General features: G+C 62.7%; 52 protein-coding genes and 4 pseudogenes (1 of these 56 running past the window's edge). 33 read left to right on the top strand and 23 right to left on the bottom strand.

Going from position 1 to position 56,063, the window contains the following annotated elements; genetic code table 11:
• The 7 genes and pseudogenes from ET21_RS0122695 to ET21_RS0122665 form a co-directional block, all read left to right on the top strand.
• Positions 1-58, top strand: the final stretch of a protein-coding gene (locus ET21_RS0122695) for an NAD(P)H-quinone oxidoreductase (protein ID WP_030541493.1). 950 nt of this gene lie to the left of the window's left edge; 58 of the gene's 1,008 nt are visible here — the last part of the coding sequence; its start codon lies off the left edge, out of view; its stop codon occupies positions 56-58.
• A 95-nt stretch (positions 59-153) separates the two neighbouring features.
• Positions 154-1,014 (top strand): UDP-2,3-diacylglucosamine diphosphatase, encoded by an 861-nt coding sequence (locus ET21_RS0122690; protein WP_030541492.1) that lies wholly within the window; start codon positions 154-156, stop codon positions 1,012-1,014.
• 11 nt (positions 1,015-1,025) lie between these two features.
• Positions 1,026-2,054 carry a glycosyltransferase family 1 protein gene (locus tag ET21_RS0122685; protein ID WP_030541491.1) on the top strand — a complete coding sequence of 343 codons (1,029 nt, stop codon included), beginning with the start codon at positions 1,026-1,028 and terminating at the stop codon, positions 2,052-2,054.
• 115 nt (positions 2,055-2,169) lie between these two features.
• Positions 2,170-2,832: pseudogene (locus ET21_RS0122680) on the top strand (DUF1013 domain-containing protein); the annotation flags it as partial.
• A 53-nt stretch (positions 2,833-2,885) separates the two neighbouring features.
• The gene (locus tag ET21_RS0122675; RefSeq protein WP_030541489.1) at positions 2,886-4,595 is read left to right on the top strand and encodes a long-chain fatty acid--CoA ligase; all 1,710 of its coding nucleotides are present in this window, start codon (positions 2,886-2,888) and stop codon (positions 4,593-4,595) included.
• Between the two features lie 40 nt (positions 4,596-4,635).
• A complete protein-coding gene (msrA, locus tag ET21_RS0122670) occupies positions 4,636-5,169 on the top strand; it encodes a peptide-methionine (S)-S-oxide reductase MsrA (RefSeq protein ID WP_030541488.1) in 534 nt (177 codons plus the stop codon).
• Between the two features lie 85 nt (positions 5,170-5,254).
• Entirely contained in the window at positions 5,255-5,518 is a 264-nt protein-coding gene (locus tag ET21_RS0122665) for a hypothetical protein (protein ID WP_021238200.1), read from the top strand.
• Between the two features lie 189 nt (positions 5,519-5,707).
• Here ET21_RS0122665 and ET21_RS0122660 read toward each other — a convergent pair whose 3' ends face one another.
• Positions 5,708-6,661, bottom strand: a complete 954-nt coding sequence (locus ET21_RS0122660) for an L-threonylcarbamoyladenylate synthase (RefSeq protein WP_030541487.1) — start codon at positions 6,659-6,661, stop codon at positions 5,708-5,710.
• A gap of 109 nt (positions 6,662-6,770) precedes the next feature.
• On the opposite strand from ET21_RS0122660, the gene ET21_RS0122655 reads away from it, so the two are divergent.
• Complete coding sequence (locus tag ET21_RS0122655) at positions 6,771-7,589, top strand: ATP-binding protein (protein ID WP_030541486.1); 819 nt, start codon at positions 6,771-6,773, stop codon at positions 7,587-7,589.
• A gap of 36 nt (positions 7,590-7,625) precedes the next feature.
• Here ET21_RS0122655 and ET21_RS0122650 read toward each other — a convergent pair whose 3' ends face one another.
• Together ET21_RS0122650 and ET21_RS28240 are read right to left on the bottom strand one after the other, a co-directional pair.
• The gene (locus ET21_RS0122650; RefSeq protein WP_030541485.1) at positions 7,626-8,954 is read right to left on the bottom strand and encodes a sorbosone dehydrogenase family protein; all 1,329 of its coding nucleotides are present in this window, start codon (positions 8,952-8,954) and stop codon (positions 7,626-7,628) included.
• 58 nt (positions 8,955-9,012) lie between these two features.
• Positions 9,013-9,186: a hypothetical protein gene (locus tag ET21_RS28240; protein ID WP_021238204.1), complete on the bottom strand. Its 174-nt coding sequence runs from the start codon at positions 9,184-9,186 to the stop codon at positions 9,013-9,015.
• A 217-nt stretch (positions 9,187-9,403) separates the two neighbouring features.
• Here ET21_RS28240 and ET21_RS0122640 point away from each other — a divergent pair, with 217 nt between their 5' ends.
• Positions 9,404-9,613 carry a hypothetical protein gene (locus ET21_RS0122640; RefSeq protein WP_021238205.1) on the top strand — a complete coding sequence of 70 codons (210 nt, stop codon included), beginning with the start codon at positions 9,404-9,406 and terminating at the stop codon, positions 9,611-9,613.
• Positions 9,614-9,625: 12 nt separating this feature from the next.
• Here the strand turns inward: ET21_RS0122640 and argC are convergent, their stop codons facing one another.
• From argC to ET21_RS0122620, 4 genes are read right to left on the bottom strand one after another with little or no spacing between them, the layout of a single operon-like run.
• A complete protein-coding gene (gene argC / locus ET21_RS0122635) occupies positions 9,626-10,570 on the bottom strand; it encodes an N-acetyl-gamma-glutamyl-phosphate reductase (protein WP_030541484.1) in 945 nt (314 codons plus the stop codon).
• Positions 10,567-11,475, bottom strand: coding sequence for a C40 family peptidase (locus ET21_RS0122630; protein WP_030541483.1), 909 nt, complete (start codon positions 11,473-11,475; stop codon positions 10,567-10,569). The genes argC and ET21_RS0122630 overlap by 4 nt, the downstream gene beginning before the upstream one ends.
• Positions 11,447-11,842, bottom strand: a complete 396-nt coding sequence (locus ET21_RS0122625) for a MarR family winged helix-turn-helix transcriptional regulator (RefSeq protein ID WP_030541482.1) — start codon at positions 11,840-11,842, stop codon at positions 11,447-11,449. Before ET21_RS0122625 ends, ET21_RS0122630 begins: the two co-directional genes overlap by 29 nt.
• A gap of 56 nt (positions 11,843-11,898) precedes the next feature.
• A complete protein-coding gene (locus tag ET21_RS0122620; protein ID WP_021238209.1) occupies positions 11,899-13,302 on the bottom strand; it encodes a M17 family metallopeptidase in 1,404 nt (467 codons plus the stop codon).
• Positions 13,303-13,441: 139 nt separating this feature from the next.
• Here ET21_RS0122620 and ET21_RS0122615 point away from each other — a divergent pair, with 139 nt between their 5' ends.
• Both ET21_RS0122615 and ET21_RS0122610 read left to right on the top strand, forming a co-directional pair.
• Positions 13,442-13,645, top strand: coding sequence for a hypothetical protein (locus tag ET21_RS0122615; protein ID WP_021238210.1), 204 nt, complete (start codon positions 13,442-13,444; stop codon positions 13,643-13,645).
• 11 nt (positions 13,646-13,656) lie between these two features.
• The gene (locus ET21_RS0122610; protein ID WP_030541481.1) at positions 13,657-14,490 is read left to right on the top strand and encodes a DUF4163 domain-containing protein; all 834 of its coding nucleotides are present in this window, start codon (positions 13,657-13,659) and stop codon (positions 14,488-14,490) included.
• A gap of 6 nt (positions 14,491-14,496) precedes the next feature.
• On the opposite strand, the gene rimO is transcribed toward ET21_RS0122610, so the two are convergent.
• From rimO to serS, 4 genes are all read right to left on the bottom strand, one after another.
• Positions 14,497-15,882 (bottom strand): 30S ribosomal protein S12 methylthiotransferase RimO, encoded by a 1,386-nt coding sequence (gene rimO, locus ET21_RS0122605; RefSeq protein WP_021238212.1) that lies wholly within the window; start codon positions 15,880-15,882, stop codon positions 14,497-14,499.
• A gap of 47 nt (positions 15,883-15,929) precedes the next feature.
• Positions 15,930-16,988 carry a TrkA family potassium uptake protein gene (locus ET21_RS0122600; protein WP_030541480.1) on the bottom strand — a complete coding sequence of 353 codons (1,059 nt, stop codon included), beginning with the start codon at positions 16,986-16,988 and terminating at the stop codon, positions 15,930-15,932.
• Positions 16,989-17,097: 109 nt separating this feature from the next.
• Positions 17,098-17,862 carry a 5'/3'-nucleotidase SurE gene (gene surE, locus ET21_RS0122595; protein WP_030541479.1) on the bottom strand — a complete coding sequence of 255 codons (765 nt, stop codon included), beginning with the start codon at positions 17,860-17,862 and terminating at the stop codon, positions 17,098-17,100.
• A gap of 7 nt (positions 17,863-17,869) precedes the next feature.
• Entirely contained in the window at positions 17,870-19,153 is a 1,284-nt protein-coding gene (gene serS, locus ET21_RS0122590) for a serine--tRNA ligase (RefSeq protein ID WP_030541478.1), read from the bottom strand.
• A 90-nt stretch (positions 19,154-19,243) separates the two neighbouring features.
• Here serS and ET21_RS0122585 point away from each other — a divergent pair, with 90 nt between their 5' ends.
• The 4 genes from ET21_RS0122585 (at position 19,244) to ET21_RS0122565 (ending at position 21,914) form a co-directional block, all read left to right on the top strand.
• Positions 19,244-19,681, top strand: a complete 438-nt coding sequence (locus ET21_RS0122585) for a host attachment protein (RefSeq protein WP_021238216.1) — start codon at positions 19,244-19,246, stop codon at positions 19,679-19,681.
• Between the two features lie 183 nt (positions 19,682-19,864).
• Positions 19,865-20,536: a hypothetical protein gene (locus tag ET21_RS0122575; protein ID WP_237751653.1), complete on the top strand. Its 672-nt coding sequence runs from the start codon at positions 19,865-19,867 to the stop codon at positions 20,534-20,536.
• A 489-nt stretch (positions 20,537-21,025) separates the two neighbouring features.
• Positions 21,026-21,490: an RNA polymerase-binding protein DksA gene (gene dksA, locus ET21_RS0122570; protein ID WP_021238217.1), complete on the top strand. Its 465-nt coding sequence runs from the start codon at positions 21,026-21,028 to the stop codon at positions 21,488-21,490.
• 61 nt (positions 21,491-21,551) lie between these two features.
• A complete protein-coding gene (locus ET21_RS0122565; protein WP_030541476.1) occupies positions 21,552-21,914 on the top strand; it encodes a PilZ domain-containing protein in 363 nt (120 codons plus the stop codon).
• Between the two features lie 125 nt (positions 21,915-22,039).
• Here the strand turns inward: ET21_RS0122565 and ET21_RS27370 are convergent, their stop codons facing one another.
• Positions 22,040-22,198: a YdcH family protein gene (locus ET21_RS27370; RefSeq protein WP_021238219.1), complete on the bottom strand. Its 159-nt coding sequence runs from the start codon at positions 22,196-22,198 to the stop codon at positions 22,040-22,042.
• 187 nt (positions 22,199-22,385) lie between these two features.
• On the opposite strand from ET21_RS27370, the gene ET21_RS0122555 reads away from it, so the two are divergent.
• The 4 genes from ET21_RS0122555 (at position 22,386) to ET21_RS0122540 (ending at position 29,455) form a co-directional block, all read left to right on the top strand.
• Positions 22,386-22,565, top strand: coding sequence for a YdcH family protein (locus ET21_RS0122555; protein WP_030541475.1), 180 nt, complete (start codon positions 22,386-22,388; stop codon positions 22,563-22,565).
• A gap of 120 nt (positions 22,566-22,685) precedes the next feature.
• Positions 22,686-23,165, top strand: coding sequence for a DUF1465 family protein (locus ET21_RS0122550; RefSeq protein WP_021238221.1), 480 nt, complete (start codon positions 22,686-22,688; stop codon positions 23,163-23,165).
• A gap of 72 nt (positions 23,166-23,237) precedes the next feature.
• Entirely contained in the window at positions 23,238-25,286 is a 2,049-nt protein-coding gene (locus tag ET21_RS0122545; protein ID WP_030541474.1) for an autotransporter assembly complex family protein, read from the top strand.
• The gene (locus ET21_RS0122540) at positions 25,286-29,455 is read left to right on the top strand and encodes a translocation/assembly module TamB domain-containing protein (protein WP_030541473.1); all 4,170 of its coding nucleotides are present in this window, start codon (positions 25,286-25,288) and stop codon (positions 29,453-29,455) included. The genes ET21_RS0122545 and ET21_RS0122540 overlap by 1 nt, the downstream gene beginning before the upstream one ends.
• Positions 29,456-29,563: 108 nt before the next feature.
• Here ET21_RS0122540 and pyrF read toward each other — a convergent pair whose 3' ends face one another.
• Positions 29,564-30,238: an orotidine-5'-phosphate decarboxylase gene (gene pyrF, locus ET21_RS0122535; protein WP_021238224.1), complete on the bottom strand. Its 675-nt coding sequence runs from the start codon at positions 30,236-30,238 to the stop codon at positions 29,564-29,566.
• Positions 30,235-30,564, bottom strand: coding sequence for a lipopolysaccharide assembly protein LapA domain-containing protein (locus ET21_RS0122530; RefSeq protein ID WP_030541472.1), 330 nt, complete (start codon positions 30,562-30,564; stop codon positions 30,235-30,237). The genes pyrF and ET21_RS0122530 overlap by 4 nt, the downstream gene beginning before the upstream one ends.
• A gap of 191 nt (positions 30,565-30,755) precedes the next feature.
• Here ET21_RS0122530 and ET21_RS0122525 point away from each other — a divergent pair, with 191 nt between their 5' ends.
• From ET21_RS0122525 to ET21_RS0122515, 3 genes are read left to right on the top strand one after another with little or no spacing between them, the layout of a single operon-like run.
• Positions 30,756-31,649 (top strand): Ku protein, encoded by an 894-nt coding sequence (locus ET21_RS0122525; RefSeq protein ID WP_021238226.1) that lies wholly within the window; start codon positions 30,756-30,758, stop codon positions 31,647-31,649.
• A 3-nt stretch (positions 31,650-31,652) separates the two neighbouring features.
• Positions 31,653-34,145 carry a DNA ligase D gene (gene ligD, locus ET21_RS0122520; RefSeq protein ID WP_030541471.1) on the top strand — a complete coding sequence of 831 codons (2,493 nt, stop codon included), beginning with the start codon at positions 31,653-31,655 and terminating at the stop codon, positions 34,143-34,145.
• 45 nt (positions 34,146-34,190) lie between these two features.
• The gene (locus ET21_RS0122515; RefSeq protein ID WP_021238228.1) at positions 34,191-34,379 is read left to right on the top strand and encodes a hypothetical protein; all 189 of its coding nucleotides are present in this window, start codon (positions 34,191-34,193) and stop codon (positions 34,377-34,379) included.
• A gap of 105 nt (positions 34,380-34,484) precedes the next feature.
• Here the strand turns inward: ET21_RS0122515 and ET21_RS0122510 are convergent, their stop codons facing one another.
• Positions 34,485-34,865 (bottom strand): EF-hand domain-containing protein, encoded by a 381-nt coding sequence (locus tag ET21_RS0122510; RefSeq protein WP_030541470.1) that lies wholly within the window; start codon positions 34,863-34,865, stop codon positions 34,485-34,487.
• Between the two features lie 276 nt (positions 34,866-35,141).
• Between ET21_RS0122510 and purB the strand changes: the two genes are divergently transcribed.
• From purB to ET21_RS0122475, 7 genes are all read left to right on the top strand, one after another.
• On the top strand, positions 35,142-36,458 hold the full coding sequence (purB, locus tag ET21_RS0122505; protein ID WP_021238230.1) for an adenylosuccinate lyase: 1,317 nt from the start codon (positions 35,142-35,144) through the stop codon (positions 36,456-36,458).
• Positions 36,459-37,113: 655 nt separating this feature from the next.
• Complete coding sequence (locus tag ET21_RS0122500; protein WP_030541469.1) at positions 37,114-37,419, top strand: helix-turn-helix domain-containing protein; 306 nt, start codon at positions 37,114-37,116, stop codon at positions 37,417-37,419.
• A 358-nt stretch (positions 37,420-37,777) separates the two neighbouring features.
• A complete protein-coding gene (locus ET21_RS27365) occupies positions 37,778-38,956 on the top strand; it encodes a TolC family protein (protein WP_162180726.1) in 1,179 nt (392 codons plus the stop codon).
• Between the two features lies 1 nt (position 38,957).
• Entirely contained in the window at positions 38,958-41,063 is a 2,106-nt protein-coding gene (locus tag ET21_RS0122490; protein ID WP_162180725.1) for an ATP-binding cassette domain-containing protein, read from the top strand.
• Positions 41,060-42,232: an HlyD family efflux transporter periplasmic adaptor subunit gene (locus ET21_RS0122485; protein ID WP_030541466.1), complete on the top strand. Its 1,173-nt coding sequence runs from the start codon at positions 41,060-41,062 to the stop codon at positions 42,230-42,232. The genes ET21_RS0122490 and ET21_RS0122485 overlap by 4 nt, the downstream gene beginning before the upstream one ends.
• Before the next feature lie 217 nt (positions 42,233-42,449).
• A complete protein-coding gene (locus ET21_RS0122480; protein ID WP_081856842.1) occupies positions 42,450-43,793 on the top strand; it encodes a cadherin-like domain-containing protein in 1,344 nt (447 codons plus the stop codon).
• A 96-nt stretch (positions 43,794-43,889) separates the two neighbouring features.
• Positions 43,890-46,385, top strand: coding sequence for a hypothetical protein (locus tag ET21_RS0122475; protein WP_030541464.1), 2,496 nt, complete (start codon positions 43,890-43,892; stop codon positions 46,383-46,385).
• Positions 46,386-46,584: 199 nt separating this feature from the next.
• Here ET21_RS0122475 and ET21_RS0122470 read toward each other — a convergent pair whose 3' ends face one another.
• The 3 genes from ET21_RS0122470 to ET21_RS0122460 are packed head-to-tail and all read right to left on the bottom strand — an operon-like array spanning position 46,585 to position 48,935.
• Entirely contained in the window at positions 46,585-48,201 is a 1,617-nt protein-coding gene (locus ET21_RS0122470) for an IS66 family transposase (RefSeq protein WP_030541463.1), read from the bottom strand.
• Between the two features lie 60 nt (positions 48,202-48,261).
• Positions 48,262-48,609, bottom strand: coding sequence for an IS66 family insertion sequence element accessory protein TnpB (gene tnpB / locus ET21_RS0122465; RefSeq protein WP_030541462.1), 348 nt, complete (start codon positions 48,607-48,609; stop codon positions 48,262-48,264).
• A complete protein-coding gene (locus ET21_RS0122460) occupies positions 48,606-48,935 on the bottom strand; it encodes a transposase (RefSeq protein WP_030541461.1) in 330 nt (109 codons plus the stop codon). The genes tnpB and ET21_RS0122460 overlap by 4 nt, the downstream gene beginning before the upstream one ends.
• 134 nt (positions 48,936-49,069) lie before the next feature.
• On the opposite strand from ET21_RS0122460, the gene ET21_RS27360 reads away from it, so the two are divergent.
• The 3 genes from ET21_RS27360 to ET21_RS0122450 all read left to right on the top strand — a co-directional run bounded on the left by ET21_RS27360 (position 49,070) and on the right by ET21_RS0122450 (position 51,384).
• Positions 49,070-49,834 (top strand): M23 family metallopeptidase, encoded by a 765-nt coding sequence (locus ET21_RS27360; RefSeq protein WP_237751652.1) that lies wholly within the window; start codon positions 49,070-49,072, stop codon positions 49,832-49,834.
• A 135-nt stretch (positions 49,835-49,969) separates the two neighbouring features.
• Positions 49,970-50,896 (top strand): response regulator, encoded by a 927-nt coding sequence (locus ET21_RS0122455; RefSeq protein ID WP_156029334.1) that lies wholly within the window; start codon positions 49,970-49,972, stop codon positions 50,894-50,896.
• 146 nt (positions 50,897-51,042) lie between these two features.
• Positions 51,043-51,384 carry a hypothetical protein gene (locus ET21_RS0122450; protein WP_030541459.1) on the top strand — a complete coding sequence of 114 codons (342 nt, stop codon included), beginning with the start codon at positions 51,043-51,045 and terminating at the stop codon, positions 51,382-51,384.
• A 116-nt stretch (positions 51,385-51,500) separates the two neighbouring features.
• Here ET21_RS0122450 and ET21_RS0122445 read toward each other — a convergent pair.
• From ET21_RS0122445 to ET21_RS28660, 3 genes and pseudogenes are all read right to left on the bottom strand, one after another.
• Positions 51,501-51,719 (bottom strand): annotated as a pseudogene (locus ET21_RS0122445) (hypothetical protein); the annotation flags it as partial.
• Positions 51,720-51,727: 8 nt separating this feature from the next.
• A protein-coding gene (locus ET21_RS27355) for an IS630 family transposase (RefSeq protein ID WP_237751651.1) occupies positions 51,728-52,668 on the bottom strand; the annotation gives its coding sequence in 2 pieces (ribosomal slippage) (positions 51,728-52,323 and positions 52,323-52,668; 942 coding nt in all).
• A gap of 153 nt (positions 52,669-52,821) precedes the next feature.
• Positions 52,822-53,149: pseudogene (locus ET21_RS28660) on the bottom strand (IS5/IS1182 family transposase); the annotation flags it as partial.
• 94 nt (positions 53,150-53,243) lie between these two features.
• On the opposite strand from ET21_RS28660, the gene ET21_RS27350 reads away from it, so the two are divergent.
• A protein-coding gene (locus ET21_RS27350) for an IS630 family transposase (RefSeq protein WP_237751650.1) occupies positions 53,244-54,190 on the top strand; the annotation gives its coding sequence in 2 pieces (ribosomal slippage) (positions 53,244-53,583 and positions 53,583-54,190; 948 coding nt in all).
• 201 nt (positions 54,191-54,391) lie between these two features.
• Here the strand turns inward: ET21_RS27350 and istB are convergent.
• On the bottom strand, positions 54,392-55,132 hold the full coding sequence (istB, locus tag ET21_RS0122415) for an IS21-like element helper ATPase IstB (protein WP_030541453.1): 741 nt from the start codon (positions 55,130-55,132) through the stop codon (positions 54,392-54,394).
• A gap of 11 nt (positions 55,133-55,143) precedes the next feature.
• Positions 55,144-56,063, bottom strand: a pseudogene (locus ET21_RS26215) (IS21 family transposase); the annotation flags it as partial.

The following is a 56,063-nucleotide window of genomic DNA, read 5'->3' as shown; positions in this document are numbered from 1 at the left end:
GCATGCGCGCATGGATGCGGGCGAGCATTTCGGCAAGATCGTGCTGACGGTCTCCTGATCCGGACTGTAGTCATAGCGTCATAATCAGTGCGAGATTGTAACATTGGCTAGCTAGAAATCCGTCCTGAGGACAACAGCTCCGAAGGCCGCATCATGAATGCCATCACGCGCTTGCCCTTCCTGGCCGATCTGGAGGACGGGGATGGCCGTCCGGTCATCCCTGAGCGGGAGGGGCAGCGGCGGCGCTACCGCACCATCTGGATTTCCGACATCCATCTTGGCACCCGCGGGTGCAATGCGAAGATGCTGATCGACTTCCTCGACAGCGTGGATAGCGATATCATGTATCTGGTCGGCGACATCATAGATGGCTGGCGGCTGAAGCGGCGCTTCTACTGGCCTGCCGCCCATAATGATGTCGTCTGGCGCGTGATGAAGCGCGCCAAGCGGGGCACGCGGGTCGTCTATATCCCCGGCAATCATGACGAGATGTTCCGGCAGTTCACCGGCCTCAGCTTCGGCGGGGTGGAAATCCGGCGCAAGGCGATCCATGAGACCGCTGACGGCCGCAAGCTGCTGGTGCTGCATGGCGACGAGTTCGACACGATCATGCTCGCCCATCGCTGGCTCGCCTTTGTGGGGGACGCCGCCTATTCGATGCTGATGCGTCTCAATGTGGTGGTCAATGCCGTGCGCCAGTGCATGGGGCTGCCCTATTGGTCGCTGTCCAAGATCGCCAAGCACAAGGTCAAGAATGCGGTCGAGTTCATCTCCCGCTTCGAGGAAGTGGTGGCGCATGAGGCCGGAACGCGCGGGGTCGATGGGGTCGTGTGCGGGCATATCCACAATGCCGAGATGCGCGAGATTGCCGGCGTCCAATATTATAATGACGGTGATTGGGTGGAAGGATGCACCGCGCTGGTAGAGCATTTCGACGGGCGGATGGAGATATTGCACTGGGCCGATGAAATAGCTGCGCGCGACACGGGCCAGCCCGCCCGCATCGCCGCGTGACGGACCGGCCGATGCGCATTGTCATCGTGACCGACGCATGGTCCCCGCAGGTCAATGGCGTCGTGCGAACCTTGTTGACGATCAGGGGCGTGCTGGAAAGCATGGGGCATGTTGTCGAGGTGGTCTCACCCGACCTCTATGCCTCCTTTCCCTGTCCCACATACCCGGAAATCCGGCTGGCGTTCGTCCGCTCAAGCGTGATCGGCAAGGCGATAGCGCAGTTCCGGCCCGACGCGGTGCATCTGGCGACGGAAGGGCCGTTATGCCTTGCCGCGCGGCGCTGGTGCCTGCGGTCGGGCGTGCCGTTCACCACGGCCTATCACACGCATTTTCCCGACTATGTGTCGCGCCGCACCGGCCTGCCTGCCGCATGGTTCTGGCGCTATATCCGATGGTTCCACGGGCCCGCGCGCGCGGTGCTCGTATCCACCCGGTCGGTGCGGCAGCAGTTGCGGGCGCACGGCATTGCCCAGGTCCGCAGATGGGGGCGGGGCGTGGACCTGAACGCCTTTTCGCCCGATGCCGCGCCGCCGCCTTTGTTCGCCGATCTGCCCCGGCCGATCATGCTGTCCGTCGGCCGCGTCGCGATCGAGAAGAATCTGGAAGCCTTCCTTGCCTGCGATCATCCGGGCAGCAAGGTCGTGGTGGGCGACGGCCCCGCGCGCGCGGCGCTGGAGCGGGCCTATCCCGATGCGCATTTCCTTGGTCCCCTGTTCGGCGCTGAACTGGCGGGGGCCTATGCGGGCGCGGACCTGTTCGTCTTTCCCAGCCGGACCGACACGTTCGGGCTGGTGATGATCGAGGCGCTGGCCTGCGGCACTCCGGTGGCCGCCTACCCAGTGCCGGGCCCTCTGGACATAGTGACCCCTGAAAGCGGCGCCCTGTCCAAAACGCTGGAACAGGCGATCGCGGCCGCCTTGCAGTGCGACAGGGACGCCTGCGCCGCCTATGGGCAAAGTTTCAGTTGGGAGCGCAGCGCGCGGGAGTTTCTGACCGGCCTTCATTGCATCAGCTCCACCATGGCGGGGAAGGCGGCCTGACGCTTTTCCTTGCCCGCCGCCGCGTCATGCATTATCTCTGCACGGGCGTGGCCGCCCTGCTTGGGCGGCCCTTGTCATTTTTAGTGCCGGAGAAGTCCCCGTGTCCCAGCCTCTCATGCCCCATGCGACAGCCAGCTGGCTGGTCGACAACACCGCGCTGAGCTTCGATCAGATCGCGGAATTTTGCGGGCTTCACATCCTGGAAGTGCAGGCGATCGCCGACGATACCGCCGGTACGAAATATACCGGCCGCGATCCGGTGCGCGCCCATGAAATCACCATGGAGGAAATCCACAAGGGCGAAGCGAACCCGGACTACCGGCTCAAGATGCTGAAAGGCCCGGAACCCGCTCGCCGTACCAAGGGGCCGCGCTACACGCCGGTGTCGAAGCGGCAGGACAAGCCCGATGGCATCGCCTGGATCCTGCGCAACCACCCGGAGATTTCGGACGGCGCGATCGGCAAGCTGATCGGCACCACCCGCACGACGATCGCGGCGATCCGCGACCGGACGCACTGGAACATCGCCAACATCGTGCCGAAGGACCCTGTGACGCTGGGCCTCTGTTCGCAGCGTGAGCTTGACGCCCTGGTGTCGAAGGCGGCGAAGAAGGCGGGCATCGAAGCACCGGCGGACTCCCGTCTGGACGGCGATCGCGAGGCGCTGATCGCCGAATTGCGCCGCGAGCGTGAAGATGCCGCCCAGCGCGCCGAAGAGGCGTTGAAAAGCGAGTCCGAACTGATTTCCGGCGCCGCCAAGATCCTGGACCCGTTCAGCGACACCCTGCTTTACGCTTGCGTAAAGCAGGGAGGTGACTTACTCCTGTTTTCATGGAGAGCAGCGAAGAGGTCTGGCGAGACCATTATAATCATCCTGCGCCGTGGGATCAGTCGTTTCCGCCGATGTCGATGGTGGACATGGTCGTCAACAGCGCCGCGGCCAACCCCGATGGGGTGATGATCGATTTCCTGGGCCGCAGGACAAGCTATGGCGAAATGCTGGACGTCATCCGGCGCGTGGCCAAGGGCTTGCAGCATCTGGGCGTGGGGAAGGGCGATCGCGTAGGCCTGTTCCTGCCCAACGTCCCGCATTATGTCGCTGCCTATTACGGCGCGATGATGGCCGGTGCCACGGTCGTCAATTTCTCCCCACTCTATACCGCTGCCGAGCTTGAGCATCAGGTCGAGGATAGCGGCACCAAAATACTCTTCACCCTGTCGGCCAAGGCGCTGCTGCCCACCGCGCAGGAGGTGCTGGACAATAGCAGCCTTGAACGCCTGGTCGTCGGCTGCGTGGCGGAAGCGCTGCCGCCTGCCAAGTCGGTGCTGTTCCGCATCTTCAAGCGGTCCGAGACGGCGGCGGTCCCTCATGATCCGCGCATCACCAGCTATGCGAACCTGCTGCGTCATGGCGATGATCCAGCGGCGGTGACGATCGATCCGATGGAGGATGTCGCCCTTCTCCAATATACCGGCGGCACCACCGGGCGGCCCAAGGGGGCGATGCTGACCCATCAGAATCTGACCGCCAACGCGCGGCAGGTCCGGCTGATCGATCCGCACCCGGAAGCGCCCGACCGGATATTGGCCGTGCTGCCCTTCTTCCATGTCTTCGCCAACACATGCGTGCTTAACCGCACGGTGCTGAATGGCGGCGAGATGGTGATGCTGCCCCGGTTCGAGGCGGTGCAGGTGCTGGCGGCGCTGCAACGGACGAAGGCGGCATCGCTGCCCGGCGTGCCTACCATGTATCAGGCGCTGCTCGACCATCCCGCCACGCCGAACATAGACTTTTCCTCGCTCCGCCTGTGCATCTCCGGTGGCGCGCCCCTGCCGTTGGAACTGAAGCAGCGGTTCGAGGCCGTGACTGGCGCGAAGCTGTGCGAAGGCTATGGCCTGACGGAAAGCAGCCCGGTGGTCTGCTCCAATCCCTATGAAGGGTTGAACAAGCCGGGCACCGTTGGCCAGCCCGTTCCGGGCACGCGCGTGAAGCTGGTGGATCGGGAAGACCCCGCCAAGCCGCCGCCGCCGGGCGAGCCGGGGGAACTGGTCTTTGCCGGACCGCAGATCATGAAGGGCTATTGGCGGCGGCCCGATGCCGACAAGGAAGTGTTTCTGGACGGCGGCTGGCTGCGCACGGGCGACGTCGGGATCATCGATGACGAAGGCTATGTGAAGATCGTCGATCGCCTAAAGGACATGATCTCCGTCGGCGGGTTCAAGGTGTTTCCGAGCGAGGTCGAAGCGATCCTCTATCATCACCCCGCCGTGAAGGAGGCGCTGGTGATCGGCATTCCCGATGCCTATCGCGGCGAATGTCCCAAGGCTTTCGTCACCTTGCAGGACGGCGCGCAGATCGACGGCGAAGCGCTCAAGCAATGGCTTAACCCGCAGCTTGGCAAGCATGAAAAGGTGAGCGAGGTCGAAGTGCGGCTGACCCTGCCGAAGACGCTTGTCGGCAAATTGTCGCGCAAGGAACTCGTCGCGGAGGAACGGGCCAAGGCAGACGCGCTGCTCAGCCGGTCTGGAAGCGTGGCCTGACCCTTCCTATCTTGGCTGCCGATCAGGAAAAGGAATGGTGATGGCGACGGAAATCGCGACCCTGGCGGGCGGCTGCTTCTGGTGCACGGAAGCCGTGTATCAGAACCTCAAGGGCGTTCAGTCGGTCGAAAGCGGCTATATCGGCGGGGCGAAGCCCAATCCGACCTATGAACAGGTCTGTTCAGGCACGACCGGCCATGCCGAAGCGATCCGCATAACCTATGATCCTGCGGTTATAAGCTATGCCGATCTGCTCGACATCTTCTTCGCCACGCATGATCCGACGACGTTGAACCGGCAAGGGAATGATGTGGGAACGCAATATCGATCCGCCATCTTCCCGCATTCCGCCGCGCAGGAGGCTGAGGCACGGGCGGCGATCGGCCGGGCGCAGGCCGGTCATGCCCAGCCCATCGTCACGGCCATAGAGCCGGACGCGCCCTGGTATCCGGCCGAAGATTATCATCAGAAATATTGGGAGCGGGTGGGCGACCGCAATCCCTATTGCGTGGCCACCATTCCCCCCAAGCTCGCCAAATTGCGCAAGGGATTTGCCGATCGGGTGGAAAGCTGATCATGTGCCGATCGGCGCCAGCGGCTTAGGCTGCGGTTCATCTCGCCCATGCTATGGGCCGGTGCCTGAAACGGGGGAATGAGCGATGCGGAACATCTGCCTTATAAGCGCGCCGGTGGCGATGCTGCTGTTGCCGGGATGCATCGCCAAGACTGCTCTGGATGTCGCCACCCTGCCGGTCCGGGCTGGCGCGCAGGCGGCGGACTGGGCGACCACCAGCCAGGAAGAGTCGGACCGCAACTATGGCCGCCGCATGCGCAAGCAGGAAGCGCAGGAAGCGCGCGAACGCAAGAAGGCGGAAGAACAACGCCGCCGCGAATGCCGCCGCGCTGGTTATGACAATTGCTGAATGGATCGAGAGTGATGGCGAGCCTTGGTTCAATCGCCTGCCACAGGCTCAATCGTGGTCCCGTGCAGGAACGCCTTGCCGCTTTCACGTTAATCAGAGCTGGTTTCCAGCTCGCATCTTCTTACATCGAAACTCCCGCCGTTCGGGCTCAGGATGAGCGTATATCTCAGCCACCGCCCAAAAAAAACGTCAGGCAGCCGCCCTGCGCAGCCTGTCATTGATCGCCGCCCCAATGCCTTCATCAGGAATAGGCGCAACCGCGATCCTCTTCGCCGCGCTTGCATCGGCCAGATGCAGCATCGCGAAAAGGTTCGCCGCCGCTTCCTGAATGTCCGCGTCCACGCTGAGGTTCATGTGGCAGGGCATCAGGCCGAAGCCGATCAGATATTCGTCCTTTTCGGCATTCAAGGCGTTGAGCCGTACCGGCTTGGACGGCGCATAATGGCTTTCCAGCTGGCCCGGCGCTTCGATCTTCGCGCCGGTCCCGATGATCACCGGCAGTCCCGCTGCCTCCTCCAGCATGGCGGCGGTGACCGGACCGGGACGCAGGAGGCGGACGCAGTCCTGTTCGGGCGCGGCGATGGTCGATTCCAGTCCCTCGCTCGTCGGGCCTTCATCCAGGATCAGGCGGATCTTGCCATTCAGGCTGGCGAGCACATGCTCGGCGCGCGTGGGACTGATCGACCCGCTGCGATTGGCTGACGGCGCGGCCAGCGGACGCCCGCTCTCCCGGATCAGCGCCCGCATCGCGGGGTGGGCAGGCAAGCGCAGCGCCACAGTCGGAAGTCCGGCCATGACCAGAGGGGACAGCCTGCTATCTTCACGAACTGGCAGGACCAGAGTGAGCGCTCCGGGCCAGAAGCGGCTGGCGAGTTTTTCAGCCGCCGGGGAAAATATGGCCAGGCTTTGCGCCATGTCCTTGTCAGCGACATGGACGATCAGCGGGTTGAAGCTGGGCCGTCCCTTGGCCCCATAAATGGCGGCGACAGCATTGGAGTCCGTCGCATCGGCCGCCAGTCCGTAAACCGTTTCCGTGGGGACCGCGACGGGCTCACCGGCACGGATCAGTAATGCCGCCTCGCGCAGCGCTTCCGCGCCATAGCGGCAGATCCTGGTGGAAAAGACTGGATTTGGGATGGTCACGACCCCCGCGATATAAGCCCCCCTTTCATCGAGTAAAAGTCCATTACTACAGAAGAATGACAGCGCGGCCGCGCTTGCCCGGTCCTTGCGCCGCCGCTAAGCCGACGCCATGAATGACGCCCTTCTGACCCGCATTGCCGAGGCGCTGGAGCGGATCGCTCCGCCGCCATCGTCCAGCGCCGATCTCGCCGCAGCCCCCGCCTATGTCTGGAACGGCGCAGTGATCAGCGCCGTGGAAGGGTTCAGTCCGGTCGATTACGCGCTGCTGACCGGCATCGACGCGCAAAAGCAGACGCTGCTGGAAAATACGCGCCGTCATGCCGCTGGCCATGCCGCGCATGACGTGCTGCTGTGGGGGGCGAGGGGGACCGGCAAGTCGGCCGTGGTCGCGGCGGTGATCCGCAAGCTCCAGCAGGAAGGGCAGGATATCGCGCTGCTGCAATGCGCGATTGACGAGCTGGCGAGCCTGCCGCGCCTCTTTTCCATCCTCAGGGATACGGCGAGGCCCTTCATCCTCTTCCTTGACGATCTGGGCTTTGATGAAAATGGCGTGGGCGACGCGCGATCCCTGCGATCGCTGCTACAGGGCGGCACGGCGGCGCGGCCCGCCAATGTGCGGCTCTACGTGACGTCGAACCGCCGCCATATCGTGCCCCGGCATCTTTCGGAGCAGGACGATCCCGTCAATCCGCGCGACGTTGTGGATGACAAGATGGCGCTTTCGGACCGCTTCGGCCTCAGCCTTGGCTTTCATGCGATCGATCAGCAGGCTTATGTCGATATCGTTTCCGGCTATGCCCAAAGCCTTGGCTTGAGCTTCGATCCGCTGGAAGCGATCCAGTGGGCGACGCAGCGGGGCAGCCGGTCCGGGCGCGTCGCCTGGCAATATGTGGTCGAACTGGCTGGCCGGAGCGGCGTGGCCATCTGACGGGCATTCTCCGGCAAACGGGAAGGCGGGCGCGCCTTATCTGGCGCTCGCCACCCGCCACACGATTCCCCCCACGTCATCGGTCACCAGCAGCGCGCCCTTGGCGTCGGCCGTGACGTCCACGGGGCGTCCGCGCGCATTTCCGTCCGCATCAAGGAAGCCGGTCAGCACATCGACCGGCTTGGCGCGACTGGCCTCGCCATTGCTGGCGAAGGGGACGAAGACGACCTTGTACCCGGCGGCGGGCTTGCGGTTCCAGCTGCCGTGCAGGCCCACGAACGCGCCATTCTGGAAGGGCGCGCCCAGCTTCACCTTGGCGGCGAATGTGAGGCCCAGGGGCGCGACATGGTTGCCCAGCGCATAATCCGGGCGCTTGGTATATTCGCGCACTTCCGGCCGCTGCGGCTGCACCCGGCGATCCTCATAGCCGCCCCAATAATTCCACGGCCAGCCATAGAAGCCGCCAAATTCGATGCGGGTGAGATAATCCGGCACCAAGTCGCTGCCCAGCATGTCGCGCTCATTCACCACGCCCCAGAGCGCGCCGCTATTGGGCTCGAACGCCAATCCGACCGGATTGCGCAGGCCCGACGCGAAGATGCGATAGTCGCCGGTCTTCGGATTGACCTCCAGCACTGCGGCGCGGTTCGCTTCCTTATCCATCCCGTTTTCGGCGATATTGCTGTTGGATCCCACGCCGACATAGAGAAGGCCGGACGGCCCGGCGGCCAGGCTCTTGGTCCAATGCTGATTGGGCGCCTGCGCGGGCAGGTTCAATATCTTGCGCCCCTTCGCGGTGATGCGCGTCTCTCCCGCCTTGTAAGGGAAAGCCAGCAGGGCATCGGTATTGGCGACATACAGAGTCTCGCCCACCAGCGCCATGCCATAGGGGGAATTCAGGCCCGTCAGAAAGGCCGTCCTCATTTCCGCCCGCCCGTCACCATCAGCATCCCGCAGCAGCGTAATGCGGTTGGCCGACGGGACGCCAGCGCCCGCCTTGTCCATCAGGTAGGTCATGATGCGATCGACAATGCCCTCGGCCGGGCGGGGCGGGCTGTTCGTCTCGGCCACCAATATGTCGCCATTGGGAAGCGCCAGCATCGATCGCGGATGCGCCAGCCCCTCGGCAAAGCGGGCCACCGTCAGGCCCTTGGCGGGGACTGGCTTTTCATTGGCCTGCCAGCGAACGACCTTCGCCACGTTGATCGTCGGGAAGATCTCGCTGCGGGGCGAAGTGAAGACCGGCTCCCGCCCCGTGTCCGCTCCCGCCGCCAGCTTCGCCGTGTCTCCTCGTGCGAAGTAGAAGATGGCGCCCGCGATGATGAGCAGCACGATCAGGGTGATGGCGATCAGATGTTTTTTCATGCCATCCTGTTTAGGATGCGATCCATCGGCCCGCAAGGATCGGAGCGGCGCCCCTAAGCTATTGGCGGCGCTCCCGCAGCCACAGCAGCAATGCGATCAGGGCGCCAAGCGCTGCCCCGGCAAGCAGCCCGGCGCTCGGCTGTCCCATCAGGCCGCCCGCGATCGTGCCGCCCAGGATCAGGAACGCGATGATCGCGCCCGCGCCGGTGGGATTCTTCCTGTCTTTCCTCATCGTGCGCCTGCATTGCCATGGGGAGGGCGCGTGCGCCAGCGGCTTTCTTGCGCGTCATTTCGAAACAGGCGGCCGTCCCTCTGCGGGATGGATGTGCCAGAGAGGGACGGGGATAACGGCGCGTTCACCCTTCAATCCCGCAGCGAACGGGCGTGGCGGCGAAATGGCACGCCGATTGAATGGCTTATGCGGCAAGCGGGACGGAATGCGGGGTCACATGCAACTGCCATATCTTTCGGATCGAAAGAGCTTTGAGGATGCGGCGGAACTCATCGCGGCCTTTGGCGACAATGCCGGCTATGAGGCGTCGGCGCGTGCGGACAAAAGCCGCGACCTTGGCAACCACATTCATTTCTGCCGCTGGCGTCAGATCGAACGTCTGATCGTGCTGTTGAGGCAGGCCAAGCCGGTCGGCACGGTCCACTGACGGGCCGCGGCGTTAGAGCCGCAGGCCCGCAGTTTCCGGCAGCCCAGCCAGGATGTTGAGATTCTGGACAGCCGCGCCAGCCGCGCCCTTGCCCAGATTGTCCAGCGCCGCGACCAGCCGGGCCTGCCCTGCTCCCTCATTGCCGAAGACGAACAGCGCCAGCCTGTCGGTCGCGCCGACATGCTCCAGCCGCAACTGGGTCATCGCGTCGCTTTCCTCCAGCGGAGCGACCTGAACGATCGCCGACCCCGCATAGGCATCGGCGAGCGCCGCATGAATATCCGCGATCCTGGGCGCGCCCGGCATCGCGCAAAGTTGCAGCGGCACTTCCACGATCATCCCGCGATAGGCGTTCGCCACCGCGGGCGCGAACAGGGGCGGGTGCTGGAGGCCCGAATAGCGCAGCATTTCCGGGCCATGCTTGTGCGACAGGCCAAGGCCATAGGGACGAAAGGCGCTGGGCGCGCCGTCCGGTCCTTCGAACTCCGCGATCATCGACTTGCCGCCGCCTGAGTAGCCGGACGCGCCCGAAACCGTGACGGGCCAGTCCACAGGCAGCAGCCCCGCCAGCACCAGCGGCCGCACCAGCGCCAGAAAGCCGGTCGGCCAGCAGCCGGGATTGGCGACGAACCGCGCCTGCGCCAGCTTCTGGCGATGGCCCGGCTCCAGTTCGGGAAAGCCATAGGTCCAGCCGTCCGCGACACGATGGGCGGTCGACGCATCGATGACCCGCGTGCTCTCGTTCCCGATCAGCGCGACAGCTTCCCGCGCCGCATCGTCCGGCAGGCAGAGGATCACGATGTCGGCGGCGTTCAGCGCATCCCTGCGCGCATCCGCATCCTTGCGCCGGTCCTTGTCAAGCGTGACGACGGACAGTTCGGGGCGGCCCGCCAGCCGCTCCACGATTTCCAGCCCCGTGGTGCCGACGCCGCCGTCGATGAATATCTTGTGAGTCATGCGCTGATCCTCCGCCGCGCGATGATGGGGTGCGCATGGTCGTCCGCCAGCCGCGCCACCACATCGGCCAGCGGCTCGATCACCACCGCCATCCAATATGCGTTGGCATGCAACAGATTTTGCTCATCGGCCATGATGCCGACATGGCCTGGGAAGAAGACCAGGTCGCCGCGCTGCGACGGAGCATCTTCGGGGAGGGGCGAACCGATCCCTTCCCGCTGCAAATCCGTATCGCGCGGTGCGTTGACGCCGCATTGTCCCAGCGCGACCTGCACCAGTCCCGAACAGTCCACGCCGCGATGGCCGCGCCCGCCCCAGACATAGGGCTGGCCCAGATAGCGCGTCGCCACCGCAACCCAGTCGCTTTCCAGCGCATCGGAGGCGACGGCGTGCCTGCGGTGGATATAGCCGTCGCTGCACATCAGGAAATCGCCCTGCGCCTCTCCCTTGAACAATGCGCCGCCGGGCCAATAGTCGGCAATCGGCGCCTTTATGTCGGGCGCGCTGAACAGCGGTGCGGTGCCAGCGAAGATGCGGTGGTTCGTTTCCTCGTGCGTGTCCAGGGCCTCGCGGCGGACATAGCCGACATAGCCATCATGGCCGCAAAAGCCCCATGTCCAATCGGTCGTCACGTCCAGCGCATGGAAGCTTTCGCCCCGCAGAAGTTCGCTGACCGCCGTTGCCGTCGCCGAAGGGGCCGACAGGATCGCTGCGCCCGCCGCGACGCAGGTCAGCTCGACCGCGCGCGCATAATGGGCGGAAAACAGCACCCCCGCCAGCGACACATCGGCAAGGTCCCCGCGCGCGGCATGGATGCGGCTGTCCAGGGTGACGGAGCGGCCATCCAGTTTGAAACGGGTACGTTCAGGCGGTGTCTTACGCTGAGGAGAAATCGTGGCTTTCATCGCGGCCGGTTCCTGCGATGAAATGGTGAAAGGCGTCAAGAAATTCCGCCCCCTTCGGGGTGCGGGTGATGAAAATATTGCGCCGGTCCGCCGCATCGCGCTCGCGGCGAAGGTAACCCAGCGCCGACAGCTTGTTGAGCGCGCGGGTGATCACCGGCTTGGAAACGTTCAGCGCCTCGGCCAAACCGCGCACGGTGTGCGGGCCGGCACTGATATAAACCGTCATCATCAGCGCCATCTGACGGTTGGTCAGGTCGGGCTTGCCCGATCGGACATAATCGACCAGCGTTCGCATCCATTGCCCAAGCTGTTTCAGGCCGGGGCGGTTCAGCTCAGTGGCCATGTCTGGGGAAGATGCGGCGTCCATGCCCCCCCTAACGCACAATGTCTAATGCGGTTGCGTAACGGCATTGTGGCAAATGATCATTTCTGCGCAGCTCCGCCGTAGCGTCTTTGCAGCAGGTGGAAGACGGAACGCAGGCCCAGCGCTTCGCCGCCCTTGGGCCGTCCCGGACGCGGCGAGGGACGCCATGCGAACGTGTCCAGATGCATCCATTTCGCGTTCTCCGGCACGAAACGCTTGAGGAACAGCGCGGCGGTGATCGCGCCTGCGAATCCGCCTTCACCGGCATTGTTGATGTCGGCAATGTCCGATTTCAGCATTTCGGCATAGCCGTCCCACAGCGGCAAGCGCCAGCAGGGGTCATCGGCCGCCTTGCCCGCTTCCTCCATCTCCGCCGCCAGCGCATCGTCGTTGGTGAAGAGGGCGGGCAGATCCGGCCCGACCGCGACCCGCGCCGCGCCGGTCAAGGTCGCATAGTCGATGATCAACTCCGGCTCGTCCTCTCCCGCCAGCGCCAGCGCGTCGCCCAGCACCAGGCGGCCTTCCGCGTCGGTATTGCCGATCTCCACAGTCAGCCCCTTGCGGCTGCGCAATATGTCGCCGGGGCGGAAGGCGCTGCCCCCCACGGCATTTTCAGCGGCGGGGATCAGCATGTGCAGCCGGACGGCCAGGCCTGAACCCATGATCAGGCGCGCCAGGGCCAGCGCGTGGGCAGCGCCCCCCATGTCCTTCTTCATCAGGCGCATCGCCGAAGACGGCTTGATGTCCAGCCCGCCGCTGTCGAAGCATATGCCCTTGCCAACGATCGCAAGGCGCGGGTGCGACGGATCGCCCCAGCGAAGCTCGATCAGGCGCGGCGCGAAGGCTTTGTCCGCAGCGCGGCCGACCGCGTGGATCATGGGGAAGCCCTGTTCCAGCGCATCGCCTTTTGTCACGGTCAGGGTAGCGCCGAACTCGTCCGCGACCTTGCGGGCGGCCTCTTCAAGCTGGGGAGGGCCCATGTCGGCGGCAGGTGTGTTCACCAGATCGCGGACAAGCGCAACGGCTTGCGCAAGCCTTACGGCGGCGTCGATCTTCGCCACTTCCCCCGTCAGCAATATGCGCGGGCCGGATGCGGCGTCATCCTTGCGGTAGCGGTCGAAGCGATATTGGGCGGTCAGCCAGCCAAGCATCGCCGGGCCTGCCTGCGCATCCGCAAGGCGATAGTGCCCCTCAGGCAGCACCTCCGCCAGCTTGGCCAGGCACCATGCGCCCAGTTCCGCATGATTGGCCACGCCCGCGACGACCGACCAGTCTCCGGCGCTTTCGCCCGGTACGATCGCATGTTCATAGCCTTTTCCGCTGAACTTCTGCGCCGCGATGACGGCCCAGACGCGATCGGGCTGCGCCGCCAGCCATGTTTCGAAGCTTCCAGCATCCACAATCTGGATCATATGGGCTGGCTGGTTGTTATCGGCTTTGATCAGGTCGGAAAACTGCGTCATGCCATGAACTCTGAACAATGGCGGCAAGGTTGGGAAGCGGAATTTTCGTCGCTGGGAAGGCTCATCATGACGGCTGGGCCTTTGCCAACTGCGCTCGCCGGGTCTAAATTGGAACCACGGGTAAAAAAGGAGAAAAGCGATGATGCATAGCGAAGACAGCCGTTTACAGGCGCTGCGCGCCCGCGCTTACGCCTTGGCCGAAAGCGGGCGCTTCGATGGCGCCCATGCCGTGGAGCAGGCGCTGGTGGCGGAAGGCTGGCCCAACGCCGCCGCCGCGCTGCAAAGCAGCTATACGCGCAAGGCGATCAGCGAGCGCTGTCTGGCGGCGGCCAAAGCGCATTGAGCACCGCATCGATGTTGCTGACGGGGCCGCTCGCTGGAGCGGCCCTGCTGCTGTGCGCCTGTTCTCCCTCCAGCCAGAATGAAGCCAAGGGTCAGGATGGTGCCGCGGATGTCGCCACCACCAATTTCCTCAACCGCATGGCGGGAGCGGAAGCGCCGCGCCCTGCACCGGCCAAGCCGTTCGAGCAGTCGGAAAAGACCGAATTGCTGGAATTCCTCTATGCCTGGCCCGCTCAGGTGTCTGCCGTGCCTGACCTTGCGGCCAAGCTGCGCAAGGACATGACGGAGGGGAAGGCCGACGCATTGAAGATGGCGGAGCAGGACCGGAAGGGGGCGCGTCAGTCGGGCTTTCCTTTTCACGCGCATAGCCTGGAAACCCGCTGGACGGTGACGGCGGACACGCCGCGCTTTCTGGCGCTGCAATCGACCAACTATAGCTATACGGGCGGCGCACATGGGATGACGGCTTACAAGGCCCTGTTGTGGGACAAGGCGCGCCGCCGGGAAACCAGCTTTCCGGCGCTGATGACATCAGAGGCCGCATTCGCCGCTGCGATTCGCGACCGCTTTTGCGACGAACTGGACAAGGCGCGGGCGGAGAAGCGTGGCGAACCTGTCACGCGAGGCGGGGACGATCCCTTCTCCGACTGCATCGATCCGATGAAGGAAGTGCTGACGCCCGTGTCGAAGGGCGGCAAGCTGATCGAAGGCGTCACCGTGATGATCAGTCCTTACAGCGCCGGTCCTTATGCGGAAGGAAGCTATGAAGTGTTCCTGCCGGTGGACGCCGCGATGCGCAAGGCGATCAAGACGGAATATCAGGACGCTTTCGCCGCGCCGGGGTAAGCTGCCTCAACGGGTGGCGGGCACGCCGTAAAGGTCGTGCTCGTCGGCATCTTCGATCAGGACGTCGAAAATATCCCCGGCCTTTCGCCCTTCCCCGGCATCGCGCAGGAAGACGTTGCCGTCGATCTCCGGCGCATCCGCCTGGCTGCGGCCCGTCGCGCCGATCGCGCCATCCTCGTCCGCTTCCCCGACCTCATCCAGGATGACGGGGATCACGCAGCCAACCTTTGCGCTGAGCTTCGCGGCGCTGATCGCGGCGGTCCGTTCCATGATCCGCTGGTAGCGTTCCTCCTTCACCTCTTCGGGCACCGCGCCGGGCAGGCCGTTCGCGGCCGCGCCTTCGACCGGCTCGAACCGGAAAGCGCCGACCCGGTCAAGCTGCGCTTCGTCCAGCCATTCGAGCAGATATTGGAAATCCTGCTCCGTCTCGCCGGGGAAGCCGACGACGAAGGACGACCGGATGGCGATATCCGGGCAGATCGACCGCCAGTTGCGGATGCGGTCCAGCACCTTGGCTTCATTGGCGGGACGCTTCATCGCCTTGAGCACATTGGGCGAGGCGTGCTGGAACGGTATGTCCAGATAGGGCGTCAGCAGCCCCTCCGCCATCAGCGGGATGACCTGATCCACATGCGGATAGGGATAGACATAATGCAGCCGCACCCATGGCGGCGTGCCATCGGCGGTGCGCAGCTGGCCAAGCTCCCGCGCCAGATCGGTCATGTGGGCGCGGACATCACGCCCCTTCCACGACCGGCTCTCATGCCGGGTGTCGACGCCATAGGCCGAGGTGTCCTGGCTGATGACCAGTAGTTCCTTCGTCCCCGCCTGCACCAGCTTTTCCGCCTCGCGCAGCACCGCGTCCACGCGCCGCGACACGAGGTCGCCCCGGATCGACGGGATGATGCAGAAGGAGCAGCGATGGTTGCAGCCCTCGGAAATCTTGAGATAGCTGTAATGGCGCGGCGTCAGTTTCAGCCCGCCTTCGGGCACCAGGTCGACAAAGGCGTTGGGCACCGGCGGCGATGCTTCATGCACCGCATTCACCACCGCCTCATATTGATGCGCGCCGGTTACGGCCAGCACCTGCGGGAATTTCTGGCGGATCAGTTCCGCCTCATTGCCCATGCAGCCCGTGACGATCACGCGGCCATTTTCGGCGATGGCTTCCCCGATCGCCTCCAGCGATTCTTCCTTGGCCGAATCAAGGAAGCCGCAGGTGTTCACGAGCACGACGTCCGCGCCCGCATAGTCGGCCGACATCTGATAGCCGTCGGACCGCAGCTTGGTCAGGATGCGCTCGCTGTCGACCAGTGCCTTGGGACAGCCCAGCGACACCATGCCGACCTTCGGCGCTTCGGGAATTTTGGTTGCCATGATCGGCGCGCACATAGTGATTTTCGGGGGCCATGTCACCAATAGCCTTTGTTGCGGCGGAGTCAGGCGGGATTGTGCGGTCCGTCATGCTCCACGCCCGCCACGATCTCGATGATCATGTCGCCGCTCTGCAACTGCGCGGCACCGGGTTCCCAAAAGCCGATGACCTGCGTTCCGCGATAGATGCGCACGCCCAGCCCCGTTCGTATCGCCGACAGCGGCCCGCCGACCTCTTCGGGCATGACGCATCGCTCGTGCAGACGCACCTGTCCTCCCGTAGCGGCAAGGTCGGCCATATAGTCGGCGATGTGCGGCCCGCTGGTGCTGCCCGCCAGCAGCAGCCCGGCAAAGCTGACCGGATTGATCACGGTCGTCGCCCCCGCCTGGCGCGCGGGCAGTTCATTATCCTCGTTGCGCACCACGATGCTGATCGGCAGGCGCGGCGCGAGATGGCGGGCGGTCAGCGTGATCAGGATCGACGTGTCGTCCCGTCCCGCCGAAACGATCAGCGTCCGCGCGCGATGGACCGCCACGTCCTTCAACGTCCGGTCGCGCGTGGAATCGCCGCACATGACGTTACAGCCCAGATCTTCCGCCTGGATCAGGGCCTTTTCATCCGGGTCCACGACGACGATCTCGCGCGGATCGACGCCCCGCGCCAGCAGCTCATGCACCGCTTCGCTGCCGCTGGTGCCAAAGCCGGTCACGATGATGTGATTGTGCAGATCGGCCTGAATGCGAGCCATGCGCCACCTGTAGAGGATGTTGCGGAAAAACAGATTATAGGCCGTGCCAAGGAATATCAGCCATACGAACAGCCGGATCGGCGTGACCAGCAATGCTTCGAACAGCCGGGCTTCGGGGCTGACCGGCACGATGTCGCCATAGCCCACGGTCGTCACCGTCACGGTGGTGAAGTAGAGCACGTCGATGAAGCTGATCCGGCCGTCCAGATTGTCCTTGAGCCCGTCGCGACCCACCCAGTGGATCGCAAGCACCACCGCCACCAGGCCGAACACCAGCGCCACGCGCCAGGCAAGGTCCGCCCAGACCGGCATGGATGACCTGCGCCTGAGGAAGCCGGTCATGGCCAGCGGCGGGCGCATCGGCGTGATCCTCATGGGCGGCAACGCGCCGATGCCGCGTCCATGTGCAGGCCGGAAAGGAAAGGGCGGGGCATTCGCGCCACCCTAATGCAGCACGGCCACGCTTTCCATCCCCGCCAGCGGGTCAGAGGCCGAAGGCCTGCGCCGTCGCGGCCAGCGCGCTGTCCTGCGTCAGGTCGTAATGCAGCGGGGTCACCGTCACATATCCATCGGCGATGGCGGCAAGGTCGCTGCCTTCGGGCACGGCGGCGCTGCTGCCAAGGCCGAACCAGTAATAGCGGTAGCCGCGCGGGTCCGTTCCTTCCACAATGTGCGTGCGGCCCACATCATGGAAGCCCTGCCGGGCGACGCGGATGCCCTTGACCTCATCCGGGTCGATCGCGGGGAAGTTGACGTTGAACAGCATGCGCGGGCTGGCGGGCATCGCGATCAGCGGGCGCAGCACCTTTTCGCCCCAGGCGCTGGCGGCGGCGAAAGGCACGCTGTCCGCCATGCCTTCCCGCGCATAAACCTGGCTGAGCGCGATGGACTTTATGCCGGAGATCGCGCCTTCCATCGCAGCCGACACGGTGCCCGAATAGGTCACGTCCTCCGCCAGGTTCGCGCCCCGGTTGACGCCGGACAGGATCAGGTCGGGGCGGCAATCCTTCATCAGGTGACCGACCGCCATCATCACCGCGTCGGTCGGCGTGCCGGTGACGCTGTAATGCTTGTCGCCATGCTTGCGAATGCGCAGGGGGCGGGTCAGCGTCAGGCTGTGCCCGGCGCCCGATTGCTCCTCGCTCGGCGCGACGATCCAGATGTCGTCCGACAGGGTGCGCGCAATATCCTCCAGCACCTTGAGGCCAGGCGCATACACGCCATCATCATTGGTGAGCAGGATGCGCATGGATAACCTAACCTCCGTTGGGGCTGAGCTTCGTGATCCCGCCCATATACGGCGCCAGCACGGCGGGTACGATGACGCTGCCATCCTCCTGCTGGTAATTTTCCAGCACCGCGACCAGCGTCCGCCCGACCGCCAGTCCCGATCCGTTCAGCGTGTGCAGGAAACGCGTCTGCTTCTCACCCTCCGGCCGGTAGCGCGCATTCATGCGCCGGGCCTGGAAATCGCCGCAGTTCGAGACGGAGCTGATTTCGCGGTAGGTCTGCTGGCTCGGCAGCCAGACCTCCAGATCATAGGTTTTGGCCGCGGAAAAGCCCATGTCGCCGGCGCACAGCAGCATCTTGCGATAGGGCAGTTCCAGCGCCTGCAATATGCCTTCGGCCGCCGCGCACATCCGCTCATGCTCCGCCGCCGATTCATCGGGCGCGCAGATGGCGACCAGTTCCACCTTCTCGAACTGATGCTGGCGGATGAAGCCGCGCGTGTCGCGCCCCGCCGAGCCCGCTTCGGACCGGAAACAGGGGGTCAGCGCCGTCAGCCGCAGCGGCAGATGGTCCACGGGGACGATCTGCTCGCGGACAAGGTTGGTCAGGCTGACCTCCGCCGTCGGGATCAGCCAGCGGTCATCGGTCGTGCGGAAAAGATCCTCGGCGAATTTCGGCAACTGCCCGGTGCCGAACAGTGCTTCGTCGCGCACCAGCAAGGGCGGATTGACTTCCTCATAGCCATTTTCGCCCGTTTGCCTGTCCAGCATATATTGGGCGAGCGCGCGATGCAGCCGCGCCATTGGTCCGCGCAATGCGGCGAAACGCGCACCCGACAAAGCGGCCGCGCCTTCAAAGTCCAATCCTAACGCCGGGCCGAAATCCGCATGGTCCTGCGGCGCGAAACCGAAATCGCGTGGCGTGCCCCAGCGGGCGATCTCGACATTATCCGCCTCGTCCTGGCCGTCGGGCACATCGGCGGCCGGGATGTTGGGCAGGGCGGCCAGAAGCGCCTGCAACTGATCGTCCAGCGCGCGGTCTTCATTTTCCAGCGCGGGCATGCGCTCCTTGAGCGACGCGACTTCCGCCTTCAGCGCCTCTGCCTTGGCAACATCCTTGGCCGCCATCGCCTGACCGATCGCCTTGCTCAATTCGTTGCGGCGCGCCTGGCCCTGCTGCAACTCCGTCTTGATTGCGCGGCTGCGTTCGTCGAGCGGCAGGATTTCCGCGCTCTGCGGAGCCATGCCGCGCCGGGCGAGGCCAGCGTCGAAAGCAGCGGGATTTTCACGGATGAAGCGGATGTCGTGCATGGGTCAGCCCTATGCCGTTCCGCGTTGAACCGCGCAACCCTGCGCGCCGATGTCCGTTGACAGGGCGGCAGACAGAGAAAGGAGCCTTCGATGTGGATCGATCATGATGCGATGGTACTGGTTGCGGACGGACGCAAGATGCTGTTCTTTCGGAACAAGGGCGACCGCTTTGCTCCCAATCTCGAAGCGGAGACCGTCAAGTTGCAGGATAATCCCGCCGACCGGGACCAGTCATCGGACCTGTCGGGCCAGGCTCCCTCGACCATCGGGGGGCAGGCGACGATGGGCAAGACCGACTATCATGCCCAGGAAGAAGCGCGCTTCGCCGCCGAAGCGACCGACCTGTTGAAGCAACGCGCTCTGGCGAACGAGTTTGAAAAGCTGATCGTGGTGGCTCCGCCAGCAGCGCTTGGCGAGATGCGCAAACATTATCACAAGGAAGTGCAAAGCCGTCTGGTGGGAGAGATCGCCAAGGACCTTGCCAACCATCCCGTGCCGGAGATTGAACGGATCATCGCCCAAAGCTGAACCGGCGCGGGTCGAAAATGACAAAGGGGCGGCTCCGCTGGGGCCGCCCCTTTTTGTTCATGCGTCTCGCCGTGTCAGGCGGCTTGCGCCTTCCGCTCGGCAAAGCGCCGCCGGGCCACCAATGCCACGGCCGCCGCGCCGAACAGCAGAACCATCGGCGGCGCGGGAACATCCGTCCCGCCCGTGCTGGTCGATGTACCGCCTGAGGTGCTCGATGAACTGGACGTCGAGCTGCTGGTGGAGGAACTGGACGAGGTGGACGAAGAGGTCGAGCTGGAAGTGGACGAGGAAGAACTGCTCGTCACATTGCCGCTCGACGTCGACACATTACCGCTGGACGTGGAAACGTTACCACTCGACGTAGAGACATTGCCGCTGGACGTAGAGACATTTCCGCTGGAGGTGGACACGCCGCCGGTCGATGTCGAAACGCCGCCGGTGGACGTGGACACGCCGCCCGTCGAGGTGGAAACGCCCCCCGTGGTCGAGCTTGTGGAACTGCTGATGCCGCCGGTCGAACTGCTGGTAGAGGAGATCACGATCGATCCGCCGCCTCCGCCGCCGCTACCCCCGAAGAAGCCGCCGATGAAGCCGCCGCCGAAGGCAGGTCCTCCCGCCATCACCACCGGAGCGCCGCCGCCGCCCCCCGACATCACCGGCATCTCGCTTGCCACCATGGGGGGAGGCAGCGGCACCGGCGGGGCCTGGGTCGTTACGGTGATGGTCTGCGGGGCGCAGGAGGTGACGGTCTTCACCACCTTGCGCTTCACTGGCCGGGTGACATGGCGCCGCGGAGCGGCCTTCGCGCTCTTGTTGCTGTGGACCCCCGCGGGACGAGCGCTTTCCGCGACATGAACCGCACCGCCGCCGATCAAGGCTCCGCCGCAGGTGCATGCGCATAATTTAGCCAATGCCATCCGTACCGACATAGTGATCCACTCTTCTTTGTCTTCTTGTTCTTCCGTCCAGTCACCGCATGCCGGTAATGGCCGTAGAACAATCCCCTTCATGCAAAAATGCAAAAGAGCGCATTAACTTCAATGGCGTTAACTCTGAATGCCGGGGTTAAGTCGAGAGAAATTCTTAATGGCGTTCAATCAAGATGGTTAACGTCCCATTGTGGAACGGCTTTGGCCGGGCAATCGTCTCTTAACGGGGTCATGGCGCCTCCATGTCGTGAAAGTGCCGGGCCGCCACCGGTCTCTCACTGGCGTATGCGGCGGCTGAGTCGCTTTCGGAATGGGCGCTTGTGTCGCCCGGCGCTGCTGGCTATTAGGCGCGCTCAACCATAAGTCACGGCTCCGCAAATCAAACATGAGGGGGCCTATCGAGTCGGAGAGCCAGATGGCATCGGTCCTGAATTCCGATAATGACGGCCAAAATCCGCCAAAATCGGCTGTACTACTTCCCGCCGACTATCGTCCGTCGCCTGACGAAGAGTTCATGAACCCCCTGCAACTCGAATATTTCCGCCAGCGGCTGCTGGACTGGAAAAAGCAGATATTGACGGAGGCGGAAGGCACGCTGGCGGTTCTCCAGAACGAGCCGCTGCGGGAGCCTGACCTCAACGACCGCGCGTCGAGCGAGACCGACTGGTCGATCGAACTGCGCACCCGCGATCGTCAGCGCAAGCTCATTTCCAAGATCGACGCCGCGCTCCGCCGCATTGACGAGGGCGAATATGGCTATTGCGAAGTGACCGGCGAACCCATTTCGCTGGGCCGTCTGGAAGCCCGTCCGATCGCGACCATGACCGTTGAGGCCCAGGAACGGCACGAGCGGCAGGAAAAGGTTTCCCGCGACGATTAACCCTTTGTCCACCGGCTCATGGCAAGTCCGTTAGAAACAGCGGGCATCCCAAGGGTTGATGATGGACAGCGAACAAGATTTGGGTGAGCGGGGTCCGGCGCGGACCGGTCCCAGGGACAGCCTGTTCCTGCTCACCAGCCTGGAGTCCACCGAAGGCGCTCCCCTTGGACGCGCGCGGGTGCGCAACCTGTCCGCCACGGGCATGATGGCCGATTGCGAACGGCCGGTGCCTGCGGGCATCGACCTGCTGATGGAATTGCGCGGCATCGGCTGGATTCGCGGCAAGGTCGTCTGGTCACGCGACGACAAAATAGGCGTTGAGTTCGCTCATGAGATCGACCCGCACATGGCGCGCAAGCCTGTGTCCCGCGATACGCAACGCCAAGCGCCCATCCATTTCCGCCCATCGAAGACCAGTCGCTAGCAATCGCCGCCTGCGGCCGCCTCTGCACACGAGCAGCGGAACAGCGCCTGTCGAAGGAATGCAATGGGCGGGCGGCGAGGACTGACCGGCGATGATGCCGCCCAGTCCCTTCGCCTATGCCGGGCTCAATTTCGCGCCGACATTTCCTCCTTCAGCCGCAGCTTCTGCTTTTTGAGCGAGGCTACCAGGATCGCGTCAGGCATGGGCCGACTCGTCTCCGCCTTGATGCGTGCCTCAAGCCCTGCATGCTTGGCCGAAAGAGCTGAAATGTGGCTATTTTCCATGACATTCTCCTTGCGAGGGTGATGGATGGATGAGTAAATCATGAATCTCCGGCTTTGTCCCCATGCGAACTGTGCTTTGCGGCGGGCCGCCCCAAATTTTGCGATGGTTCGATGGGCGGAGCCAAGCTATCAGGGACAGCCGGAAAAGGGCGTGGAAAGCGAGGGCGGGTTGAGCCGGGAAGACATCATGCGTCGGCTGGAACTGCTGCGGGTCGAGCACAGGGATCTCGATGGCGCGATTGGCGCGCTGGTGGGCAGCGGAGCGGGCGACCAGATGCAGGTCGCGCGACTCAAGAAGCGCAAGCTGCGGCTGCGCGACGAAATCGCGCTGCTGGAAGACTCGCTGATCCCCGACATCATCGCCTGACGGCTCGGTTGCCGGGAGGTTGTGGTTAATTCCGCGCCAGAACGGCCCCGAATGGGACAGGCCGCGCAACAGGGTGCGCCTGGGCCTGACAAGCCATATCTTTTATGTCAGGAATGCAGCATGTCTCCCACTCCGTTCCTTGATCGCGGTCTGCACCGGCGTCTTGTCGACGGCCTGTATCTGGAAGCCATGGTCATGGCGGATGAGGCGCGGTCCTATTTCGATATGCGCGAAGCGGAAGAGGAGGGCATCGACGATCCGCTGCGCCGCGTATCTTTCGCCTGCGAATCGCTCAAGGTGACTACCCGGCTGATGCACATCATCGCCTGGCTTCTCAGCCAGCGGGCCTGGCAGCGGGGGGAGATTGGGGATGCGGATCTGACCGACGAAAAATACCGCCTGGGCCGCGCCACCGGCACCGACCCGGAAGTGGCGGCGGCCTTCCCCTTCGCGGCAAGGGCGCTGATCGAGGCGAGCCAGGAACTATATGAGCGCGTCTCCAGATTGCAGGACAGCATGGACAAGATGGCGCGCCCCCGGCCGCAGCAACTGACCAGTCCCGCCCGCGCATTGATGGACCGGCTGAACACGGCTTTTTGAACCCGGCCGGTTGACCGTCCATGTACCGATACGCTCTGGCGCTTGCCCGTCCATATGGTCTAGACCATTGATATGAACACCGGTTTGCGGACCAACTGCCGCATTTCAGGCATGCCGCAAGCTGCTCGACTTGTCTTCGCGCCGCTGCTGCTGTTGGTGCATCCTGCGCATGCGCAGAGTGCTGCCCCGCCCCCAGCGAACGGGGAGGAGCAGACCCCGCTCGATCCCATGCCCGATATTGGCATTGCCTGGCCCGATCTAGAGCAGCCTGATAGCGTAGAGTCCCTTCCCGCTGAAGAGACGGCGGACATGCCCGTGGCCGATGAGCCGGAACTTGCCACGGAAAGCAAGGATGAGGCAGCGGCAGCCGAAACCGATCTAGCTGGTGCCTTCGCCGATCCTGCCCAGGAACATCGCTATACGGTACAGTTGAAGGGCGTGGAGGAGATCGCCGACGCGCAGTTCGACGCGCGCTTTCGCGAATTGTCGGCGCTGCGGCTGGGGGAGGACAAGCCCGCCAATCTGGCCCAGATCAACCGGCGCATTGCGGAAGATACTGAGCTTCTGGACCGGCTGCTGCGGGCCAAGGGCTATTACGCCGCCCGCATCCGCTCCTCCGTCGCCCCGGCGGGTGAGGACCGGTTGGCCGTTTCCTTCCGCATAGTGCCCGGCACGCTCTATCTGCTGTCCTCAGTCGACCTGGAGGGACTATCGGCCGCAGGCGAGCGGGAAGCCAAACTGCGCAGCGCCTTTTCGCTGAAGGCCGGCGACCCGGTCGACGCCGATGCGATCCTGTCGGGGCAGGCAGCGCTGTCGCTTGCACTCGCGGAAAACGGCTTTCCCTTCGCCAAGGTGGGTGAGCCGGAAGTGCATATCGATCATGAGGAACGCAGGGGCGACTTAGACATCGTGGTCTCTCCCGGCGTCTATCGCACCTTCGGCACGATCCTGCTGTCGAACGACGATATATTCAGCGCCCGCCATGTGCAGCGCATCGCCCGGTTCCGGCCGGGCGACCCCTATATGGCGTCCGATGTGGAAGACCTGCGCAACGCCATCATTGCGACCGGCCTTGCCTCTGCCGTCACATTGACGCCCAGGGATGCGGGCGATGGCGAGCATGTGAATCTGGCCGTGGATGTGCGGCCCGCGCCGATGCGGACGGTCGCCGGGGAACTGGGCTACGGCACGGGCGAAGGTTATCGCGCGGAGGTCAGCTGGCAGCACCGCAACCTCTTCCCGCCCGAAGGGGCCGTGACGGTGCGCGGGGTTCTGGGGACGCAGGAGCAGACCGCGTCCTTCACCTACCGGCGCAACAATTTCCGCCGCCGTGACCATGTGCTGACCGGGCTGGTGTCAGTCAGCAACATCAAGCGCGATGCCTATGACGCGCGCACCATAACCTTGTCCGCCGCGTTGGAGCGGCAGACCAACATCCTTTTCCAGAAGAAATGGGTGTGGCGGATCGGCGCTGAGGTCATCGCGTCCGACGAAAAGGACGCTTTCAGCGGCGGGGACCGGCGCACTTTCCTGATTGGCGCCGTGCCGCTCAGCCTGACCTATGACGGCAGTGACGACCTGCTCAATCCCAGCACGGGTTTCCGCTTGGGCGGACGCGTCAGCCCGGAACTGTCCTTCCAGAACAGCACCTTCGGCTATGCGCGCGTGCAGCTGGACGGGAGCGTTTACCAGCCGGTGACCGATCGGGTGGTGGTGGCCGCGCGCGCGCGTTTCGGCACCATATTGGGATCGACGGTCGACCGCATTGCCCCGTCGCGGCGCTTCTATGCGGGCGGCGGCGCGTCGGTGCGCGGCTATGGCTATCAGGCGATCGGCCCGCGCGATTCCAGCAATGATCCGATCGGTGGCAAGAGCCTTGCAGAATTTTCACTGGAATCGCGCATACGCTTCGGCAATTTCGGCGTGGTTCCGTTCGTGGACGCAGGCAATATCTCAACCAGCTTCCTGCCGCGCTTCCGGGACCTGCGGATCGGCGCTGGCATCGGGGTGCGCTATTATAGCAGCTTCGGCCCGATCCGTGTCGATGTCGGCACCCCGCTCAATCCGCAAAAGGATGATCCGAAGATCGCCGTCTATGTCTCGCTGGGACAGGCCTTCTGATGGCGGACGGCGATCCTCAGGTCAAACGTCAACGTGCCTGGGACGGCAGGTGGCAGCGCTGGTTTGCGGGAATGCTGGCCCTGCTGCTGTTCGCCGGCGCGGGGGCGCTGGCCTGGCTGGATACGCCTTCGGGCCACCGCTTCCTCATATCGCGGATCGCCCGGATCGCGCCGCCGTCAGGGTTGCGCATCCATGTCGGCCGCATCGAGGGCAGCATCTATCGCCGGGCGGTGCTGCACGGCCTGACCTTGTCCGATCCGAGGGGCCCCTTTCTGGATGCGCCGCGCGTGGAGCTGGACTGGTGGCCTTTCGCATGGCTTTCCAACCGGCTCGACATCGACCGGCTGGTGATCCCCGCCGCCACCTTGCACAAGCTGCCCAAGCTTAATCCGAGCCAGAGGGAAGGGCCGATCCTTCCCGGCTTCGATATCCGCCTGATGCAATTTTCCATTCAGCGGCTGACGATCGGCAGGAACATCACCGGGCGTGTGCAGCAGGCGACGATCAGCGGGGACGCCGACATTCGGGACCGGCGCGCGGTGATAGACCTTTCCGCGCGGTCACTGGACGGTGATGATGCGCTGAACATCGCGCTCGACAGCCGCCCCGATGACGACCGCTTCGATCTGGACGTGACGCTCAACGCGCCCAAGGGCGGCGTGTTGGCGGCGATGGCTGGCCTGCGGCAGGACGCCAATTTGCGGGTACGCGGGGAAGGAAGCTGGACCCGGTGGGATGGCCGCCTTTCCGGCACGCTGGACGGCGAGCCGGTAGTCGATCTTCAGCTTGGCGCACGGGGCGGGACCTATTCTGCGACCGGCTCGATCGAAGGATCGGCGATAGTGGGGCAGGGGCTGATCCAGCGCCTTTCCGCGCCCCGGCTGGCGGTGAATGCCAAGGGTGCGATGAAGGACCGGCGGATCGATGGCTTCCTCTCGCTGACCTCCGCCGCGCTGGAGCTGAACGCCGACGGGGCGCTGGACCTGCGCAACAATGCGCTCGACAATGTGCTGGTCGATGTGAAGCTGGTTCGCCCGCAAGCCTTGCTTAAATCAATGGGCGGACGGGACGTGACCGCGCGCATCCGCCTGGATGGACCGTTCGCGGCCTTCGGCTATGAATATCTGTTGCGCGCCCGCCAACTGGCGTTCGACCGCACGATGATCAGCGACGTGCGCGCCCAGGGAAAGGGCCGCAAGGCGAAGAATGGCCCGGCACTGATCCCGATTCAGTTCAAGGCGCGGCGGCTCGATGGCCAAGGGGAGCTGGTCGAGGGCATATTGCGCAATTTTTCGCTGGATGGCGTGCTTCAGATCAAGGGCCAGCAAATCGTCAGCAATCCGATGACGATCCGTTCGGACAAACTGAGCGGCAGGCTGCTGATGCTCGCGGACCTTAAGACCGGCCGCTATGATTTCGGCCTTGATGGTCAGATCAGGGGCCTGGCGATCCGGGGACTTGGCATAGTGGACCTTGTATCCCGCCTGCGCGCAGTGCCCGGTCCCAAAGGCACGTTCAGCCTCAGCGGCAGTGCGTCGGCGAAGATGCGGCGGCTGGACAACAGCTTCCTGCGGTCGCTGGGCGGGGGCCTCCCAACGCTGCGCAGCGGCCTGTCGCGGGGACCTGACGGACGGCTGATCTTCTCCGGTCTGCGGCTTGAGGCGCCGTTGCTTAAGCTCTCCGCGGAGGGCTATCGACGGCGCGACCGCACATTCCATTTCGAAGGCAGCGGCACCCATGACCGCTATGGCCCCTTGCGCCTGACGCTGGACGGCCGGGTCGAGCGGCCTGCGGTCGACCTGCTGCTCCAGCGCCCGTTGGATGCGCTGGGCGTCACCGATCTGCATGCACGGCTGACGCCGGTCGATGCCGGATATGGCTTCACTGCCGAAGGAGGTTCGACGCTGGGGCCGTTCACTGGTGATGGCATGATCCTCTTGCCGCGCGATGGGCAGGCCGTGGTGCGGGTGGCGCGCCTTGCCGTTTCCGGTGTCATCGCGAGCGGTGATCTTCTTCCGGTGACCGGCGGGCTTGATGGCCGGCTGGCGGTGACCGGGCCTGTCGCGGGCTTCATCGGCTTCGTGCCAGTGAATGGCGTGCAGCAATTGGTCGTGAAGCTCGATGCCACGGATGCGAGCTTTGCAGGCGCGACGGCGATCTCGATCCGGCGCGGCAAGCTGGACGCGACGATCCTGCTCGATCCGGCTGGTACGTCGGTCAACGCCGCCGTGCAGGCGCGGGGCTTGCGCGTGGGCGGCCTGCTTGTCGGGCGCATGACGGCCAATGCTGAACTGGTGGGTGGCCGGGGCGTCGTTCGGGGCAGCCTGTCGGGCCAGCGCGGACGGCTGTTCGACATTCAGGGAGAGGCCAATGTCGAACCTGACCGCATTCGGCTAACTGCCAAGGGCACGGTGGATGCCCGTCCGGTTAGCCTGACGCGCACAGCGGTCTTCACGCGTACGGAAGGAGGATGGCGGCTTTCCCCCGCGACGATCAGCTATGCGGGCGGATCGGTGCAACTGGGCGGGGAATTGAGCGGCGCGACCACGCGGGTGGAGGCGCGGCTCAACAAGCTGCCGCTGTCGCTGCTCGACATCGCCTATGACGATCTGGGGCTTGGCGGCACCGCGACCGGCGCGCTCAGCTACATTCATACACGCGGGGGACTGCCCAGCGGCACGGCGGAATTGCGGGTGCGCGGCCTTTCCCGCTCCGGCCTGTCGCTCAGTTCACGTCCCGTCGATGCCGGGGTCAACGCTATCCTTTCGCAGGACCGGCTGGCGACCCGCATGGTCTTCGCCGCTGATGGGCAGACGATCGGCCGCGCCCAGGCTCTGCTGACGCCGCTGGGCAGTGAAGGCAGTCTGGTAGAGCGGCTGAACCGCGCGCCTCTATTCGCGCAGCTTCGCTTCAAGGGGACGGCCGATACGCTCTGGCGGCTGACAGGGGTGGAGATCGTCGATATCTCCGGCCCGGTCAGCGTTACCGCCGATGCGCGCGGCACCTTGGGCAATCCCGTCATCGCCGGATCGCTGGCGACGGACAAGGCGGCGATCAACAGCGCGGTCACCGGCATGCGCCTCAGCGGCGTCAGCGCGCGCGGGCGCTTTTCCGGCGCGCAGCTCGTCATTTCGGATTTCTCGGCCACGGCCCGCAACGGCGGCAAGGTGACTGGCACCGGTAGCTTCACCTTCGCGGGCATTGGCGGCGTGGCCATGGACCTGCGGTTGCAGGCGGACGATGCCGCCTTGCTGGAACGCGACGATATCGCCGCTACGGTGAGCGGGCCGATAACGCTGCGGTCCGACGGTACTGGCGGCGCTATCGGCGGCGACCTGATCCTCAACCGCAGCCGTTTCACCCTGGGCAGAGCTGCGGCGGTGGCGCAGATCCCCGAACTGCGCGTCACCGAAACGAGCCGTAACGGCGATGAGATAGAGCGGCCGCGCACGCGGCAGCCTTGGGCACTGGCGATCAAGGCACGGGCGCGTGATCGCCTGACCGTCACCGGCCTTGGCCTCGACAGCGAGTGGCGCGCGAATCTGGACATTGGCGGCACAGTGACCAGCCCCGCCATTTCCGGCCGGGCGGAACTGGTGCGCGGCGGCTATACCTTCGCGGGCAGGCGGTTTGAACTGCGCGAGGGCAAGATCCAGTTCGACGGGCGCACGCCGGTCAATCCGTCACTGGACATCGATGCCGAAGCTGACGTCAATGATCTTACAGCGACCATCCATGTGGGCGGCACGGGCCTTAAACCCGACATCAGCTTCACCAGCGTTCCCGCATTGCCGCAGGATGAGTTGTTGTCCCGCATCCTCTTCGGCACGTCGATCACCAACCTGTCCGCGCCAGAGGCGTTGCAGCTGGCGTCGGCGGTGGGATCGCTCCAGGGCGGGGGCGGGCTGGACCCGATCAACGCGGTGCGCAAGGCAGCGGGGCTGGACCGGCTGCGCATCATCGCGGCCGATCCAGCGCAAGGGCAGGGCACGTCGCTGGCGGCAGGCAAATATCTGACGCGCAAGACCTATGTGGAGCTGATCACCGATGGGCAGGGCTATTCCGCCACTCGTATCGAATATCAGGTGACCCGCTGGCTATCCCTGCTGGCCGCCATATCCACACTGGGACGGGAAAGCGCGAACGTTCGCATTTCGAAGGACTATTGATCCCGCCACGGAGCTGTAGCGGACCGAAGCCTCTCATGTTCCTGCGCTCCTGGAAACATGACCAATGTTCGAACTGGCGCGCAGGAGCAGGTCGCGCCAAATCAAGGGTTAGAGGGTCGCTTCGATTTCCCGCGCGGCCAGATCGGGATTTTCCGCCAGGCTGATCGGACGTCCCACCACCAGGATGGACGCGCCGCGATCCAGTGCCTCCCGCGGGGTGACGGCGCGCTTCTGGTCGCCCATCGTGCCGCCAGCGGGACGCACGCCGGGCACGACGAAAAAGCCGTCGGGCCATGCTCGCTTGGCCATCGCCACCTCCTCGCCCGAACAGACGATGCCGTCCAGCCCGGCGCTGCGGGCAAGGTCAGCGAGACGCGCGACCTGATCCTCCGCCTTGCCGCCGACGCCGATGTCGGTGAGGTCTTCATTGTCCAGGCTGGTAAGCACGGTGACGGCGATTACCTTCGTGTTGACGCCAGCAGCCGCCTTCGCATCTTCCAGCATCGCGCGTCCGCCCGCGGCATGGACGGTCAGCACCGCAGGTTCCAGCCCATGCAGCGCCTGCACCGCCTTGGCGACGGTGTTAGGTATGTCATGCAGTTTCAGGTCCAGGAAGATGGGAAGGCCGAACTTCATCATCTCCCGCACGCCATGATGTCCGTTGGCGCAGAAGAATTCGAGCCCCAGTTTCAGCCCGCCGACATGATTGTGCACCTGTTGCGCCAGATGCTGGGCCTTGGTCAGGTCGGGCGTGTCGATCGCGACGTAAATAGGGCTGCTCATGCTGTTCCTGTTGCAGAAAGGGATGGTGCCGGGGAAACCGCGCTTTCGGAAGGCGCGGGGGATGTTGGCGCAGGCTGGGTGCTGGCGACCACCAGCGCGCGCTCGGCGCTTTCCAGCTTGCGCTTCATCCGCCACCGCGTCGCCCGGGCCATGATCCAGAAAGGCAGCGCCCCCAGCAGGAAAGCGCCGATCAGCAGGACCGGCAGCTTGGTTTCCATCACCAGGTCACCCCACAGGCGGACGGTCACAGGCACGTAGTTCGCCATGCAGAAAAAGGCGAGGGCCACGGCGATGACGACCCAGAAGGCAGTCCGCAAAAATTGCATCGGCATGTCGTCCTAGCTGCTGATTTCCATCAGCTTAGGGCATTTCGGCGGTCTTCGAAAGCGGTTCGTCCCGATTTCCTGCCGTCCGGCGGGCGAATGCGAGTCACTGGGCGTTGCGGCTTTGCTGCGGTCAACGCGGAACTCTGGCCCTCCCTCGCGCATTTTTCACCGTCGCAAGGAGGCATCGGATCATGGCGGCGCGAGCATATTGGCAGGGTCAGATCAGGCTGGCGCTGGTGTCCATTCCTGTCGAGATTTACGCTGCCACCAAATCGGGCGCGCAGATCGCCTTCCACCAGATTCATGAGCCCAGCGGCAAGCGCGTCCGCTACGAAAAGACGGTGCCGGGCATCGGGCCGGTAAAGCCGGAGGACATCGTCAAAGGCTATGAGGTGAGCAAGGGCGATTATGTCCTGCTGCAACCCGAAGAGATTGAGGCCGTCAAGCTGGAGAGCAAGAAGACGCTAGAGTTGACCCAGTTCGTGAACGCCGACGAGATCGACGTTCTCTACTATGAGCGGCCTTATTATGTCGTACCCGCCGATGACCTTGCCGAAGAGGCGTTCGTCGTCCTGCGCGAAGCGCTGCGCCGGGCGAAGAAGGTCGGCCTGGGACAGCTGGCGATGCGCGGCCGCGAATATATCGTGTCGCTCAAGCCGTGCGGACGCGGCATGATATTGGAAACGCTGCGCTACGCCGATGAGGTCAACCGCGCCCAGAGCTATTTTCGCGAGATAGAGGATGTCAAACCCGACGCTGAACTGCTCGACCTGGCCGAGGCGCTGATCGAAAAGAAGACCGCGCCCTTTAAGCCCGACAGCTTCCATGACCGCTATGTCGACGCGCTAGAGCGGTTGATCGAGAAGAAGAAAAAGGCGAAGGGCCGCCGGATCATCGAGGAAGAGGACACCGGACCGGCCAAGCGGAGCGGTAATGTCATTGACCTGATGGCCGCGCTCAAAAAATCCGTCGACACGGGCGGCAAGAAACCCCCGGCTGGCGCGACAGCCAAGTCAGGCACTACCCGAAAGCCCGCCGCGCGGCGGACTGGCACGGCCAAGGCCCCCGCGCGAAGGCGGGCATGATCCATGGCCGAAGCCGATCCGCTAAAGCTCTATAACAATAAGCGCGATTTCACGCGCACCAAGGAGCCAGCGGGCAAGCTGGGGCGCAGTGGGGGTAACGGCTTCATCGTGCAGAAGCATGATGCCACCCGTCTTCATTTCGACTTCCGGCTGGAAATGGACGGCGTTCTGAAAAGCTGGGCGGTGACGAAAGGCCCGAGCCTTGACCCCGCCGACAAGCGGCTCGCCGTGCGGACGGAGGATCATCCGCTCTCCTATGCCAGCTTCGAAGGGACGATCCCCAAGGGCGAATATGGTGGCGGCACCGTGATGCTGTGGGACGAAGGGACATGGGAGCCTGTCCCCGGCAAGAGCGCCAAGGATCTGGAAAAGGGCCATCTTCACTTCATCCTGCATGGCCAGCGGATGAAGGGCGAATGGCTGTTGATCCGACTGAAACCGCGTCCGGGTGAGAAACGGGAAAACTGGCTGCTGCGCAAGATCGAGGATGGCTATGCCGGGGCCGCCGATGATTTGGTTTCGCGGGAACTGACCAGCATTCGCAGCGGCCGCACCATGGGGCAGATCGCCGCTGATGCGCCGCCGATTTCGCTCAAGGGGAAGAGGGGCAAGTCCTTCGATGCCGCCATGATGGAAGCGGTAAAGGCCACTCCGTCCCGCACACCGCCGCGGAAGCGCGCATCCGGCAAGCCGCCTGCCTTCCGCGCGCCTCAACTGGCGACGCTCGTGGACACCGTGCCCACTGGCAATGGCTGGATTCATGAAATCAAATATGACGGCTATCGCTGCCTGGTCAGCGTCGCGGGAAAGCGCGTGCAGATTTTCACTCGCACCGGGCTCGACTGGACCAATCGTTTCTCCTCCCTTGCGGCCGAGGTGGCCGCGCTCGATCTCCCGCCTGCCCTGATCGATGGCGAGGTCGTGGCCATGGGACCGGACGGCAACCCCGACTTCTCGACACTCCAGCGCGTGCTGAAGGGGGAGGATCGCGGCGCTCTCCATCTCTTCGCCTTTGACCTGCTGGAGCTTGCCGGGGAGGACCTGACCGCGCTTCCCACCGTCGCCAGGAAAGAAAGGCTGTCCACGCTGATCGGCGATGGCGCGGCGCATATCCACTTTGCCGATCATGTAGTGGGCGCCGGGGAAAAGCTGTACAACGCCATGTGCGGTGCGGGGCAGGAGGGCATCATCTCCAAGCGGGCCGACGCTCCCTATCGCGGCGCCAGAACCAGGAACTGGCTCAAGGTGAAATGCACCAGGCGGCAGGAATTCGTCATCGCCGGCTGGACCCCCAGCGGCGCGAGCGGCCGCGCCCTGCGTAATATCCTGCTTGCGCAACATGGTGAGGACGGCCTTGTCTATGCGGGCAAGGTGGGCACCGGCTTCAATGCGCGTAATAGCGAAAGCCTGCTCCAATTGCTCAAGGCCCGCGCGCGCAAAGCGCCTGCCGTCGCTGTCCCCCGCAGTGAATCGCGGGGCGCTCAATGGGTGCGGCCGGATCTGGTCGCCGAAATCGCCTTTGCCGAATTCACCGGCGACAATGTCGTTCGGCACGGGAGCTTCCTTGGATTGCGCGAAGACAAGGCGGCAAAAGAGGTCAGGCGGGAGAAGCCCATGGCAGCGCCGGAGATTGAGAGCGACATCACTATCAGCAACCGTGATCGGCTGATCTTCCCCGAGGCTAAGGTGACCAAGGGGCAACTGGCCGATTATTATGCGGCGGCAGGCGCGATCATGCTCCCCTGGATCGCGCACCGGCCGATCAGCCTGGTGCGATGCCCGCAGGGACGGGCGAAGAAATGCTTTTTCCAGAAGCATGACAGCGGCAGCTTCGGCGATCATGTGAAGCATATTCCCATCCGCGAGAAAGATGGGGATGAGGAGGATTATCTCTACATCGACGATATAGACGGGCTGCTGGCCTGCGTTCAGATGGGAACGATCGAATTCCACGGCTGGGGTTCGCGAGTGGAGGATGTGGAGCGGCCCGACCGGCTGATCTTCGATCTCGACCCTGATGAGGGGCTGGATTTTGAGGATGTGAAGAAGGCGGCGGGGGATATCCGCCGGACGCTGGAAGATATCGGCCTCACCAGCTTTCCCATGCTGTCGGGCGGTAAGGGCGTTCATGTCGTCGTGCCGCTGACGCCGCAGGCGCAATGGCCGCAGGTGAAGGATTTCGCCGATCGCTTTTCCCGCGCCTTGGCGGCAGCGGAGCCGGACCGCTTTACCGCCACCATGAGCAAGGCCAAACGCAAGGGCCGCATCTTCATCGACTGGCTGCGCAATCAGCGGGGCGCGACCGCTGTCCTGCCCTATGTCGTGCGCGCTCGCGAAAATGCGCCTGTTGCCGTGCCGGTGACCTGGGAGGAACTGGAAGACATAGAGAGTGCGGGCGCATTCACCATCGCCGACGTCGATCAGCTGATCGAGCGCGCCAATAGCCGCGACCTGCGCGGATGGGGCGAAGCGCGCCAGACGCTGCCCGATTATTGAAAGCGGCTTCCCTGCCGCGGCTTTATTGCATAGTTTCGGACCATTATGACCAAGCCCAGCCATGATGCGCCCTCGGAAGGCGCCCAAACCGCCGATACCCCCGAAGACAAGGCCGATCTGGCATCCGCCGCGCGCAAGTCCGCCAGCAAGGGCGTGTGGATGGGCACGGCCGTGGGAATCGGTTCGGCCGCCATCGTCGCCGCGCTGCTGTACGCGAACAAAAAGCGCGGCTGATCTATACGGCTTAAAAAAGGAGGCGGCGTGGCCTTCGCTCCACGCCGCCTCATGTGCGACCCTTGTTCAGGCTGGTCTTCCCGCTTTGGCGCGGGAGGTTCTTCGTCAGGCGCCGCCGCTCAAATAGCTGATCAGTTCGGCCTTGCTGACAGAAGTGCTCTTGTCAGCATCAGCGGTGGCGAACGCGCCGTCCGCCCAGGCGGTAATCTCGGCAGGGGCCAGCGTCTTGCCGGTCGTCTTCATCTCCTGCCCCTTGAGCGCGACCATCCAGCGGGAGAACTCGCTCTTGTCGAGCTGGTTGTCGCTGTTGGCGTCATAGGCCGGAAACTCGGTGTCGACGATCGACGCGATGGAGTCGGCAGGGCTTGCGGGGGTGGCGGAAGGAGCAGAGGGCGCAGTGGCTTCCGTCTGCGGAGAAGAGGCTTGCTGTGCGGCAGCGGGCAGGCTGATCAGCATCGCCATCGACAATGTCAGAACGCGGATCATCGCGAACTCCTTAATTAATTCCCATCGTTGCAAGACACGCGGTACGATGAATTGTTCATCTGAATACATGACTGTCCGGCAGATTTCCTGAACATTTGTTCATCTTCATCCATTCACCCGCGCATATGGTTCAACTCGTCTGTACCGGCTGCGATATTCACGATGAAAGGACTGTCGGAAGGCGGGACAGGAGAGCCTTTTTCCGCCCATTTGCCCTTCGGGAACGAGGCTGCTAGTCGCGCGGCGACCCTTCATCAGCAATCAGGATTCGACCCGATGGTCCCGCGCTACGCCCGCCCGCAAATGACTGCCCTCTGGGAACCGGAGGCGCGTTTCCGCATCTGGTTCGAGATCGAGGCGCATGCGACCGAGGCGCTGGGCGAACTGGGCGTCGTGCCCAAATCGGCGGCCAAGGCGCTGTGGGACTGGTGGGCCACCAATCCCGCGATCGACGTGCCCGCCATCGACGCGATCGAGGCCGTGACCAAGCATGACGTCATCGCCTTCCTGACCTGGGTGGCGGAGCAGGTGGGCGACGAAGCCCGCTTCATGCACCAGGGCATGACCTCCAGCGATGTGCTCGACACCTGCCTTGCCGTTCAGCTTTCCCGCGCCGCCGATATATTGATCGAAGATCTCGACAAGCTGCTGGACGTCATCAAGCGCCGCGCTTTCGAACATAAGCTGACGCCTACCATCGGCCGCAGCCACGGCATCCACGCCGAGCCGGTCACTTTCGGCCTGAAAATGGCGGAGGCCTATGCCGAATTTTCCCGCTGCCGCGCCCGCCTGGTCGCCGCGCGGGAGGAAGTCGCCACCTGCGCCATTTCGGGCGCGGTCGGCACCTTCGCCAATATCGACCCGCGCGTGGAGGAGCATGTCGCGGCCAAGCTGGGCCTCGCCATCGAGCCGGTTTCCACGCAGGTCATCCCGCGCGACCGCCACGCCATGTTCTTCGCGACGCTGGGCGTCATCGCCAGTTCGATCGAACGCCTGGCGGTGGAAGTGCGCCATCTGCAACGCACCGAGGTGCTGGAGGCGGAGGAGTATTTCTCGCCAGGACAGAAAGGCAGTTCGGCCATGCCGCACAAGCGCAACCCGGTGCTGACCGAAAATCTGACCGGCCTTGCCCGCATGGTGCGCAGCTACGCCATGCCCGCGATGGAAAATGTCGCCCTGTGGCACGAGCGCGACATCAGCCACTCGTCGGTCGAACGCTATATCGGCCCGGACGCCACCATCACGCTCGATTTCGCGCTGGGCCGCCTGACGGGCGTGATCGACAAGCTGCTCGTCTATCCTGAGCGGATGATGAAGAATCTCGACAAGATGGGCGGCCTCGTTCACTCGCAGCGCGTGCTGCTGGCGCTGACGCAGGCTGGCGTCTCGCGCGAGGATAGCTACCATTATGTACAGCGCAACGCGATGAAGGTGTGGGAGTCGGATGGGCAGCTATCGCTGCTGGAGCTTCTGAAAGCCGATCCCGATGTCACGGCCGCGCTGACCCCCGGACAGATCGAGGAGAAGTTCGACCTCGACTATCACTTCCGCCAGGTCGACACGATCTTCCGCCGCGTCTTCGGCGAAGCCTGACGCGGAGATGCTGGAGGAGGGCCCGGTGCGGGTGTGCCGGGCCTTGTGTCCTGCTTTGGCGGTGCTGACGGGCTGCTGAAACGCTCCTGCGGGCATGCAGGGGCGGGGATCATCCCCTTATGTTTCCGTTCGCCTTGAGGAAAACGAAGGCCGATTTTGCCTCGCTCCGCTCGGCTGGGGGCTTCGACTTCGCTCAGCCCGAACGGGTTCGAGGATGTAAAGCCAAGCATGAAGGCCCGCGCCACGGCCCGGCGCGACGCCTTATATTCACATCCATGCGCAGAAATTGGTCGGGGAGAGAGGATTCGAGACCGAAATACCTGCCACCCGAGCGCACGGAAATCCGCGGTTTTTGCGAGATTGCAGGGCTGTTGTGGGGGCTTTGTGTATGCTGGTCAAGAGCCATCCTGAAATAAGGCATTCCACGATGCCGGCAACCGCTCACCTCCCGCGGACGCTCGAGCGAGGCGATCTGCAAGGTGATGGCAGTTGATCTGCCCTCTGTTGCTGAGGAGGAGCGGCGGCTCACAAGCCGATCGACAGCCTCCATCGCCAGCTCCGTCCACGAACTATGCCCACGTTGCATTTTATATGTGACATTTACATATAAACCTTATACACACCCCTCACGGGTCGGCAAATTAGGCAATCAACTATGGAGGACGATCACACAGAAGATTTGCTGATGATCGATACGAGCGATCCACGGTGGCAAGAACTCATCGATTTTGATGCGCGGCTTTACCGAAAGAAGCAACTTCGACTGCTCACTCCCGAGGCGAGGGTGCTTCTTCGCTTGATGATGGGCGGATCGCTTCGCGTTAATGAAGCGATGGAGGTGGCTGCCACATCCTACAAAGGCTTTTATGCGGTGCTGGAGCGCCTCAAGAAGGCAGGGCTGGTCAGCCTCACTAAAGATGAGAAGGATCATCGCGCCCGCAATCTGACAATCGAACGATAGCCGCGCGCACTTTTCTACTTACAATCAGCCAGGAAACTGAACTTTGGACCGCAAAGTATCTACTCGCTCATTCCGGCGAGCTGCGTTGAGTGCGATCGTCGTCATCTGCGCCCTTCAATTTGTCGGGACCGTCGGTATGAGCCAGGCTCAGCCGTCCCTCGGCGCGACAGGAGTGAGCGGGGTGACCGTCCAGTCCTCTGCCGAAGCGTCTGTCTCTGCAGTTCCCACAGCGCCTATCGGGTCAGCGCAGGAGGAGCCGGGAGCCAAGCAAGGGCCCGTCGCGCCCTATGGTCCTCCAGCGCCTAAGGTCGAGAAGGGGCGTCTACCAGAGATCAGCTGGACAGAGCCGCCGCCCCAGGTGCCACGAGCTCTTGACGATGCCGTCAATATCGTCACGCGCAATTATCCCTCGGCTAAATCGGCTCGCGCAGCGCTCGGTGCTGCAGCAGCCGACGTCCGCGCTGCCAAATGGCGGCGGTTCCCCAGCCTCACCGGGAATTTGGCCTATCTGGACGCTGACGCTTCACCGGAACCGCAAGTGATCGCCGAATTACCAATATGGTCGGGGGGGCGGCTTAGCGCCGATATTCGACGCGCAAAGGCTGCGGAAGACGTGTCCGCCTCCTCCTATGTTGAAACCGTGGTGACACTCGCCCAAACTACTGCCCAAGCCTATTTCGATGTCGTGCGCCTCGCTCAGCGAGAGCAATTGCTCGCCGAAAGCTTGCAAGAGCATCGGCGGTTGGTCGGCACCATGGAACGACGGGTCGAGCAGGAGGTAAGCCCGCTTGCCGACCTTGATCTTGCGCGGTCGCGAGCGGCCCAGATTGAACAGGACTACACTGTTACCCGCGCTCAGCGACGATCTACATTGCGGATCCTGGCAGAACTTATTGCAGATCCAAATTATGATCTCGGTGCCATCCCCGCATATGACATCGTCGACCTGACAGACCGCGCCGGGTTGGAAGAGGAGGCTGTTGGCTACGATCCCGAGCTGGGCCGCCTCCGCGCATTGGTCACGGTTGCAGAAGCGGACCTGCGCGCCAGCAAGGCGTCCATCTTGCCACAACTAAATGCGCAATATTCTTATGATGACGTGTTCGGCAGCAGAGTCGGACTGGTCTTGCGGCAACAGACCAGTGGCGGCTTGAGCCAGATTTCCGAGGTGGAAAGGTCTCGGCTGAGGATCCAAGGCGCGCTTGAGGATGTACGCGTGAGCGAACAGCAACTCCGTCGCGAGGTGACTAACGATCTCATCGAATATGATGCGGCCAGGGCGCGCGCTCAGATTTCCACGGGAGCATCGGAAACGGCGGCACGCGTTAGCGAAAGCTACATGCGTCAGTTTATCACTGGCCGTCGGTCGTGGCTGGACGTCATGAATGCTTTGCGTGAGGCTGTCACGGCGCAGATGGGCCGGGTGGACGCCCAGGTCACAGCGATGTCCACGGCCGTGCGGGTGATGCTGCGAAGTGGGCGCTGGCGCCCAACATTTGGAAAATCGGCTTCGGTTACGGCCGATGGGGGGAACTGACGTGACGAACTCAATCGTTACAACCATTGCAACGCTCGCCCGCATGCGGCGTGTCGATCTGCGACCGGATTGGGCCGATGCTGCCCGCGATATCAGGGGTGACGACCCGACCACACTGGACGCAGTGTGCCAAGCGATGGGCTGGGCCCCTCCCACGCCTTACGTGGAAATGCCGCGAGCGCATGAGTTCCCGCTGCTGGTCTACCACCCGGATCACGGCTGGGCGGTGGCCGAGCGCGTGGAGAGCGACAATCGATTGGCCATCGTCAAAGAGGGGATCAGCACGACTTGGCGCGATGCAGACCGAGCGCACCTCTATGACTTGGTCATTCCATTGCCGGCAGGCCGCCAGACTTTCACAAAGGCCATCGACGTGTTCAAGTCGGCGGTGTTCCGTCGAAAACACACTATTTTCTTCGCAATTCTCGCCACATTCGTCGTTAATGTCATCGCTCTGGTAACCAGCATCTACTCGATGCAGGTTTATGATCGCGTGGTGCCGCGTGGCGCATTCTCCACCCTTTGGGTTCTGACGGCTGGCGCGATTGTGGCCATCTTGTTCGACTTCATCCTGCGCGTGGTGCGAGCAAATATGCTTGAGGATGAGGCGGTCAAAATCGACACTGAAGTGTCAGAATTCTTTTTTTCACGGACGGCCGAGGTGCGAATGGACGCGCGGCCGCCCTCCATCGGCACAACGGCTGCGCAGCTGAAGGGGCTGGAACAGATCCGTGCCATGCTCTCATCGTCAGCCTTGTTTGCTCTTGCCGACCTGCCTTTCGCTATTCTCTTCATTGTCGTCATCGCCAAGCTCGGCGGCGTAATTGCGATCGTTCTGGCAATTTCCTTCCCCGTGGCCATTCTAGTGGCTTTGCTTTTCGCCTGGCTCATTCGCGACAACACCGGAAAGGCGCAGGCAAGTGGCAATCGCAAAAACGGGTTGCTCGTAGAGGCGTTAGACGCTGCCGAAACGATGAAGGCCAATCGGGGCCAATGGTTCCTCCTGTCACGCTGGAATCATTTGCTCGAAGAGGTGCATGCGGCGGAATTGCCCGTAAAGAGGCTGCAGGCGATGGCCGGAACCATCTTCGGCACGATCCAGCAAATCGCCTATGTTTGCCTCATCGCCTGGGGCGCGGTCGAGGTGTTCGAAAATCGCATATCGATGGGCGCGCTGATTGCCTGTTCTATCCTTTCTGGCCGGGTTAACGGGCCTCTGCTAGGCCAGCTTCCGTCCCTCTTGGTGCAGTGGACTTACTCAAAAATATCTTTGCAAATGCTGGACAATATATTGCAGTTGCCGGTCGATCGGCCGCCTCACGTCGACCAGCTTCGTCCGAACCGCCTTTCCCCCTCCCTGTCGTTCAATAATGTCTTGTTCGCTTATCCGGGACAGCGCACCGGTCTCGTCGTGCCACGATTGGAGATAAACGCGGGCGAACGGATCGGCGTGATCGGCGGCATAGGCTCTGGCAAATCGACGTTGCTAAAACTGATGGCGGGCCTTTATGCGCCTGCGCAAGGGCAGATCCTCATGGATAAGCTCGATATGGGCCAGATCGCCGAGGATCTCCTGCGTGCTCAGATCGGTTATCTGCCACAGGATTATCGCCTGGTGAACGGCAGTCTTCGCGATAATCTCATTTTGGGCCTTTCGGACCCGGGCGACGATGAGATCATGGAAGCGGCGCGAGGAACGGGCCTGATCAACCTCATCACGGCGCATCCTCGGGGACTTGATCTGCCAATCAGCGAAGGCGGGCGGGGACTTTCCGGCGGACAGCGGGTGCTGACGGGGCTCACGCGGCTCTTCCTCGCCAAGCCAAAGCTGATCTTGTTGGACGAGCCGACGGCCAATCTCGATGTCGATACCGAGGCGCTTGTCCTGCGCACGTTGCAGGCGAGCCTCACCCTCGACACCACATTGATACTGGTGACGCACAAGCTCCAGCTACTGAACCTCGCCAGCCGAGTTTTTGTCATGGCCAATGGTCAGATCGCCCTTGATGGTCCCACGGGCGAGGTCCTCAACCGGCTGAAAAAAACACCATCAGTGCCGCAGCCCGCCAATCAGGTGGCGGATGCATCGAAGGGGGCACGCGCATGAAAATCTCTCCTGCTTTCCGAAACCGATGGCTCCGACCATCCTCCTTGATCATCATCGGGATCATAGCCTTCTTCTCGCTCGCCTTGATCTGGTCCTTCTGGGCGGAGCTCGATCAGGTGAGCCGCGCGCCTGGCCAGATCATCCCGACCGGCCGGGTTCAGGTCATTCAGAGCACCGACGGCGGCAAGATTGCGAATATCCTGGTTCGCGAAGGCGAGGCCGTGAAGAAGGGTCAATTGCTGGTCCAGTTGGACGACACCAAGATCAGCGCAGCAGTCGGCGAAGCGCAGGGCAAGGTCGCCTCCCTGATGTCGAGCATGGCCCGGATCAATGCCGAACTGTTCGACCGACCACTGGAGTTTCCGGCGGAAGTAAAGCCCTTCCCGGACTTCATGGCCAATCAGACGCTGCTCTACCAGAAACGGCGGCAGGCGTTGCAGGATCAGCTTGCCTCACTTCGCGCCATGCTCGGGTTAATGGAGCAGGAGCTGAACATGAACATGCCTTTGCTCCAACATGGCGACGTCAGCCGGGCCGATGTGCTGCGATTGCAGCGCGGCGTCTCCGACATTCAGTCGCAGATCGTGAATGCCAAAAACAAATATATCCAGGATCTCCAGGCCGAATATACAAAAACGGAAGAAGATCTCGTCACCGCCCGGGAGGTGTTCAACCAGCGCAGCGATGCGCTTGCGGATACCCGCATTGTCGCCCCGGTAGATGGCATCGTGAAGAATGTTCGACTCACCACCATTGGGGGCGTTTTACGGCCGAGCGACGAGGTGGTCAGCATAGTCCCCACCGGCGATCAGCTGATCCTGGAAACCAAAATGCCGCCAAGCGACATTGCCTACGTCCGGGTTGGCCAACCCGCCTCAGTCAAGTTCGACGCTTATGATTCGTCGATCTACGGATCAGCGCTCGGCAGGGTTACGTATATTAGCCCCGATACGCTCGCTGAACAGAGCCCGCAGGGCGAGGTTTATCATTACCGGGTTCACATCATCGCGGATCCTCGACCCATGAAGCCGCATCTGCGCGGTGAAAAAATTGAGATACAGCCTGGAATGACAGCGACCGCGGAGATCCAGACAGGGAGGAACACAGTGTGGCACTATCTGACAAAGCCGATCAACAAAACCCTGAGCGAAGCCATGACAGAGCGCTAGATAGATCGACCAGGGAGCGTCGCCGCAGGCTCGCTTCGCCGCATTTAACCTCACTGCGATACTGCAAATAGCCTCGCATCTAACCCTTTCTCGCCCCAATACATTCAATTTGGTAGCATTTCGGCACCAGTTGCGCTTGGTTCCAGCCGAATGCCGTTGCTAGACAACAGCCAGCGAGGACCATCTCGCCCCGGTTCTAGCCCATATTGGGGGAAAAATGACAAAGAACGTAACGACGGCGACAGCTGCGCGAGCGAAGGTGCTCGGCCGCGCCAAAGACCATCATGACAAGCAGGCTGCACAGAAGCAGGCCCATGACGAGGCTGCGGCTGCAGAGGCCGCAGCCTATCATTCCGCTGCCGTTCTGTCGCAGGGTGAAGCCGATGAACTGCAGCAGGCGGTGCCTGGCGCGCTCGCGCCTGACGCGTCGCTCGCCGGCGATTTCTCGTTTGCTAACGTCATGGCCGATGTGTCCGGCGCCATGGCCGGTTCCGCTAGCATGTTCGGCGGCGAGTCCTTCTCCTTCGCGCAGGCTTCCGGCAGCGCGGACGCCGGTGCTGGCGTCGGCGGCGGTGGCGTCAGCACTCCGCTGATCATCGGCGGCGTCGTTGCAGCGGGTGGCCTGATCGCGCTCGCGGCTTCTGGCGGCGACGATAATGACAATGAGCCGGTGGCTCCCCCGCCGCCTCCGCCGCCTAACACTGCGCCGACCGTTGCCGCAACGCAGGCTGTTGCTGGCACGGAAGACACTGCCGCGACTATCACGGTATCGGCGACCGACGCAGAGAATAACGCGCTGACCTATTCGGCTGCTGGCGCCCAGAATGGCACCGTGACCGGTGGTCAAGACGGCGTGTTCACTTACACGCCGAACGCGAACTTCAATGGCACCGACAGCTTCACCGTGACTGTGACCGACTCGGCTGGTGCTTCATCGACCCAGACTGTCACGGTTAACCTGGCAGCTGTGAACGATGCGCCGACCATCGACGCCTCGGCCACGAGGGCTTTCTCGGTCGTATCGGGTGCCTCGCAGGCATTCACGATCAGCGCCTCAGACGTCGACGGGGATGCACTCACCGCCTCCATCAGCCCCACCGATGGCCCGGCCAACGGCACGATTGATCTGGCGACCAACACCTATACTGCGAATGCGGGCTTTGTCGGCACCGACGACTTCACCATCCGCGTGAGCGACGGCACGGCAGTCACGGAATACACCGTGACCGTGAACGTCACCGCGCCGCCCTCGACGGGCGTGACGATCAACGCTGCAGGAACGAGCGACGCTTCGCCGGGCGACGTCACCTTCACGGTCGAGGCCGGCAACTATGTGCACACGATCAGCGGCTTTGGTGCGGGCGACAAGATCGTCAGCCCCGCCGGTAACCCGGGCACGCTCAACAACAGCGACTTTACCGATGGCCAGGCTACTATCCAGTATGCCAACAGCGGCCAGGTGACCCAGGTTGTGCTGACGGGTCTCACCCAGGCGCAAGACGCGGCGCTGTTCGGCACAAGCGACCTGAATACTGTCTTCGGCGCAGGTACCTTCGCCTGATCCTTATGTGATCCCGCCCCATCAAGGGCGGGATCATCGCCGTCACAGTGCAAATACCTTCCTAACTGGACATCCCAGTTTTTCTGGAGCAAGCAAATGGCTGATCTTTATCTTTCGTCGGGTGACAACCTCACCGGCGTGACCTTCGGCGGCAACGTGTTCGGCGCCGCCGGCACCGAAACCGTCACCTACACCAACGACGCCACCGGCATTGTCGTTGACCAGAATGTCGAGCAGGTCCGTTTGACCGGCGCCACCTCGTCCTACACCTTCCAGCAGGCTGGCAACCAGCTGCTGGTCTTCAGCGGCAGCACTCAGGTTGCGCGCATCACGCTGCAAAACGACACCAACGGCACGCTGATCAGCTTCGCCAATGGCACCGTTGAAGCGCGCGTTTCGGCCGCGGGTCTGACGCTAGGTGGCACCACCGTTCCGGCGACCGCGCCTACCCCGATTATCCCGACCACCATTGACAGCAGCGGTGGCACGGCTGTTCAGACGCTCACCCTGACTCAGGGTCCCGACACGCTGACCGGCACCAACGGCGATGATGTCTTCAATGCCCTGCCGGTGAACGCTGCCGGTGTGGCCGTTGATACGCTCTCGGCCTTTGACGACCTTGATGGCGGTACGGGTACCGACACCCTCAACATCTACACCACTGGCACGGAAAACAATGCGTTCCCCGCCAACACGACGGTGGAAAATGTCGAAATCGTCAACATCTTCAATGCCGCTGCTGCAGCCGATCTCGCTGATGCGTCCAACTATGCCGGCGTCCAGCAGCTCTGGCAGATTGGCGCTGCCGCGGACGTGACCAACCTTGCAGAGGGCACTGTCGCAGGCTTCCGCAACCTGGAGGCCGCTGCCGGTGACATTGATGTCACTGCCGCTGCGACGGCGACCAGCGTTGCAATCGAGGCTGATGGATTGGCCGGCGCGACGGCGGCAAACGTTGCCCACCTTGATGTTGCTGGCGAGGCGCTGAACAGCGTCACCGTGCAGGGCACTCTGGAGCAGAACACGGCGAACGCCACTGCGGCTTCGCTGGCGCTTGACGTGACTGTCGGTGAAGACGAGCAGACGCTGACGGTTAACTCGGCGGTTGCGACCACTCTCACCGTTGACGACTCGGGCAGCACCGACAAGGTCACCTCGGTCAACGCTGCGGCTAGTGCTGGTGCGATCAGCTTCATCGGCGACACGGACGTTGCGAGCATCGCGACCGGCGCGGGCGATGATGTCGTGACGCTGGATACCACCACTGCAGCAAACGATCCCGCCACGTCAATTGACGAGACGGTATCCGCTTCAGTCGTTTCGGGCGCTGGTGCTGACGAGATCACGGTCACCACGGATGGTGCTGGCACGACCGCCGTCGATGCTGGCGATGGCGACGATACCGTTGTCGTCAACAGCCGGAGCGATGGCAAACTCACCGTGAATCTTGGTGCGGGTGTCGACACGTTCAACGTCGGAGGCCTTGCAACGGTTAACGCCGGTGACACCATCGACGCTGGTGCAGGCTTGGATACGCTGCGGCTTAACATCGTGGGTGCGGCCAACATCGGTGCGTTTTCGAACTTCGAAGTGTTCGATGCTGCTGGCTTGGGCAAAGCGCTTGACGTCAACATCTTGGCTTCCAACAACACAGTTACGGAATTCGTGACGACGGGTGACGTCGGTGCGAACGCCGAACTGCTGAACGTTGGCGCCAATGTCGGCTATCGCGTCACGGGTGACACCGTGGTTGGCAACGACCTCGAATTCAACCAGGCGACTCCTGGTGCGCTGACTGTCACCCTTGACATCGATGAGCCTTCATCGACTGCTCCGGCATCCACCACGGCTGCGACGGCTGCGGATGCTTCGGTTACCACCAACGCTACCTCGGTCAACGCAGTCTTCGACTCGGCCTTCGTCGATGCGGCAACTGGCGCCGGTGACAATGCCACTCAGCTCGTGATTAGCGCTGACGACGCAGCGTCACTGTCGGTCGTCTCTGGTGGCGCTAACGCGAGCAATGAGCTCGTCTTCAACGGCACGGGCGACCTCACCAGTGTGACGGTGTCGGGCGCCCAGGCACTTGACTTGGATCTGGCTGGGGCCACGAACGTGGCATCGGTGAACGCGTCGGCGCTCACTGGCAATCTGGCCTTTGACCTGGCGGATCTGGCTGCGAGCGGTTCGATCACTCTCGGTTCCGGGGACGACGTACTCGTTGGAGCCAATGACCGCTCGATCGTCGGCTTCGAGAAGGGCACGGCTGAAGACGCAACGGCTCAGAGCGATTTCGATGTGATCTCGCTGGCAGGATCGGTCCAGGCGGGAGATTTCGCGGTCGCCGGTGGCCAGTTCGAAAATGGCCTGCTCACCTTCACCGGTGCTGGTCCGGCAACGCTCACTGAAGCTCTTGGCATTGCCAATCTGGCAGCGAACGGTGCGAACGAAGCACTGGTCTTCGAGTATCTTGGCGACAGCTATGTATTCAGCCAGGGCGGTGCGACCGACACTGTCATCGAGCTGTCCGGCGTGACTGGCCTGACTGGTCTCGACACGGTCGGCGCGAGCGCCAACGTTTACGTGTTCTAATACGTAACGAAGGCTATCTCCGGCTTTGCCGGAGATAGATGAAACCCCCGGCAGTATGCCGGGGGTTTTTAGCCATCAGCCTGATGGGTCAGGCACAATTTGCCGAGGTCTGAGGTCACGGTAGTTTTTGCTGCCGGTTGAGCATGGATCTGCTGATCCATCGGCAAGATATCTGTAGGCATTCGGTGAAGGCCGCAGATCAGGCGGCTTGGCGTTGATCCTCTGTGTGGCGCCAGTTCCAGGGAAGCAGTTCATGGAGACGGTTCTGGGGGATGTCGGCGATGCGCGCGAGAACGTCGGCGAGCCAGGCCTGCGGATCGATGTCGTTTAGCTTTGCCGTGCCGATGAGACTCAGCATGAAGGCGGTGCGCTGACCGCCTCGATCTGAACCGGCGAAGAGCCATGATTTTCTGCCCAGGGCTATACCTCTCAGCGCCCGTTCCGCCGCGTTGTTCGTAAGGCAGATGCGGCCGTCATCGAGGAACGCGGCGAAGGCAGGCCATGCCTTGAGCATGTAATCCATGGCCTCGGCCACATCGCTGTTCTTCGACAGCTTTGACCGGTTGTCGCGTATCCATTCCTCCAGATCTGCAACCAGCGGTGCGCTGAGTTCCTGTCGAAGGGCAAGACGCTCCTGTGCCGGTCTGCCGTTGATGGCGCGCTCGATGTCGAAGATCGCGTCAATACGGCGGACCGCCTCCACTGCCAGCGGCGAGATGACGGGCGCCTTTTTGCGGCGCTTCTTGAGCTGCGCGGCGACATCGGCCAGCTCGAAGAAATAGCGGCGTGCGTGGCTCCAGCATAAGGCGCGGGTCAGCGGCGCCGGCAGGCGGTCCGCATGGAACAACGCATTATATCCGGCATAGGCATCGGCCTGGAGAATGCCTCTCCAGTCGCGCAGATGGCCCACGGGATGCTCGCCCCGCCGGTCGCGGGAATAGTGGAAGATCGCTGCGGGCGGCGCGGGTCCGCCAAAAGGTCGATCATCCCGGACATAGGTCCAGATCCGGCCCGTATCGGTCTTGGTCTTGGCCAGCACCGGCACCGTCGTATCGTCGCCATGCAGCCGCTCCGCGACCAGGACATGCGCCTCAATCAACAGATAGAGCGGCATCAGCGCAGCGGTGCAGGTGCCGACCTGATCGGCCAGGGTCGAAAGGCTCAGTTCCACCCCCTCGCGGGCATAGCGGTCACGCTGGCGGTTGAGCGGCTGATGCGCGCCGAACTTCTCGAACAGCAGCATCGCCAGGAAGCTGGGGCCAAAGAGCCCGCGGGGCGTGACGTGGAAAGGCGCCGGCGGTTGGGTGATCTTCTCACAATCCCGGCAGGAGAACTTCTCCCGCACGGTCTGGACCACCTTCCACTGGCGCGGCACGACCTCAAGTGTCTCGGTAATATCCTCACCCAGCTTGCACAGCCGATCCGAGCCGCAGCAGGGGCAGGCCTCGGGCGCGGCGATGACGACGCGCTCGCGTGGCAGATGCTCAGGCAAGGGCTTGCGTGCGGGACGCTTGCGTTCGAACGGCGCAACGTTGGTCTTCGCCGCCGCCAGCGCGGCCAAAGCCTCATCTTCGCTGGCGGTCGTCTCGCACTCTTCGAATGCCAGTTCCATCTGGTCGAGCAGGTGGCGCGTGCGTTCCGATCGCTGGCCGAAAAGGGTGCGGCGCATCTTCTCGTTCTGCAGTTCGAGAAGGGCGTTGCGGGCTTCCAGATCGGCGTTGATCGCCTTGATGCGGGCGACTTCAGCGGCGACAGCCTCGGCAGCGGCGAGCCGCTCGCGAAGGCTGTCGATCTGTGCTTGCGCCTCGGTCCCCATGGGCAAGGACATAGCGGAAAAGCACTGGAATCCCTAGCTTCTTAGGTCATGCCGGGGCTTTTATCCGGCCAATGTCGGACGCCAAGTGGCCTGCGGATTACGCCAGTCGATCGCCTCCAACATGCAGGCCATCTGCGAGGGGGAAATGGCGATCACGCCGTCCACGGCCGAGGGCCAGATGTACTTCCCGCGCTCCAAGCGCTTGGCGTAAAGCGACATGCCAACGCCATCATGCCAGATGATCTTGCAGAGGTCGCCACGGCGACCTCTGAAAATATAGAGGTCGCCCGCGAATGGGTCACGTCCGAAACTCTGCTGCACCTGCAGGGCCAGGCTGCGCATGCCGCGTCGCATGTCCGTGTGCCCCGTTGCGATCCATATCCGAACGCCGGAGGGGACTGGGATCACGGCTTGACCGACCGCAGCACTGCCGACACCAGACCGGGCGCGGCACCGGCGGGGATGCGCACAATCGCCCGTTCGAACTCCACGATGATCGCCGATCCGCTCACCGGTATCGGATCGGGCTGCACCCGCACCTCTGCAAAGCCCTGCGCTGCCTGCCCCATCTGCCGCCGCCATCTGTAGATCTGGTTCGGCCGAAGATCAGCACGCCGGGCAATCTCCGCCACGTTCGCGCCGGGCACCGAAACCGCCGCAACCAACTCGCGCTTCTGCTGGTCGGTCCATACCCGCCGCCGCTCCGGGCCTGAAATTACCGTGATCTGACTCATCGCACCGTCCCTAGTATCGGTGCAAACACCGGCGCTTGCACCGGTGCCATCTCGAAATATCACCCGATCACCGCAAGGCGGCCCTCACCGGAGCCATACAGATATCTCCCCCTAGGGAAGATCGAGCGAACCCTATGCGTGCGCTTTATGCTTGGCTTGGCACAGCCTGCTCAGCCGCCGTTTTGCTGTTGTTCCCACCGCATTCTGTCGCTGCGTCTCCTGCTGATGTAGAGCGGTCGGCAGCTTCCGGGCCGCAAGCGCAAGACAAGCAATCGGGCTTTGGGGACGATCAGTTCAAGCGCTTGATGAGCGCCTGGCCGGACGGAACAAATCGCGTGCCTTCGCTCGCTGCGATTTACGAAGCTGATGCTACTGCGCAGCCACCAGATAGATTCAATCGGTTTGCTGATGGTGCTGTCGAGACGAACGCTCTGCGGCGCGACCTGCTCCTGCGCTCCCCAACTAAGCTCCTTTTTTCCGCACCTGCAGCGCGGCCACTTGGTTTCCTCCGCATCACGAGCGCATTCGGCATGCGTGCTCATCCGCTTCGGGGCGGAATACGACTTCACCAAGGGGTAGACCTTGCTGCTCCCATGGGCACTCCCGTCCGCGCCGCTGCTGACGGCATTGTGTCGCAGGCTGGCTGGAGCGGTGGCTATGGCCTTCTGGTGGCCATCGATCATGGTGCGCGAATGGCGACGCGCTACGGCCATATGTCACAGCTTACGGTTGAGCCGGGACAGCGTGTCTTACGGAACAGCATCATAGGATATGTCGGTTCCACGGGTCGCTCTACTGGGCCGCACCTGCACTATGAGGTGCGTCGTGGCGGTCGCGCCGTCGATCCCTTGAAAATTGCCGATGAAAAGAAGTCATCGCAAAGCTTTGATGTAAATTAAGGCGCAGTCTCAACAAATAAGTATTTGCAACTCGATGATGAGCGAAAGAGGAAATCGATTAGGCAACTATTTTACACGCTTATAAACAACTGATGATGGCGCAAGTGACTTAAATGGTAAGGGGCATTTTTCTTTGTGAATGAAAGTTCGAGCGTTTCGTTATCCACTATTGAGTCACCTGATCTCATCTCACCGACAGTTATGGTGGTTGAGAATGACCCTGCGGCATTGGGTCACTACGAGCATGCGCTCGGAACGCTGGGATATGATTATTACAGTGCCAACAGCCTGAGCGAAGCGATTGATCTCCTGCACCGTGACTCGTCCATACAAATCATACTCGCAAGTCAACACATACCGCATATGGATGGCTTGAGTGTCATTGACGAACTCTTGCTACGGTCTGGTGATGGTCGGCCTGTTGCTCCGATTATAGTCACCGACGCCGTCACTGTAGAGTTGGCACTTGAAGCCTTGCGATCCAAAGTAGTCGATGTGCTTGTGCGCCCCTTCAATATTGACACTTGCGCCGCAGCCTTACGCCGAGCCATCGGTCGTTTGCGAGAGCATTCAGATCTGCAGAAGCGAGGGTCTTTGTCGGAAATCGGCTTGCAACTCAACCGATTGCTCGCGTCCTTGAACGGACGCGCTGGGGAGGCCTCAACTATTACCGGACAATCAGATGAAGATTTGGCTGCCACGTTGCAAATGATTTTAGGTGTGCGGTCATTGCGGACACGCTATTTTTCGAATCGCCTCTTTGCAGACCCGGTATGGGACATACTTCTCGATCTTATGCGTGCGCGGCTTGAGAACCAGACACTTTCCGTTTCAAGCGTGTGCATTGCTGCCTCCGTGCCCATGACTACAGCGTTGCGGGCAGTGACTCAGATGACAAATGAAGGCTTGTTGCGCAGGTGGCCGGACCCCAAAGATAAACGTCGCGATTTAATCGACCTCACTGATACCAGTGTCTCCTATATGCGCGATTATCTGAGCACTGTGAATGGGATGATTCGCGGTCTTTTGAATGTGCGAAGAATCGTGAATTTTTCCGGCTAAGGCTGTTTTGGCAACTCCAGATCGCCTCGTGCTTGTTCCAATATCGGCGCGGTCGGCTCATTCGATTATTGATCTAGGTCGCACTCGCAGGATCCATCCGTGCTTTGACGATGTCAATCAACTGAGGCTTAGCTGGGAGAGTTATTATGAGCGATGGTGGCGGGGCCGAAAGGACGCTTCTTGAGGACTTGATCGCCACCGCACTTCTGAACATGTTGGCTGATCCGCATGTCAGATTGCATGACGCGGAAGTAGGATCGCGACAGGGCGACATCGACTGGGCCCGAGAAGCAGCAAGGGACCCTCTGCTACAAAAGAAGATATTATTGGCCATGCGTCGGTTGCGTGCGCCGCCGGCATGGGCACTCGATATGTCAGGTCTCACTGTTGAGCAGTGGAAAGACGAGATTGACTGGTTCGTGGGGCGCGCATGTCACCAATCTGCAAAGATCATAGACTTCGAAAAGGTGCGACATTCCGAAGAATGATGTCGTGCAATGCAGCTGGACACATCGAAAGACAGGGTGATTTCGGTCTGATTACTTAGAATGGGACACGAAGCCTGATGAAGGGCGCTGTTTCTGCTGAATTGGCGGCGTGATCATTATGTCGGCCGCGTTCTGGTCGCTGATTCCATGTCATGCAAGCGCAGTCTGCCCTCAAGCCATGGGAGGCGCTGGAGATGATAGACTAAGTTGGCCATGCCGATCTCGATCTCGGCGTGAGCGATGCCGATGGTGCGGAGAAGGCCCATGCGGTGCTTTTGCCGGGCAAAGACAGGCTCGACGGCAGCGCGGACCTTCGACTGTTTTGCATTAGAGCGGTTTTCGATCATTCTGGTTCGTACCCGCATGATCTGAAGTAGTTAGCGCATTCGTGGGGCTGGAAGATATCGACGAGTTTCCCGATCAAGCTCCACAGGCCGCTGACGGTACGCTCGCTCGCTTTACGGAGCATGGCCTTGAGGCGGGAGAACGCTTTCTCGATCGGGTTGAAGTCCGGGCTATAGGGCGGGAGAAAACGCAGCGTAGCTCCGGCGGCTTTGATCCTGTCCTGCACCGCCGCCCGTTTGTGGCTCGACAGGTTGTCCATGATTACAACGTCGCCAGGCCGGAGCTCAGGCACAAGCACCTGGGCAACGTAGGTTTCGAACCAGTCGCCATTGATCGGGCCGTCGAGCACCATCGGTGCGACCATGCCCGTCATGCGCAGACCCGCTACCAAGGTCGTGGTTTTTCGATGTCCATGCGGGAAGCCCATCCGCAGCCGCTCGCCTTTCGGGCAACGACCGTGGCTGCGGGTCATATTGGTCGCGGTCCAGGTTTCGTCGACGAAGACCAGGCGCTCCGGTTCGAGATCGAGTTGACCCTCGAACCAGTCCTGACGCTGCTTCAGGACGTCGGGTCGATCTTGCTCTATCGCATGGCCTGTCTTTTTTTGCGCGTCAGTCCACGGCGAACAAAAAAGCGATGTAGCCCGGCAACGGAAACGTCCATGCCCTTGTCCGCCAGCGCCAAACGCAGTTCTTCGAGGGTGATGTCCCTGCGCTCATCCCAAATGGCCAGAATGTCCGCTGTCCGCTCTTCCATCCGCCGCGAGCGCATATCGCCGCCGCGGGGCTTTGGGGTAATGTCACCTGTCTCGCGCTGCTGTGCCCGCCAGCGGACCGCCGTTGATGGTGCAACACCAAACCGGGCCGCCGCAGCACGGCAACTCGATCCACTATCCACCGCTGCCAAGAGCCGAGTGCGCAAATCCATCGAAAGAGCCATCCATGCCGGCCTCCTTCACCAGCAAGGGTTCTGAATCAGAAATCGCGCTCGAGGGGAATCCCATCCCGATTCAGAACGGTCGAAAACCGCTCTAGCCTTGGCCATCCGTTTGGGCAGCGTTCGCCTGGTAACCGCTACTGGTGAATATGCCCCTTGCGAGGAACGGGCGGTATCGGTCCAAACGCTCCAAGCAGTGTTCTCGTTGCTGATCAGATCGGGCAGTCGCGCCCCGGCATAGGCATTTGCAGCGCTCGCATCGCAGGTGCGGACCAACCCATGGGTCCGATCGGTGCTGATATGGTCTTTATAGCCGAACATCAGAATGGCCAGATCGACCGGTTTCGCTGCTTGGGATCGGCACCTTCCCCGACCTTGGCTTGGGCAATTGGATCGACCAGCGCGCACCGCGGTCTTTCTGCCCAACCTTGGCAGGCGCCTGGTCCTTGGGGATGCGGCTTTCCTTGACCGCCATCTTCTCCTTCTAGAGCATAATCCGACCTAACTGAATCTGGACGATTCCTTTTCGTTGGAACATCTGATTCAAGATGTCAGCTGGACAAGGAGGCCAGCCTGGCATGACGAAGTCCATCTCAGAGGATTTACGTTCGCGGGTGATTGCGGCGGTTGATGGAGGCCTGTCACGGCGCGCGGCAGCGGAGCGTTTTGGAGTTGCGGCGGCGAGCGCGATCCGTTGGGTTCGCGAATGGCAGGAGACTGGATCGACGCGGGCGAAGCCGCAGGGCGGCGACATGCGGTCGCGGCGGATTGAAGCCCATCGCGACATTATTCTCGGTGCGATCGAGGAGCAGGTGGACATCACGCTTGTTGAACTGGCCGAGATGCTTCGATCGCAGCAGGGAGCCGTATTTGCTCCGAGCACGATCTGGCGTTTCCTTGACCGTCACTCAATGACCGTGAAAAAACAGCGCACGCCAGCGAGCAGGAGCGGCCCGACGTTCTCGCGCGGCGACGCGCATGGTTCAAGGCTCAACCTGATCTCGACCCCGAACGGTTGGTGTTTATCGATGAGACCGGCGCATCGACGAAAATGGCGCGCCTGCGAGGACGGGCCAAGCGCGGCATGCGCTGTCGCTCCCCAATCCCGCACGGCCATTGGAAAACCACCACCTTCACCGGCGCGCTGCGGCTAACGGGCATGACCGCACCCATGGTCCTGGACGGTCCCATGACTGGCGAATGGTTCGCTGCCTATGCAGCTCAGGTTCTGGCGCCAACGCTGCGTCCCGGCGACATCGTCATCCTCGACAATCTGCCAGCTCATAAAACGATGGCGGCCCGTGAAGCCATCGAAGCAGTCGGGGCGCGAATGCTGTTCCTTCCGCCATGCAGTCCCGACTTCAATCCAATCGAAAACGCCTTCTCGAAACTCAAGGCCATGCTGCGGAAAGCCGCCGCCCGAACCGTCCCCGAGCTATGGAATGCAATCCGCGAGGCACTGCCCCGCTTCACTCCCGAAGAATGCGCAAATTACTTTACTGCCGCCGGGTATGAACCAGAGTGATCGGATTCTGCTCTAAGTGTTGCGCTGCTTGGGAGCGGGCCGACGGTAGCCTCGATAATCTGACCGCCCATGGCCAGACATGCGGATTCCGACGATCGCGCGCATCTATTCCGATCTGATGCCGCGCAGCGTCCCGATCTGATCGCGCGCAGGTGGATCATCTGATCGTTGGGTGAAGATGTCATTCCTGTTCGTTGTTGGTCAAGCGGCTTGAGCAGGGAGATTTCGGCGCATGGATTCGCCGGAGAGTTCGAGCCGATGAGCGTTGTGAACGAGGCGGTCCAAGATGGCGTCGGCGTAGCTCGGATCTCCGATCAGATCGAACCAGCGGGCCACAGGAAGTTGGCTGGTCACCAGGGTTGAGCGGCGGCCATAGCGATCTTCAAGGATCTCGAGCAGGTGGTGGCGGGCATTTCCGTCGAGCGGTTCAAGCCCCCAGTCGTCCAGTATCAGCAGATCGACCCTGCCAAGGCTCTTCATGCGGGCGGCGATGCGGCCGTCCCCTTTGGCCAGCGACAGGTCGTCGATCAACCGCGGCAGGCGCGTGTAGAGGACCGGTCGATTGTCGCGGCAGGCCTTGTGGCCTATCGCACAGGCAAGCCAGCTCTTGCCGACCCCTGTGGGTCCGATGATGGCCAGGTTTTCGTGGGCGGCGATCCAGTTGCCCTTGAGCAGCATCTCGAACAGCCGGCGGTCGAGCCCCCGCGCGCTGCGATAATCAACGTCTTCAGGCACCGCATGATGCCGCAGCTTGGCGTGACGCAGCCGAAGCGCAAGACGCCGATCGTTGCGCCAGGTTGCTTCATGATCGAGCAGCAGGGCCAGCCACTCGGCATGGCCAAGACATGCGGCGTCACCATTGCCGTCCAGTTCGGCAAAGGCATGGGCCATCCCGGTCAGCCCAAGCTGGTTCAGTTGATCAAGGGTTGGGTGTTTGAGCATCGTCGCTCCTTTCAGTGGTAATATTGGGAGCCCCGGATGTTGTCGTGCAGGATCGGCTCGCGTTCCGGGGCTTTGGACACGGGCACCTTGTCGAGCCCCTTTTCGAGGATCGATTTGACGGACGGGTAATTGCGCGCCTGGATTTCCAGCGCGCGCATCGCAGCAGCCTCAAGCCGATCGGCACCGAAGCGTTTGGCGAGGCTGATAATACCAAGGCACGAGCGGTAGCCCTGCTCGGGATGTGGTCGGTCCGCGATAATGCGCTCGACCAGCAGCGACAGCATCGGCCCGATCCGGGCAGCCTCTTCCCGGATTTTGGCCGGCGTCCATTCCAGATAGCGCCTGTGGCTCGAAGGCATATGCTCGGGCACCGTCGTATGCCGGCCGTTGCCGCTGCCACGCATATGAACCGCGATGCGCTCGCCGCCCAGGAAGATCTCGACGGTGCGCGCGGTGAAGCGGGCCTCGACCTCACGGCGGGCGAAGCGATGGGGCACAGAGTAATGGTGATGATCGAGGGCGATATGGTAATCGAGCCCGACATGGCATCGCTTCCACTCCGCATGGACCCAGGGCTCGGCGGGCAGCGGCTTGAGATTGGGCGCGTCGATTTCCTCGAACAACTGGCGGCGGGTGCGACCGAACTGGCGAAGAACCCGCGTCTCATTGAGATCGGCGAGGCACTCGGCGATAGCGGCGTTGAGCTCAGTCAGGCTGTAGAAGACACGGTTGCGCAGTCGGCCTGACAATGCCGACGCAGGCTTCAACCTTCGCCTTACCGCGCGGCCTCCGGGGCCGCGCCGGCAATACGGCCGTCCCGTAATGACGGGCCATGTCATTGTAGCTGCGGTTCAGCATCGGATCGAAGTGGCAGGCCTTGAGGGACTGTCAGGATTTCCGTGTGTGGCCGGGCATAATGGGCAACAAGGAG

The sequence above is a fragment of the Sphingobium sp. DC-2 genome (assembly GCF_000722555.1).
GTDB classification, from domain to species: Bacteria; Pseudomonadota; Alphaproteobacteria; order Sphingomonadales; family Sphingomonadaceae; genus Sphingobium; species Sphingobium quisquiliarum.
Note: the sequence above shows the minus strand (reverse complement) of the source record. Positions and strands in the feature narration are given on the sequence as shown.

Excerpts from the sequence above, each read along its gene's own strand:
- ET21_RS0122690 (WP_030541492.1), top strand. The coding sequence starts at position 154 with ATGAATGCCATCACGCGCTTGCCCTTCCTGGCCGATCTGGAGGACGGG.
- ET21_RS0122685 (WP_030541491.1), top strand. The coding sequence starts at position 1,026 with ATGCGCATTGTCATCGTGACCGACGCATGGTCCCCGCAGGTCAATGGC.
- ET21_RS0122675 (WP_030541489.1), top strand. The coding sequence starts at position 2,886 with ATGGAGAGCAGCGAAGAGGTCTGGCGAGACCATTATAATCATCCTGCG.
- msrA (WP_030541488.1), top strand. The coding sequence starts at position 4,636 with ATGGCGACGGAAATCGCGACCCTGGCGGGCGGCTGCTTCTGGTGCACG.
- ET21_RS0122665 (WP_021238200.1), top strand. The coding sequence starts at position 5,255 with ATGCGGAACATCTGCCTTATAAGCGCGCCGGTGGCGATGCTGCTGTTG.
- ET21_RS0122655 (WP_030541486.1), top strand. The coding sequence starts at position 6,771 with ATGAATGACGCCCTTCTGACCCGCATTGCCGAGGCGCTGGAGCGGATC.
- ET21_RS0122650 (WP_030541485.1), bottom strand. The coding sequence starts at position 8,954 with ATGAAAAAACATCTGATCGCCATCACCCTGATCGTGCTGCTCATCATC.
- ET21_RS28240 (WP_021238204.1), bottom strand. The coding sequence starts at position 9,186 with ATGAGGAAAGACAGGAAGAATCCCACCGGCGCGGGCGCGATCATCGCG.
- ET21_RS0122640 (WP_021238205.1), top strand. The coding sequence starts at position 9,404 with ATGCAACTGCCATATCTTTCGGATCGAAAGAGCTTTGAGGATGCGGCG.
- argC (WP_030541484.1), bottom strand. The coding sequence starts at position 10,570 with ATGACTCACAAGATATTCATCGACGGCGGCGTCGGCACCACGGGGCTG.
- ET21_RS0122630 (WP_030541483.1), bottom strand. The coding sequence starts at position 11,475 with ATGAAAGCCACGATTTCTCCTCAGCGTAAGACACCGCCTGAACGTACC.
- ET21_RS0122625 (WP_030541482.1), bottom strand. The coding sequence starts at position 11,842 with ATGGACGCCGCATCTTCCCCAGACATGGCCACTGAGCTGAACCGCCCC.
- ET21_RS0122620 (WP_021238209.1), bottom strand. The coding sequence starts at position 13,302 with ATGACGCAGTTTTCCGACCTGATCAAAGCCGATAACAACCAGCCAGCC.
- ET21_RS0122615 (WP_021238210.1), top strand. The coding sequence starts at position 13,442 with ATGATGCATAGCGAAGACAGCCGTTTACAGGCGCTGCGCGCCCGCGCT.
- ET21_RS0122610 (WP_030541481.1), top strand. The coding sequence starts at position 13,657 with ATGTTGCTGACGGGGCCGCTCGCTGGAGCGGCCCTGCTGCTGTGCGCC.
- rimO (WP_021238212.1), bottom strand. The coding sequence starts at position 15,882 with ATGTGCGCGCCGATCATGGCAACCAAAATTCCCGAAGCGCCGAAGGTC.
- ET21_RS0122600 (WP_030541480.1), bottom strand. The coding sequence starts at position 16,988 with ATGAGGATCACGCCGATGCGCCCGCCGCTGGCCATGACCGGCTTCCTC.
- surE (WP_030541479.1), bottom strand. The coding sequence starts at position 17,862 with ATGCGCATCCTGCTCACCAATGATGATGGCGTGTATGCGCCTGGCCTC.
- serS (WP_030541478.1), bottom strand. The coding sequence starts at position 19,153 with ATGCACGACATCCGCTTCATCCGTGAAAATCCCGCTGCTTTCGACGCT.
- ET21_RS0122585 (WP_021238216.1), top strand. The coding sequence starts at position 19,244 with ATGTGGATCGATCATGATGCGATGGTACTGGTTGCGGACGGACGCAAG.
- dksA (WP_021238217.1), top strand. The coding sequence starts at position 21,026 with ATGGCATCGGTCCTGAATTCCGATAATGACGGCCAAAATCCGCCAAAA.
- ET21_RS0122565 (WP_030541476.1), top strand. The coding sequence starts at position 21,552 with ATGGACAGCGAACAAGATTTGGGTGAGCGGGGTCCGGCGCGGACCGGT.
- ET21_RS27370 (WP_021238219.1), bottom strand. The coding sequence starts at position 22,198 with ATGGAAAATAGCCACATTTCAGCTCTTTCGGCCAAGCATGCAGGGCTT.
- ET21_RS0122555 (WP_030541475.1), top strand. The coding sequence starts at position 22,386 with ATGCGTCGGCTGGAACTGCTGCGGGTCGAGCACAGGGATCTCGATGGC.
- ET21_RS0122550 (WP_021238221.1), top strand. The coding sequence starts at position 22,686 with ATGTCTCCCACTCCGTTCCTTGATCGCGGTCTGCACCGGCGTCTTGTC.
- ET21_RS0122545 (WP_030541474.1), top strand. The coding sequence starts at position 23,238 with ATGAACACCGGTTTGCGGACCAACTGCCGCATTTCAGGCATGCCGCAA.
- ET21_RS0122540 (WP_030541473.1), top strand. The coding sequence starts at position 25,286 with ATGGCGGACGGCGATCCTCAGGTCAAACGTCAACGTGCCTGGGACGGC.
- pyrF (WP_021238224.1), bottom strand. The coding sequence starts at position 30,238 with ATGAGCAGCCCTATTTACGTCGCGATCGACACGCCCGACCTGACCAAG.
- ET21_RS0122530 (WP_030541472.1), bottom strand. The coding sequence starts at position 30,564 with ATGCAATTTTTGCGGACTGCCTTCTGGGTCGTCATCGCCGTGGCCCTC.
- ET21_RS0122525 (WP_021238226.1), top strand. The coding sequence starts at position 30,756 with ATGGCGGCGCGAGCATATTGGCAGGGTCAGATCAGGCTGGCGCTGGTG.
- ligD (WP_030541471.1), top strand. The coding sequence starts at position 31,653 with ATGGCCGAAGCCGATCCGCTAAAGCTCTATAACAATAAGCGCGATTTC.
- ET21_RS0122515 (WP_021238228.1), top strand. The coding sequence starts at position 34,191 with ATGACCAAGCCCAGCCATGATGCGCCCTCGGAAGGCGCCCAAACCGCC.
- ET21_RS0122510 (WP_030541470.1), bottom strand. The coding sequence starts at position 34,865 with ATGATCCGCGTTCTGACATTGTCGATGGCGATGCTGATCAGCCTGCCC.
- purB (WP_021238230.1), top strand. The coding sequence starts at position 35,142 with ATGGTCCCGCGCTACGCCCGCCCGCAAATGACTGCCCTCTGGGAACCG.
- ET21_RS0122500 (WP_030541469.1), top strand. The coding sequence starts at position 37,114 with ATGGAGGACGATCACACAGAAGATTTGCTGATGATCGATACGAGCGAT.
- ET21_RS0122485 (WP_030541466.1), top strand. The coding sequence starts at position 41,060 with ATGAAAATCTCTCCTGCTTTCCGAAACCGATGGCTCCGACCATCCTCC.
- ET21_RS0122480 (WP_081856842.1), top strand. The coding sequence starts at position 42,450 with ATGACAAAGAACGTAACGACGGCGACAGCTGCGCGAGCGAAGGTGCTC.
- ET21_RS0122475 (WP_030541464.1), top strand. The coding sequence starts at position 43,890 with ATGGCTGATCTTTATCTTTCGTCGGGTGACAACCTCACCGGCGTGACC.
- ET21_RS0122470 (WP_030541463.1), bottom strand. The coding sequence starts at position 48,201 with ATGGGGACCGAGGCGCAAGCACAGATCGACAGCCTTCGCGAGCGGCTC.
- ET21_RS0122460 (WP_030541461.1), bottom strand. The coding sequence starts at position 48,935 with ATGAGTCAGATCACGGTAATTTCAGGCCCGGAGCGGCGGCGGGTATGG.
- ET21_RS27360 (WP_237751652.1), top strand. The coding sequence starts at position 49,070 with ATGCGTGCGCTTTATGCTTGGCTTGGCACAGCCTGCTCAGCCGCCGTT.
- ET21_RS0122450 (WP_030541459.1), top strand. The coding sequence starts at position 51,043 with ATGAGCGATGGTGGCGGGGCCGAAAGGACGCTTCTTGAGGACTTGATC.
- istB (WP_030541453.1), bottom strand. The coding sequence starts at position 55,132 with ATGCTCAAACACCCAACCCTTGATCAACTGAACCAGCTTGGGCTGACC.